Raw genomic sequence first — 56038 nt, 5'->3', positions numbered from 1 at the left:
GCCGCATCGAAAGCCTTTCCAACCCGCTGGTCAAGCGGATGCGCCTGCTGCGCGAAAAGCGGCACCGGCGCGCCGAGGGGCTGTTCCTGGCCGAGGGGCTGCGCATCGCGACCGAGGCACGCGAGGCGGGCGTGCTGCCGCAATGGCTGTTTCTGGCCAATGAGGGCGCGGGTCATCCGCTGGCGCAGACGCTGGTCGAGGCGACGCTGGCGGGCGGCGGCGAGGTGATCGACACCGCGCCCGCGATCCTCTCCAAACTGTCGGGCAAGGACAATGCGCAGACGATCGTCGGCATCTATGCCGAACCGAAAACCGCGCTGGCCGACCTCGACCGCAGCGCTGCGCCGATCTGGCTCGTCGCCGAGCGGCTGCGCGATCCGGGCAATCTCGGCACGATGCTGCGCACCGGCGATGCGGTCGGTGCAGGCGGGCTGATCCTGCTCGATGAGTCGACCGATCCCTATGCGGTCGAGGCGGTGCGCGCCAGCATGGGGGCGATTTTCACCCAGCGCCTTGTGCAGGCCCGCTGGGAGGAATTCCTGCCCTGGCTGCGCAGCGGTCCCGGCCAGTTGGTGGCGACCTGGCTCGGCGACGATACGCGGGATTATCAGGCGGTGCGCTATGCGGCCCCGACCTTCATCCTGATCGGCAATGAATCGCAGGGAATGCCCGAAGCCTATGCCGCAGCCGCCGACGTGCGCGTGAAGATGCCGATGATGGGCAAGGCCGACAGCCTGAACGCCGCCGTTGCGGCGGCGGTCATGGCCTATGAGGTGCTGAACCAGCGGCGACCGAGTTAGCGCCGGTTCATCGGCGCGACATCGGATGCCGCATAGAAGCATTGCTCGAGAAACATCGTCACCCTGAACGTGTTTCAGGGCCCATGTTCTGACGCCGGCGTGGAACGAAAAGGCGGGCCATGGATGCTGAAACGAGTTCAGCATGACGAGTGGAGGAGACGATCCATGCTTCGATATGCGCCCCTGGCCATGTTGGCCCTCGCCGCCTGCGCACCCGCCGCTCAGCCGCCGCAGGGTCCGAAACCCGCCGCCTATTTCGCGCTCGGCACCGAGCCCGGCTGGACGCTCGAGATCACCCCCGAACAGCTGAACTACAACGGCGACTATGGCGAGACGAAGATCGCCGTCGCCAACCCCGGCGCGCGGCCGTCGTTCAACGGCGAACGCTATGTCACCGACCGACTGACGGTCGACGTCACGCACGCACCATGCAGCGACGGGATGAGCGACCGCCGCTATCGCGACACGGTGACCGTCACCGCCGGCGGCAAGACGGTGAAGGGCTGCGGCGGCGACGTGCTGCCGCCCGGCGAGCTTGCAGGGACGAGCTGGACCTTCGTGTCGATCGGCGGCGCGCCGGTCGCGGGCGACCGCGCGACCTCGCTGCAATTCGACGGCGCGCGCCTCAGCGGCAGCGCGGGATGCAATCGCTTCTCGGGCAGCTACAGGATCGAGGGCAGCACGCTGACCGCCGGGCCGCTGATGGCGACGAAAATGGCGTGTCCCGGTGCGGGTATGATGCAGGAAAGCGCCTTCTTCGCGCTGATGCGCGGTCCGGTCAGCCTCGGCTTCCCGAGCGACGGCACGCTCGAAATCACCGCAGCCGATGGTCAGAAGGCAGTGCTGAAGCGGGTGATTTGAACCATCCCCCACGCTCTCACCACGTCACCCCGGCGAACGCGAATATCCAGCTTCTTCCTTCTTTGCGTTCTTTGCGCCTTTGCGTGAGATAAATTTGGATCACGCAAAGGCGCAAAGACCGCAAAGGGTCTTCGGTCTGCCGCTTGTGCTCGCTCGCAGACAATGCACGAAGTTGGATTCCCGCCTTCGCGGGGACGGCGGATGTGGGTTATTCCCCATCGTTGACCGCCGCCGGGGCGCTCGTCAGTTTGGCGCTCGGCCGGATTGCAGACTCGATCATAGGCGGCGTTTCGAGTGACTTGCCGCCAGTATCGATGTTCAGGCTTTCGAATTTTTTGGCGCTCGAAATGACCTGCCGATCAAGGCTGCCAAGAAAATCATTATATGCCGACGAAGCGCGCTGGAGATTTTGGCCGACCTTCGCAACATGCTCCCCCATCTTATACAGCCGGGCGTGGAGTTCCTTGCCAAGGTCTGCAATCTCTCGAGCCTGTCCCATTAATTTTTCCTGCCGCCACATTCCAGCCATGACCTTTGCGAGCGCAAGCATGTTGATGGTCGAAGCGATAATCACACCGTTTCTAAAGGCGCCCTCAATAAGGTCCGGGGCGCGTTCCGCAGCGGCAGATAGAAAATGCTCGCCAGGCACGAACATCACCACAAAGTCCGGCGATTTCTCGAACTGCTGCCAATAGCCTTTGCGGCCAAGATCAGCAGCATAGGTTCTCAGTGCATTGGCATGCTGCAGCAACAAATGGGCCCGCTTGGTTTCGTCATCCTCGTCGTAAGCGGCCTCGAAGTGCACCAGGGGGCACTTGACGTCGATCACAATGCAACGGTCGCCCGGCAAATTTATGATGCAATCGGGCCGAAGCTGGCGCTCGCCGTCATTAACGGAGGTTTGCAGTGCAAAATCGATATTCTCGGCCAAGCCGGCCGATTCCAGGATCGTGAGAAGTTGCTGTTCGCCCCAACGTCCACGCGCCTTCGGGCTTGAGGTCATAACGTTCGCGAGTCGGGACGCCTCTTTGCGAACGACGTCATTGCTTAAAGCAAGATCGGAGATCGCTTTGTTCAACTCGGCATAGCTCCCAACCCGCGCCTTTTCGATCGCTCCCAGCTTCTCATCATATTGCTTGAGGCTATCCGTGACCGGCTGCAGCAGCTTCGCAATCTTTTGCTCCGCCATATCTTCGCTCTGCTTAAAGCGATCGGCGGCCCGTGACAGAAAATCCTGCTGCGCCTTATCCAGCATCGTCTGCCCGACCTCGCGGAATTGCGCGGTGAGCGCCGTCTGCGCGTCGCGAAGCTGCGCGATCTGCGCCTCGTGAGCCTCGTCGCGCACCTTCTGTTCGGCAAGCAGTGCGGAAAGTCGAATGTCCGCCGCCTTGCGCGCCTCGGCTTCCGCAGCAAGGTCGGTCACCGCCGCCCTGAATCGCTCGGACAATCCATCGCGCTCGGCCTTGAGCACCCCCGCCTGCCGCCCGGCAAGCAGCCAGCCGATCAGGCCGCCGAGACAGAGAGCGGCAAGGGCGATAGCGAGCGCGGTGACATCCATGCGCGGAACATAGATCGAACACCGCACCTCTGGCTAGCGCTAAAATCCCCTCAGAGGAGATCGCTCGCGACGTCGAGTTCGCGCACGCGGCGCTTCTGCCGCGCCGCATCGACGAGCCGGCGCAGTTCTTCGCGCCGTTCGGCCGCACGGTCGATATGCGGCATCACGAGTGCGCCCTCGCGCGTCGTCTCGTCGGACGAATCGATGCTGATCGTCCCGATCCCCGCCCATTGGTTGATCAGCGTGAAGTCCATGCGGACGTCCTTCACCCGATAGAGCTCGATCTCGTCGACGCTCTTGACGAAAATCCCCTTGCGCAGGATCAGCCGGTCCTCGGTGAGCTCATAGGTCATGTCGAGGTTGCGGATCCTCTGGACGAGGATGATCAGGAGGCCAACCCCGACGAGACAGAGCAACAGGGTCAGCCAGCCGACGAGCGTGCCGCGCAGCCAGCCCCAGGTCGAGGAACGGAAGCGATCGATAACTTCGGGCACGGGCACCTCCCCAATGAACAGATTGGCCTAAACGATCAGATTGGCAACAACATAGCGCGCGATCAGCAGCGACAGGATCGCGATACTCGCGCGCCGCCCTTTCACCCACATCGCCGCGACGACCAGCGCGACGAAAAGCAGCGTCATCCCGAGCGGAAATGGCCGGAACAGTAACCGCGACAGGTCGGGATGATTGAGGAAATAGGCGAGTTGCGCGCCCAGCAGCACAAGCAGCAGGCCGAATACCAGGCGGCGCACGCGAAAATAATGGGTGTCCAGATTGGCGAACCCCTCGGGATGCGAGGGAAAGACGAGTCGCGCCGCAAGAAAATAGAGGCCGGCGAAAGCCACCACCGCCATCAGCGCGGCCGACGACACGACGACATCCGCTTTCACGCGCCATGCCGAGGCCCAGAACGACAGCAGGTCGAGCATCACGAACACCGCGAGGAGCGGCGTCAGCGACCCGATCGCGAACCGCCCCTTCTCGGCCTCCGCCGCGAACCGCGCCTCGAGCGCGCGCCCGAGCCCGCCGAGCAGCTCGACCATCGAGAGGCCGAGAAGCAGGCTGTAGAGCGCGAAGACGAACTCGAAATCGCTCACGCCCCCGCTCCCCACTCGGCCGGCAGGATCGCGCGATAGGATTCGGCATCGGGCGCGCCACCGACAAGGCGGCCCTGCGTCAAAAGCCAATAGTGCCGGACGATCTCGGCCTGCTGCTCCAGCCCGTAACGTTCGAGCGGCCAGCCGGGTTTGAGGCTGTAATCATAGGTCGCGAACGGATGCCGCATCAGCACCAGATACCAGCGGCCGCGCCGCTGCGCCTGCCAGACATGCGTCATCTCGTGAAGGAACAACCCCTTCGCCGCCAGTTCCGCCTCGCGCCCGCCGGCCGGGCATGAGAAATCGTCGCAATAGACACTGCCTTTCGGGTGGAAGTGCAAATCGCCCATCGGCGCCATCACGATGCGGCGCGGCTGGAAGAATATCCACTTATAGTGGCGCACGCGAACGCGCGCATAGTCGATCGCTTCGCCGAACACGGTCCGGGCGAGTGCGATCTCGCCGGTCGTGAGAGGTCGCGACGGCCGCGGCATCAAAACCCCGTCATTGCCAAGAGCCCCGGACCTGATCCGGGGCGCCGCGGCAATCCAGCGTGTCCGTTAAACCGCGTCGGATTGCTTCGCTTCGCTCGCAATGACGAAGCGTCAGAACGCACGCTTACTTCTTTTCCGGGTCCGGCGCCTTGTCGGCGTCCATCGCGCCATGGCCCATCTTGCTGTGGTCCATCGCCGCCTCGCCGCCGGTGTCGGCTCCGGCAGCCTGCTTGATCGGCAGGTCGAAGAGGATGCGCTCATTGTTGTTGTTGGTGAACACGAAGGCCATCGGCAGCTTGCCCGCGCGCACGGCGGCCGGATTGATGTTCCAGATCATCAGATGCTTGCCGCCGGGCTTGAACTCCAGCTTGCCTTCGGCGGGCACATCCGCGCTCATCAGCGGCTTCATCGTCACGACACCATTTTCCTTGACGCTCTCGTGCATTTCGACGCGCTGCGCCAGGTCGGCGGTCACCGCCATCAGTTGCACGTCGCGCGGCCCCCCGGTGACGGTGAAATATCCAACCGCCGGACGGTCGGGCGTCGCGCCCATCTGGATATAGCCGCCGACCACATTGAGCTGCGGTCCGGCGCCCAGATTCTCCTTGCACCCGGCCAGCGTGAAGGCGGCGGCGGCAAGGGCTGCACCGATCAATGCGCGGCGTGCGAAGGGCTTCATCGTTCTGGGACTCCCGAAATGCGTCAATTTTCATCGTCCAGATAAGCCGTCAAAGCCCTTGTGCCAAGCTAAAGCGCACCTATATCGCCCCCAACATTTCCATGTGAGGCGTGCCTTTTGAGGGCGCCCAAAAAGCAACAAGGACGTTGATAATATGGCCAAAGTGATCGGGATCGACCTCGGCACCACGAACAGCTGCGTCGCGGTGATGGAAGGCGGCAAGCCCAAGGTTATCGAAAATGTCGAGGGGACGCGCACGACGCCGTCGATCGTCGCCTTCGCAAAGGACGGCGAGCGCCTCATCGGCCAGCCGGCAAAGCGCCAGGCCGTCACCAACCCCGAGAACACGATTTTTGCGGTGAAGCGCCTGATCGGCCGCCGCTTCGACGACCCCATGACCAAGAAGGACATGGAGCTCGTCCCCTATACCATCGTCAAGGGCACCAACGGCGACGCGTGGGTCAAGGCAGGCGGCGAGGATTATTCGCCGTCGCAGATCAGCGCCTATATCCTCCAGAAGATGAAGGAAACGGCCGAGGCCTATCTCGGTGAAAAGGTCGAGCAGGCGGTGATCACCGTCCCCGCCTACTTCAACGACGCGCAGCGCCAGGCGACCAAGGACGCCGGCAAGATCGCTGGCCTCGAAGTGCTGCGCATCATCAACGAGCCGACCGCGGCGGCGCTCGCCTATGGCCTCGACAAGACCGAGAACAAGACGATCGCGGTCTATGACCTTGGCGGCGGCACCTTCGACATCTCGATTCTCGAAGTCGGCGACGGCGTGTTCGAGGTGAAGTCGACCAACGGCGACACCTTCCTCGGCGGCGAGGATTTCGACAGCAAGCTCGTCGAATATCTCGCCGACACCTTCAAGAAGGACGAGGGCATCGACCTGCGTTCGGACAAGCTCGCGCTGCAGCGGCTGAAGGAAGCCGCCGAAAAGGCGAAGATCGAACTGTCGTCGGCCGCGACGACCGAGGTCAATCTGCCCTTCATCACCGCCGATGCCAACGGGCCGAAGCACCTGGTGAAAACGATCACCCGCGCCGACCTCGAAAAGCTCGTCGAGGATCTGATCAAGCGCACGCTCGAGCCCTGCAAGAAGGCGATCAAGGACGCCGGCGTGTCGGCGAGCGAGATCGACGAAGTCGTGCTCGTCGGCGGTATGACGCGCATGCCGCGCGTCCGCGACGTCGTGAAGGACTTCTTCGGCAAGGAACCGCACACCGGTGTGAACCCCGACGAAGTCGTCGCGATCGGCGCCGCGATCCAGGCGGGCGTGCTGCAGGGCGACGTCAAGGACGTGCTGCTGCTCGACGTGACCCCGCTGTCGCTCGGCATCGAGACGCTGGGCGGCGTGTTCACGCGCATGATCGACCGCAACACCACCATCCCGACCAAGAAGTCGCAGGTCTATTCGACCGCCGACGACAACCAGTCGGCGGTGACGATCCGCGTGTTCCAGGGCGAGCGCGAAATGGCCGCCGACAACAAGCTGCTCGGCCAGTTCGACCTCGTCGGCATCCCGCCGGCGCCGCGCGGCGTGCCGCAGATCGAGGTGACCTTCGACATCGACGCCAACGGCATCGTGTCGGTCCACGCCAAGGACAAGGGCACCGGCAAGGAACAGCAGATCAAGATCCAGGCCTCGGGCGGGCTCAGCGACGCGGACATCGAACAGATGGTCAAGGACGCCGAACAGTTCGCCGAAGAGGACAAGAAGCGCCGCGAGGCGGCCGAGGCGAAGAACAACGCCGAAAGCCTGATCCACACGACCGAACGCCAGCTCGAAGAACACGCCGACAAGGTCGACCCCGGCCTCAAGGGTGAGATCGAGGCGGCGATCGCCGAAGCCAAGACCGCCGTCGAAGGCGGCGACCCCGCCGCGATGACCGAAAAGGCGCAGGCGCTCGCGCAGGTCGCGATGAAGCTGGGCCAGGCGATCTACGAGAAGGAACAGCAGGCCGCGGCGTCGCCCGCCGCCGACGCGGGCGAGAAGAAGGCCGACGAAGATGTCGTCGATGCCGAATTCTCGGAAGTCGAAGACGACAAGAAGTAAGCAGGAAACTCTCCCCGCCGCGTCCCCTGGGCGCGGCGGGGATGAGGGGGTCAGAGAATGTCGCTCGACATCGATTATTACGAATTGCTCGAAGTCGAGCGCAACGCCGACGACAAGACGCTGAAGTCGGCGTACCGCAAGCTCGCGATGCAATATCACCCCGACAAGAATCCGGGGTGCAGCGACAGCGAAGCGCGGTTCAAGGCGATCAACGAAGCCTATGACTGCCTGAAGGACCCGCAGAAGCGCGCCGCCTATGACCGGTTCGGCAAGGCGGCGTTCCAGAATGGCGGGCCCGGCGGCGGCTTCGGCGGCAATGCCTCCGATTTCGGCGACATCGGCGACATTTTCGAATCGATTTTCGGCTCGGCCTTTGGCGGCGGCGGGCGGCAGCAGCGCGGTCCCGCCCGCGGCGCCGACCTGCGTTACGACATGGAGATCAAGCTCGAGGACGCCTTCACCGGCGTGACGCGCGAAATCCAGGTCGACGTCGCCGCACGCTGCGAGGCATGCGACGGCTCGGGCGCGAAACCCGGCACTTCGACGCACCGCTGCTCGACCTGCGCCGGCCACGGCAAGGTTCGCGCGCAGCAGGGTTTCTTCATGGTCGAACGCACCTGCCCGACCTGTCAGGGCGCGGGCGAGGTCATCGCCGACCCCTGCAATACATGCCATGGCGAAGGCCGGGTCGACCGGCGCAAGACGCTGACCGTCACCATCCCGCCGGGGGTCGACGAGGGGACGCGGATCCGCCTGTCGGGCGAAGGCGAGAGCGGCGCGCGCGGCGCGGCGCCGGGCGACCTCTACATCTTCCTCCACATGGCGCGGCACAAGGTCTTCGAGCGCGAGGGAACGACGCTGTTCACGCGCGCGCCGATCAGCTTCACCACCGCAGCGCTCGGCGGGTCGATCCCCATCCCCGGGCTCGACGGCAAGAAGCACGAGATCGCCATTCCCGCGGGCATCCAGTCGGGCAAGCAGCTTCGCCAGCGCGGCGCGGGGATGCCCGTCCTCAACGGCCGCGGCACCGGCGACCTCGTCGTCCAGATCGACGTCGAGACGCCGACCAAGCTCACCGCGCGGCAGAAGGAACTGCTCTGCGAGTTTCGCGAGACCGAAACCGGCGAGGAATGCCCCGCGAGCCACGGCTTTTTCGGTCGCATCAGGGAAATGTGGGACGATCTGACGGATTGATATCCGTTAGTCCCACCCCGTCATTGCGAGCGAAGCGAAGCAATGTCCAGCCGTCGCGCTTGACCGGCGACAACTGGCGATTGCTTCGTCGCTCCGCTCCTCGCAATGACGGGGAGCTTACCCGATCTCCCCCCTGATCTCCTCGATCAACGCCCCGACGCGCGGCAACCGCTCTTCCTCTTCGTCGAGGATCGCATGGAACGCCCGCCGCTTGATCGCCCTCAGTTGCTCCGCGCTCAAGGCGCCCGCGACGCTGCTCGCAACGATATCGACCAGCCGGTCGGCGCCGTGGAGCCGCCCCCACAGATAGTCGTTCTCGCGATACGCGCGGCTGAAGAAGGCGCCGAAGCTGTTGAACTCGATCCCCTTCAGCATCGCCCCCGCGCCGCCGCTGCGGATCGCGGTCGCGTCGGACGGCGAGATGCGGTCGACCTTGATCGGATCGAACTCGTCGAACCCCTCGCCCTGGAGCAGCGGCAGGGTCGCGATGTCGTAAAAGGGGTAGCCGAGGTAGGCGAGCAGCATCTTGCGCCGGTCGTCCTTGGGGAGCTGCGCGAGCCCCGCGGCGACCAGATTGTCGGCCTCGGCATCGGCGCCGATCAGGTCGCGGCGCGCGCCGATCGCGTCGATCCACACCGCCGCATCGGCGTCGGCGGACACGTCGATTTCGGCCAGCCAGTCGTCGCCCTCGCGCTCCAGATATTGGCCGAGCGCGGCATAGATCGCATCGCGCATCGCGTCGCACGCGGGATCGCGCACCTCGCGCTTCGCCTCGACGACACGATCGAGCTCGCGCGCGAGAAAGCGCAGACGGCGGATGCGGAACCCCAGATCATGGGTGCGGAAAAACACCACGGCATCGTCGCTCGCGCCCAGCCCGCGCCGCCCCGACAGCCGGTCGAGCCCGCGCGCCCTCACCTCGTCCCACAGCGCATTGCGGCGATTGCGCCGGTGAATGTCGCCCGCGGGCGGCGCCAGCCGGTCGACGGTGCCGACCAGTTCCTCGACCACCGCCGACAGCTTGAGATGCCCATAGGGCGCATAAGCGAAGCCTGACCGCGCCGCCGCCTGGTCCTGCGCCTTCGCGCGCCATTTCTGCAGCCGCGCCGGGGTCGGCGTATCGAGGAAGAAGGTGGTGCCGAACAGCGCCGCGACCTGTTCCTCGACCTCGACCTTCATCGCGTCGATGATATACTGCATCCGCCGGATGCGCCGCGACATGCCCTCGATCGCCTCGACATTGTCGCGGATCGGCTGCTCGCGCGGGATTTCGGACAGCGCGCCAAGGATCGTCGACAGGAATCCGGGAAGCTTCTTCTCCTCCCCCGCCGTTCCTTCGCCCGGCTTGCCGAAGCTGATCGAGCGATAATCGGGCTTGGGATCGATATAGACGAAGCGCCGGTCGATCTCGCGCCGCGCCGGCCGCTGCTTGAGCGCCGCGATCGCGGGGCGGAAGGGCGCGTTGGCGAGCACCGATCCGTCGATCAGCACCCGGTCGGCGGGATCGGCCTCACCGCCCGGCGGAAGCTGCGCGCGGATAAAGGCGTCGCGGCCGGGCCATGCGATCCCGCGCTGGTCCAGCACCCGGTCGAGCTCGCGCAAGGTGAAGGGTGGAAAAGCGCCCGGAAAGCTCGCGGTCGCGCGCGCCGCCGCGGCGAGCGCGGGAACGTCGTCCAGTCCGTCGGGCGCCTTCGGATCCTGCCGGAAATGGATCACCAGCCGGTGCTCCTGCTCGGTGACGCGCGGCGGGCTGTTGAGTGACAGCGGCGTGCTATGCCCCGCGAAATCGGTGACCGAGACGAACAGGTCGACCGGCTGCCCCGCGGGCACCAGCGACGGCCCGACCGGCCCCTCGTCCATCGCATCGAACGCATCGAGCAGCAGGTTCGAGAAAGTCTCGCCGCCAAAGGGCGGCTCGAACCAGCGCGCACGCACGAGGCGCGACAGTTTGGCGCGCACCTCCTCCTGCGCGCCCTCGCCCACCGTGCGGTCGATGACATTGCCGCGCCGCTTCATCGCCCAGCCCGCGATCGGCACCGCCCAGAATTTGGTCGCCGCCGACAGCGGCCGCGCGTCGGGGTCGAGCAGATAATCGACATCGGCATCCTTCAGCCACAGATCGGTCAGCGGATCGAGCGACTGGCCCGTCGCGATCGCGCGCGCGAGGAAGATGCCATTGATGCCGCCCGCGCTCGCCCCCGCGACGATGTCGGCCATGACCCGCAGCCTGACCCCGCCGCGCTCGCCGAGCGCGGCGAGCAGCTCGCCATAGACGCGCCCCGAACCCTGTTGTGGCCGCCCCTCATGAAAGGCGCGCGACGCCGCGGCGAGCCGCCAGATCTCTTTGGTGATGCCGTGCATATAGACGGCGAGGCTGATGCCGCCGTAGCAAATCAGGGCGAAGCGCAGTTCCTTTTCCCGCATCGCGTCGACGATAGCGCGCTTTGGGGGGCGCCGTCACCTATCCAGACGGAATGATCCACATCGGGCGTCGGCCGCCATCGCCGCAGCCAGCATGACGAGATTTGAAAGGCTGGGATCCACCCCAGGGCAGGCACCGGTCATCAGGCCGCCAGATGTTTTGCCAGCATCGTCAGTCCGCGCCGCAATCCATCCCGGTCGATGGCGCCGCCCAGCGAGACGCGTAACGCGCGAACATTGCTGTCGCACGCCGCAAAACTGCTGGCCGGGATGGCCATCATCCCCGCCTCGCGCAGTGCGCGCGCGGCTTTCGCCATGGCGCGCTCATCGGGCAGCGGAACCCACAGATGATATCCGCACCGATGCGCGGCATACCGTCCCGCCGGTAGCGCGTCCGCCGCGATCGCCTGGCGCGCCGCCGCCTCGGTCCGTGTCTCGCCGATCAGCCGGTCGTAACTGCCGTCCTCCAGCCAACGCGTCGCCAGCGCAGCCTCCAGCGGCGGCGGCATCACATTCGCGTCATGCACCTCGGCCGCGAGCGCCAGCGCGTCAGCGACCGACGGCGTGCGGACATGCGCGACGCGGAGCGCGGGCGAGATCGTCTTGGACAGGCTGGCGACATACCAGCCGAGTTCGGGCGCAAAGCTCGACAGCGGCGCGATCGGCGTTTCGGCAAGCTGGCCATAGGCATCGTCCTCGATGATCCGGACGCCATGCCGCCGCGCCACCCGCGCCAGCGCCGCACGTTCGTCGGCGGCGATCGTCACGGTCGTCGGATTGTCGTTTGTCGGCACCACATAGAGCGCCGCCACCTTCGTCGTCCGGCACAGCGCCTCCAGCGCATCGGCCTCGACGCACGCGAGCGGCGCCAGCCGCAGCCCCGCGCGCCGCGCCAGCGCGAGAAAACCGGGATAGACATGCGTGCCGCATGCCACGACATCGCCGCGCTCCAGCGTCGCGCCGATGATCGCGTGGAGCGCGTTCTGCGCCCCTGCGGTGACGACGACCTGGCCGGCGTCGCTCGCCAGCCCCATGCGGCCGAAAATCTCCGCTCCCGCCGCACGGTCGGCTTCGCGGCCGCCCGCAGGGGCATAGTGCAGCCGCCCGCCCGCGCCCGGTGCACGCAGCAGCGCACTTGCCGTGCGCTCCCACGTCGCGAGCAACGTTCCGCCTTCGACCTCGGGCGGCATGTTCATTCCGGTGTCGCGCGGCGGCGGCCCCGCTGCGATCGCATCCTGCGGCAGCACGAAGCTCCCCGCCCGCCCGCGCGCACCGATCAGCCCGGCGCTTCGCGCCTGCTCATACGCCTTGGTAACGGTGGTAAGGTCGATTCCCAGCCGCGCCGCAAGGTCGCGCTGCGGCGGCAGGCGGTCGCCGCTGCGCAGCGCACCGGTCTCGACCGCGTTCGCGATCGCATCGGCAATCACGACATATTTGGCGCCGCGCGTCCGCGTCAGGTCGGGTATCCAGCCGTCAGCCATCGGCGTCGATCATCTCTCCCTTGGCGCGCGCATTGAGCTGCGCCCACAGCGCGCCGGTGCCCGCCTCCTGCGCCCTGTTCACATATTGCGACGCGACGAGCCAGCCCTTGATCGGCTGCAGCACGGCAAGACACGGGATGACCATCAGCGGCGCCGAGGTGATCAGATGGATCCACCACGGCGGGTTGAAGGCGACCTCGAACCACACGACGAGGAACAACAGCGGGAAAGCGATGAAGCAGAGCGAGAAAAACGCCGGACCGTCATCGGGCGCCGCGAAATCATAGTCGAGCCCGCAGTGGGGGCAGCGGTCCTGCACCTTCAGCCAGCGCCGGAACATCCGGCCCTCGCCGCAATGCGGGCAAAGGCCGTGGAGCCCGGTCCGGTAGACCCACAGCCATTTTTCGCGGCCTTCCAGTTCGCCAGTCATCGACTCATATCCTAGATCACCATACATAATGCCATACATAATGACGCACATGACAAATGTCGAGGGGCGGACTAGTTCGGGGGGCATGAGCGACGCGAAAATCTTCATCAGCGCGAACGAACTGCTCGCCGATTCGCTGCGGCTCGGGATGCAGGTCATCGACAGCGGCTTTCGCCCGACGCATCTCGTCGGCATCTGGCGCGGCGGCGCGCCGGTCGGGATCGCGGTGCAGGAGTTGCTCGACTATCACGGCCACCACTGCGACCATATCGCGATCCGCACCTCCTCCTATAAGGGCATCGACGATCAGGATCCGCACGTCCGCGTCTTTGCCCTTGGCTACCTCATCGACACGCTGAACCCCGACGACCGGCTGCTGATCATCGACGATGTGTTCGACAGCGGCCGCAGCATCCGCGCCTTCATCGCCGAACTGAAAGCGCGCTGCCGCAACAATATGCCACGCGACATCCGCATCGCGACGGTGTGGTTCAAACCGCGCCGCAACGTCACCGGCCTCCACCCCGACTATTTCGTCCACGAAACCGACCAGTGGCTGATCTTCCCGCACGAGATCGACGGGCTGACGGTCGAGGAAATCCGCCGTCACAAGCCCGAGGCGGCGATCATCCTGCGCGACGAGGACATGCCCAATGGCTGACGGTTTCGCCTCGCGCGAGGAACGCGCCGCCTTCATCGCGGGCGTGCCGAAGGCCGAACTGCATCTGCATATCGAGGGGTCGCTCGAGCCCGAGCTGATGTTCGAGCTGGCGCAGCGCAACAATGTCGCCATTCCCTTCGCCAGCGTCGAAGAGGTCCGCGCCGCCTACGCCTTTTCGAACCTCCAGGATTTCCTCGACATCTATTATCAGGGGATGGGTGTCCTCCACACCGAGCAGGATTTCCACGACCTCACCGCCGCCTATTGCGCGCGCGCCGACGCCGACAACGTCCGCCACATCGAAATCTTCTTCGACCCCCAGGGCCACACGTCACGCGGCGTCGCCTTCGCGACGGTCATCGCCGGCATCACCCGCGCGCTCGACGATGCCCGGACGACCTACGGCATGACCTCGAAGCTCATCCTGTGCTTCCTTCGCCACCTCAGCGAGGCCGACGCCGAGGCGACGCTCGACGAAGCGCTGCCCTATCTGGACCGGATCGCCGGCGTCGGCCTCGATTCCTCCGAGGTCGGTCATCCGCCCTCGAAATTCGAGCGCGTGTTTGCGCGCGCCAGGGGGCTGGGCCTCAAGATCGTCGCCCACGCCGGCGAAGAGGGGCCGCCCGCCTACGTCCACGAAGCGCTCGACCTGCTGAAGGTCGATCGCATCGACCACGGCAACCGCAGCCTTGAGGATCCCGCACTGGTCAGGCGCCTCGCGGGCGAGGGCATGACCCTCACCGTCTGCCCGCTTTCGAACCTCAAGCTCTGCGTCGTCGGCGACATCGCCGATCATCCGCTCAAGACCATGCTCGACGCCGGTCTTCACGCGACCGTCAACAGCGACGACCCCAGCTATTTCGGCGGCTATGTGAATGCCAATTACCTCGCCGTCGCCGACGCGCTCGACCTGTCAAGGGCCGACCTCGTGGCGCTCGCGCGCAACAGCTTCACCGGATCGTTCCTGAGCGACGCCGAGAAGGCACGGCACCTTGCCGCGATAGACGCCTACGCCTGACGCGAGCACTCAGCGCGGATGCAGCTTGGCGAGCGCAATCCCGGCCAGATTCTGTGCCCGCCCGATATGCCGGACCCGCGGCGCCGGACCGGTACCGGCCAGATCGCGGAAGGCCGCCAGATGCGCCGCCGCCGCACCGCGCGCCGGAACCCTCCCCAGCGCCTGCGCCACGACCGATGCCGAATCACCGAGCAACACGAAATCGTCGATCCCCCGCTCCCGCGCGAACCGCAGCGCGGCGATCAGCGCCAGCCACTCGGCATCGATGCTGCCTCCCTCGCCAAGGCTCCGCCCGATCATCGCGGCGCCGCCCGCGACCACGGCGACCTCGATCGGGCCGGGGTTCGGGCGGCATCCGCCATCGAAAAAGATCTTGGTCCGGCGCGCGGTCATCCGGGCACCATAGCGGCAATCAGAAGTTCCCGCGCACCGAAACCGCAAAGATCGGGCCGATCAACCGGTCGCGTTCCTCGACGAAGGCGATCGGGCTCTGCCCGCGCACGCCGGTATAGACGGTGCGGTCGCGTTTCGAGCGCGCATTGGCGATGTTGCGGATCTGCGCGCGGACCGTCAGTCCCATCACATTCTTGTGCTCGACGAAGACGTTCGCGAACACCGGCCCTTCCCACACCTTGTCCGACTGGTTGCGGCGGTAACTGGGCTGGTAGTGCGAACAATTGGCGCCGACGCCCCACGCCCAGTCGCTGCCGGGAATATCGTGGCGCACGCTGACGTCGACGACGCGATCGGTGAAGCCGCTCCACTGGCGCTTGTCGCCGGTGAAGGGGTCGCGCAGCGAGCTTTTCTGGAACAGCACGCTCGACTCGACCTTCATCCCCTTGATCCCGGCGGGATCGAGATTGATCGTCGACGACCACTCGATCGCGCCCGCCTTCGCCTTCGCGATATTGCCGACGCCTTCGCCGCCGTTCGTGCCGACGGGTACGACATCGACGCGGTCCTCGACGTCGCGAAAGACGAGATAGAGCTTGGTCGAACCCCAGGCGCCCAGCTTCTTGTTGATCTCGAGTTCATAGCTCCAGTCCTGCTGCGGCCTCAGGTCGTTGTTGCTCTGATTCTCGTTCCCGTCGTTGAGGAAGGCGCGCGCGAGGAAGTCATAGAAGCTGAGCTGGAGCACCCGCCGGCGGATCTTCAGCGACGCGTCGAAATCGGCCGACGGCGCCCAGGCGAGCGTCAACGACCCCTTCGGGCGAAAGAAGCTGCGCGTCAGCCCATTGGCGCCCGTCTGGGTGATCGTCGAATGTTCGGCCCCGGCGATGATCTGGACGGTCAGCTTGTCGGTCAGCTTGCGCCCGAAGCTCAGCAGGCCTTCGTAGCGGTCCTCGCTGACGCCGCCGGTGCCGCCGTCGAACGGCTGGTCGACCCACGCGCCCGACGGATCGAGCACCGCGATCGACGCGACATTGTCGAGCGTGTTGAACGCCGCCTCGCCCGACATCTGCCAGTCGCCGCCGAACAGCTTCCACTGATATTCGCCGCGCGCGATCGTCTCGCCAAGGTCGCCGGTCTGCGCGAAGCGGTCGCCGGTCGCGATGCCGCCCACCGGCGTCGTGACGATCTCCTGCTTGTAAGGCTCGTGGCTGAACCGCCGCAGCCCGATCAGTTTCAGCCTGCCCGGCCCGAAACCGAACTGGTAATCGCCCGACACCTCGTAATTCCAGCTGTCGGCATTTTCATAGACGGTGCGGATGCGGTCGGCCGTTCCGGGGCTCGTCCGCACGCCATCCTCAAAATAGCGGTCATATTTGCGCTGATAATGACCGCCCAGATTGGCGACCGTATCGCCCGGCGGATCCCAGGTGATGCGCCCCGACAGCTTCGGCGTGTCGTAATGCGTGTTCCAGCTGTCCTCGCGCCGCTCGATGATATTTCCCGCGCCGTCGTAGATCAGCGTCGGCCCGCCCGCGCCGCTGCGTGCGGAGTCGTCATTGCTCAGCGCCGCCTCATATTCGATCTGCCCCGACCGGCCGCGCACCGAAACGTCGGCGCGGGTGAACAGCGCATCGGTATAGTGGGCGCGAAACTCGGGCTTCCACGAGAACTGGCCCGAAATGCTGTCGGCGCGATAGACGATATTGGCGACCTGCCCCGACAGTCCGGGGATGTCGAGCGTCGCGCCGTCGACGATCTCGATCCGCTCGACATTCTCGGCCGGGATGCGCGACAGCTGGGTGTACATGTCGTCGGCCTTGTTCGACGGCCGCTCGCCGTTGAACAGGACGTTGCCGGTGGCCTGCCCCAGTCCGCGCAAATTCTCGTTATCGCGGATCGAGAAGCCCGGAACCTGCACGAGCATGTCATAGGCGTTCTTCGGCGCGTAGCGGGCGAAGTCGGCGGGTGCGAACACCTGCCGCGCCGTGCCCGGCGCACCCGCGGGAGCGGCAACCGGCGGCGGGGCATCGCCGGCGACGGCGGCATCCTGTGCCGCGACGGGCGAGGCCGACAGAGCGGCGGCGATGGCCGAAAGACTGATCGTCGACTTCACTGGCCACCCCGCGCCGCGCGGTTCATCGCCCGGGCATATTCGGGGGACACGTCCATCGCCTTCATTCCGACGACCTCCTCGGCCGCGAGTTTCCGGTATCCGGCGTCGGCCAGCCCGCGCACATAGGCGCCGTCGACGCCGAGCGCCTTGCACGCGATCGCATCCTCGACGCTGGCCAGCACCAGCGCCTCCGATCGAAGGTCGCGAACATAGGCCGGCGTGACGCCAAGCGCCGCGGCGGCGATCAGGTCGCCATTGTCTTTCGGCTTCACACCTTCGCGCGTCAGCCCGTCGGCGAGTTCGACGGTGGCATCGACCAGCAGCATCGCCAGCAGGTCGCCCCGGTTGGCGGGGGCGAGGCCGCGCTGGTCCAGCGCCCTTTCGAACCCGGGGTCGGCGGTGAAGCGGCAATCGCCCTGTCCGTCGAAGGCGCCGGTCAGCCGCCCCGAACAGGCGAGGGTTCCCGCCTCATGGACGATGGCGAAACCTGTCGGACCCGCTCCGCGACCCAGCGCGGCCCTTGCGCCCGCCAATTCGTTCCGTATTCCGTCGATCACGACATCGCTGCTCGATGTCTTGCGGCTGACGCGCAGCCGCGGCGCGCCATCGGACGGCGTCGGCTCCGCGCGCCAGGCAATATCGCTCAGCACCAGCGGATCGGCTGCCGTGCTCGGCGCAGCGCAGGCGAGAACCGACAGCAAAGCGGCGCCGGCAAGCGTCATCGGGATTTTCATGGGGTGCACTCCTCCCTCCGTGCGCCGGACGAGCGTCATCGCTCGCCGCCGCAACGGCATTTCAAAACAGGGGTTCGATCAACGGAAGCTGCGTTTGGACGAACGTCAGGTCGCGGGCGGTTCCGGCGGTTCGGGGGGCTCGGGAACCTCGATGCGCGTCACGCGACCATCGGCGCCGCGCGCCTCGACCACCGCGCCGGGGCCGAGCCGGACGGTCGCGCCCTTATCGCCCTTGCGGCCCGTCGCGCTCGCCCATCCGCCCGTCGCGCGCAGTTCGATCGCATCGTCGGCGCTGCGGATGCGCACCCCCGCCTTGCGCATGTCGGTTACAAAGTCGCAGTCGACCCCCATCGCCTTCAGCGCGATCACATCGTCGATGCCGATGTCGGGGAAATGCGTCTTCATGTCGCGGGCGAAGGCGGGTTCGATGTGCAGCGCCGACGCGCCCACCAGATCGTCGAGGCTGACGCCGGGGAAGAGGCCGCGCATTTTCCTGATATAGGCGGGGTCGACGCCGGTCGCCTTGGCGCCGATGATGGCGTCGGCGGTCATCGGGCCGTTATGCTCGCGCATCTCGGCCGCATATTCGGGCGTGACGCCGACCGCACGCATACCGATCAGTTCGTCGGCGCTCAGCGGCCGCGACGGATCGGCAGCGGCCTCTCCGGCATGATGGGCCCCGCCCGCGGCCGCGGCGACCTGCTGCGTCGCGGCCGGGGCGGTGGCGGCGGCGGGAGCGGGGATCTCCGGCGCCGCCTTTTTATCTGCGGTTGCCGAAAAGGCGGCGAGCGGCGCGGCGACACCGGCGAGCACGACCAGGCTCGTCAGCATCCAGCCCGCGCTCGCTGGTCCGCGCTTCAGGCTGGCATCGAGCACGCGTGTGATTCTGCGCTTCAGGCTGTTCCTGCCTGGCGCGACGCCATGCGCGGCCAGCAGCGCCCCCTGATTGTCATGGCGCGCCGCGCCGACGAGCAGGGTCGCATAGTCGGGCCCGTCGATGTCGGCCATCAGCACGGCATCGTCGGCCGCCTCCTCGCGCAGCTGGTGGCTTTCACGCGCGAGCATCCACACCAGCGGGTTGAACCAGAAGACCGCGCAGGCGATCCGCGCGCCGAGCAGCTTCGCCCAGTCGAGCCGTGCGACATGCGCCAGTTCGTGCGCGATGATCGCTTCCGCCTCGTCGACCGCATCGACCGCGCGCGGGTTGAGCACGATTGTCGGGCGCAGCACACCCCAGCTGATCGGTGAGCGCAGTTCCTCGCTCACCAGCAACGCGGTGCCATGCTTGAACCCCATGCGCCGCTGCGCCTCGGCAAGCGCCGACAGCCACGATCCCTCGACGAGGATTTCTGCGCGGCGGCGCATCGCGAACAGCCGCACGACCGCAAGCAGCATCATTCCGCACAGCAGCGCGAGCGGAACGAGATAGAGAAAGGGCGCGATATCGGCGAGAGCGGGAAAGGTCACCGGCGCCGAGCCCGCAGCCTCGATCGCGGCCGGGACCGGCATCGCGACGGGGCCCGGATCGGCGGCCGGAACTCCTGAAACCATCGCCGCGACGGGCGCATCGCCGGCAAACCAATGCTGCGGCAGCGGTGCCCATTTCGGCAGAAAAAGGATCGCAGCGGGAAGCGCGAGCAGCGCCGCGAGCCCCGCATGCGCGACCATCGAGCGCTCGCCCGCCGAGCGCGACCGCGCGAGCCGCAGCACGACGAGCGTGAGTCCCGCAATCACCAGCGATTTCCAGGCAAGGCCCAGCAGCATGGCGCTCGTAGTCATTTCATCCTCCCGTCGCGGGCTTTTGCGATCATCTTTTCAAGTTCGTCGAGATCGGCGCCCGTCATTTCGTCCTGCATACCGAGCAGCGCCGCAGCGGCGCTCGTCGCCGATCCGTTGAAGAAAACGCGCACGACCTGGCTCAGCGCCGACTTGCGCGCCGCCTTGTCCGACACACTCGGCGCATAGACGAAGCCGCGCTCGGTCGCCTCGCGCGCCACAAAGCCCTTGACCTCGAGCCGCTTCAGCATCGCACGAATCGCCGAGCCCGACAGCTCGTCGGTCAGCGCCTCGCCGATCTCGGTCACCGTCGAGGCGCCGCGCTCATAGAGAATATCGACGATCTCGCGTTCGCGAGGGGGCAGGCTCGACAGCATTCGAATCACCTCATGCGCTACATTTGTAGCGTGCTACATTTGTAGCGCGGCTTTGGCAAGAGGGTTTTACTCGAATAATACACGCAGGCGATCGAACAGGATTCCCCTGACGCGATGCGCCCCCTATGTAGGCGCATCGCCCAAGGAGTCCGCCGATGCCGATCATGGCCGCCCGCCACTATAATGAAGGAAGGCTCGTCCGCGAGCTCGGCCCCGACGACATCATTCCCGAGGATTGCGACGACAGCGATTTCTTCTGGCTCGGCCTTTACGAGCCGACCCCCGACGAGCTTGCGGGCATCGCCAAAAGGTTCGGCCTCCACCCGCTCGCGGTCGAGGATGCGCTGAAGTCGAAGCAGCTTCCCAAGGTCGAAATCTATGGCGACCAGTTGTTCGTCATCGCCGCAACCGCGCGGCAGGAGGGCGACACGATTCAGTCGGGCGAGACGGCGATCTTCCTCGGCCGCCATTTCGCGGTGACCGTCCGCCACGGCTCGGCACGCGCGCATACCGAGGTGCGCGCGAAGCTCGAAAGCCTGCCGCACAAGCTCGCGCATGGCCCCGATTATGTCCTCTATGCGATCCTCGACTTCATCGTCGACGGCTATTTCCCGGTGATCGACGCGATCGAGGACCGGTTGCTGCTGGTCGAGGAAAGCGTGATGGACACGCCGCTCGACGCCGAAGAAATCCGTCATCTCTATGGCCAGCGGCATGAGATCATCCGTTTCCAGCGCATCGTCGGGCTGATGAAGGATGTCGCGAACCGCCTGATCGGCGCCGATGACCTGCCATGGATCGACGAGGCGGTGCGTCCCTATTTTCGCGATATTTGGGACCATGTGCAGCGCGCCGAATTCCGGCTCCAGGGCCTGCGCGAAGTGGCCGCGTCGGTCGTCGACACCAATTCGCTCCTCGAACAGCAACGCCAGGGCGTGATCACGCGCCAGCTCGCCTCCTGGGCCGCGATCCTGGCGGTGCCGACCGCGATCGCCGGCATTTATGGCATGAATTTCGAGCATATGCCCGAACTCGGCTGGAGCTTCGGCTATCCCTTCGCGCTCGCACTCATGGGCGGAATCTGCGGTCTTCTGTATCGCCGCTTCAAGCGGATCGGCTGGCTCTAGCGCCGCACCCGCGCCGCGGCGGCGGATGTAACCCGCAACCGCATTGTACAGGCGCTTCGCCGCACCATCTTTGCGGCCTTTGATAACCCTCTTTTAACCGTCTCACCCCAAAATTAGGATATGGTCATTTCCGGATATTTCCTGCCCCCAGCCGCCGACGGCGACAATCGGTCGGCTGCACGCCGCAAGCTCAGCCTGCTCGCGCGCGGCGCCCATCATGACGGCACCGAGATCGAGGTGCTGATCCACAACATCTCGGGAACCGGGCTGCTTTTCGAAAGCGATATCGAGCTTGAGGCAGGCGACCGGATCGAAATCGAACTGCCGCATGCCGGCGACATCTCGGCGGTGGTGATCTGGGCCAGCGGCCGGCTCTTCGGATGCCAGTTCGAAGGGCCCGTATCGCCCGCGACACTCAGCGCGGTCGAACTCAAGAGCGTCGTGCCCCCAGAGCCCGAGGTCGAGGAAAGCCAGCCGAGTCCGGCCGACGAGGCCTTCGGCGCACGCCTGCAGCGCTTCAGGATCATGGCCGGGCTCAACCAGGCCGACGTCGCCGAACGCATCGGTGTCAGCGCGCCGTCGGTGTCGGGCTGGGAAAAGGGCCGCGCCCGCCCCAAGCACGACCGCATGGACGCCCTGGCCGCGATCCTGGGCGTTCAGGTGTCCGACCTTCTCGGCGGCTTCGCGCCCGAAGGACTGCATGACCTGATCGAGCGCAGCCGCGAGCAGATCGCGCGCACGGTCGGCGTCGCGCCCGACAAGGTGCGGATCATCGTCGAGCTGTAAACGCAAGGCCCGGCCTTGCGGAGACCGCCCCCCTTCCGGTATAGGGTTCGCAGTAGCCAGCAGGGAGTCCGCAGGATCATGGATCGCAACTGAACGCATCGCCGCCACGCCGTGCCTTCAGGAAAGCCTTGTCCATGCCCTCGATCACCCTTGCCAACCTCGGTTGGTCCACGCCCGACGGCCGCCCCGTCCTCTCCGACATCGACCTTCGGTTCCAGCGCGAGCGCGTCGGAGTCGTCGGCCGCAACGGGGTCGGCAAATCGACGCTGCTGTACCTGCTCACCGGCGAGCGCCAGCCCGCCTCCGGCTCGGTCGCGGTCGACGGCAGCGTCGCAATGCTGCGCCAGACGGTGCAGGTCGACCCGGACGAGACGATCGCCGACCTGTTCGACGCCCGCGACTCGCTCGCGCTGCTCCGCAAGGCCGAAGCTGGCGATGCGAGCGCCGAAGATATCGGCGACGCCGATTGGACGCTCGAGGCGCGGATCGACGAAGCGCTCGCGAAGGTCGGCCTTTCGCTTTCAGCGGACACCCCGCTGCCGCACCTGTCGGGCGGCCAGCGCACGCGCGCGGCGCTTGCCGCTGCGATATTCGCCGCGCCCGACTTCTTGCTCCTCGACGAACCCACCAACAATCTCGACCGGGACGGGCGCGCTGCGGTGCGCGATTTGCTGCGCGGCTGGCGCGGCGGCGCAATCGTCGTCAGCCATGATCGCGAACTGCTTGAGGAGATGGACGCGATCGTCGAACTCTCCGGCCTCGGCGCCGCGCGCTACGGCGGCGGCTGGAGCGCCTATCGCTCGCGCAAAGAGATCGAACGCGCGGCGGTCGAGGCCGAACTCGCCGACGCGGAAAAGCGGCTGGACGCCGCCCGGCGCGAGGCGCAGGTCGCGACCGAAAGGCAGGACCGGCGCGACGCGGGCGGTCGGCGCAAGGCGGCGCGCGGCGACATGCCAAAGATCATCGTCGGCGGACAGAAGCGCCGCGCCGAAGAGACACGCGCCGCGGCAAGCCGCCTCGCCGGGCGCCAGCGCGACGCAGCACAGGCCCAGCTATTGGCGGCACGCACGAAGATCGAAGTCGTCGATCCCCTGTCGGCAGGACTGCCCCCGACCGGGCTGGCCGCCTCGCGAACTGTTCTCGCGCTCGACGATGTGACGGCCGGCTATATCGAGGGGCAACCCGTCATCCGCGACTTGTCGCTGACGATCGCTGGCCCTGAGCGCGTTGCGATCACCGGGCCCAATGGTTCGGGGAAATCGACTTTGCTCGCACTTGTGGCGGGTACGATCGGCCCTTGGTCGGGCACGGCGCGCACGCAGGTGCCGTTCGCGATGTTCGACCAGCGCGTTTCGCTGGTCGACCCGTCGCTGTCGATCGCCGACAATTTCCTTGCCCTCAGTCCGGGGACGACGAACAACCAGTGCCGCGCCGCGCTCGCCCGCTTCCGCTTCCGCGCCGACGCCGCGGACCGGACGGTCGGATCGCTGAGCGGCGGCCAGATGCTGCGCGCCGGCCTCGCCTGCGTCCTCGGCGCCCCGCAGCCGCCGCAACTGCTGATCCTCGACGAGCCTGGCAATCACCTCGACATCGAATCGCTGGCCGCGATCGAAATGGGGCTCGCCGCCTATGACGGGGCGCTGCTCGTGGTCAGTCACGATCCGGCGTTTCTGGACGCGATCGGGATCACCCGCGAGATTGCGCTGCGCTGACCGCTTTGGTCAGCCTTGGGGGACCGGAAATTTCAGGCCGTGGAGCGCGACGACATGGCCGTCCTCGCACACCGGCGCGGCGATCAGCCGGATCCAGCGCGTCTGCGCCCGCGCCGGGCCGATCTCGACGTCGAGCGTGAAACCGCGGCGATGCGCGATGGCGTGCGCCCGCAGCCGTTCCATCGCGGCGCGCGATCCCTCGCAATATTGCGCCACCGCCGCCGCCCGCGCGACGTCCGAGCCACGCGGCAGGCCGAAAAGATCGTACACCGTATCGGTCCAACTCAGTCGGTTGGTCGCAAGGTCGCAATGCCACACGCCCGCACCCAGCCGCGCGATCGCCTCGGCATCCTCGGGCGTATCGGTCCCTGGCCGGTCGGGCACCCGCACGCTCGTCCGCTGGGCCCAGCCGAGGTCGAAGTGGCGCGCGCGCTCATAGAGCGGCCAGCTATGGTGGAGCGGCAAAGGATATCGGGCTTGCACGGTTCTGTTCCTCGCCACCAGACTAGGAGGCGCTGCTTAAAATTATCTGACGGTGCCGAGCGAAAGGTCAGACGGCCGCCAGCACTTTCGCCATCATCCGCTCCTCCTTCTCGACCCACGGCGCGAGGCTGGGGCGCGACAGGATCGCTTCGCTCCATGCCGCGGTCTTCGGGTGTTTCGCCGCGTCGATGCACGCACCGCAATGGCGTAAATTCATCAGCGGGGAAGCGACCGCAAGATCGGCGAGCGTGAAGCGGTCGCCGACCAGATAGCCCGACGCGGGGATCGCGCTCTCCAGATAATCGAGCAGCTTCGGCAATTCTTCGGCCTCGGCCTGCGCAGCCGCCGCGAGGTCGCCCTCGCGACCGAGAAATTTGGGCGAGACGATGCGGTTGAAGAACATCTTGCCGCTGCACGCCGCGAACACCGTGTCGCCGAATTCATCCCACCAGATCACCCGCCCGCGCTGTTGCGGATCGGCCGGGATCAGCGGGGGCTCGGGGTGCCTGGCCTCGAGATAATGGATGATCGCGCTCGAATCGGCGAGCAGGAAACCGTCATCGTCCATCGCCGGCATTTTTCCGAGCGGCGAGGCGGCGCGAAAGCCCGGATCGGGGTCGCCGATCCCTACGCCCTTCAGCTCGAAATCGATCCCCTTTTCGCCCAGATAACCGAGCAATTTGCGCACGAACGGCGACACCACCGAGCCATAGATGATCATCCTGCAATCTCCCTTTATTCTGCTTTCACAGCATAGGTTAAGGGCGGGGCGACGCAACCCGCGCGACGGATCCGGGCGGCAAAGAAATAAGCTTGCCATCGACGCGCGGGCGTGAAACATCGGCGCCTGGAGGGGGGCGCTGCCGCGGCAGCCATCAGCAGGATGTTCGCAATGCGCCCCTCAACCTGGGCAGATCGGCTGATGGGCCTGCTCGCCCGCTTTGTTGGCCTCGTCATCCTGCTTGCGACGCTCACCGCCGCCGCCGCGAGCTTTCTTTACAACCAGTCCGAGGAAGCCGATCAGGCGGCGCGTGTCGCGATGCAGATCAATATGCGGCTGCGCGACCATGTCTCGGTGCTCGAAGGCGTCCGTGCGCTTTACCAGTCGGACGCCAGGTCGAGCGGCCCGGGCATCCGCGCCTATCTGTCGTCGCTCCGGCCGCAGGTCCGTACCCCGGGCATGGAAGGGGTCGGTATAGCCACCGCCTTCCCTGCCGGCGCCCCTGGCCTCGCCGAAGCGCAGCTCCGCCAGAATTACGGAAAAGATATCAAGGTGTGGCCAGCGGCCACCGATCAGAAGATCGGCTTCGCGGTCACGCTCGTCGAGCCCTATACCCCGCGCCGTCATGTCGCGCTCGGCTTCGACATGTACAGCGACCCGACGCGCCGCGCCGCAATGCGCCGCGCCTGGCAGACCGGTGAGCCCGCCGCGAGCGGCGTCGTCGAACTCGCGCAGGAACGCATGGCGACGAGGAAGCAGAAGGGCTTTCTGATCTATATCCCGGTCTATGCTCGGCTACCCGCCTCGCCGCTGACCAATGTCGCGACGCGCCCCGGTGCGCGCCCGATCGAAGCGTTCGTCTACGCTCCCTTTCGCAGCGAGGACATGATGAAGGCGGTCCTCGGCGAACAGATCCGCGGGATCGACGGCCTCGAGGTCTATGCCGGCGACGGCCCGAAAGCCCAGCTTCTTTATCGCCATGGCAAGGTCGGCTGGGACGCGCACGAGCAAAAATTGCGCGTTGCCGATCGCGAATGGACGATGCGCATTTCCTACGGCCGCTTTCTCGAACGGCTCGGCCGCCCTTTCGCCATCTTCGTTTTCGGCGTCCTGCTCGCCATTCTGGCGACCCAGCTCCACCGCGTCCAGCAGCGCCGTGTCGGGATGGCACAGGCGCTCGCTGCCGAGCAGGCGCGCCACGCCGAGGACCGCGAGCTGATGATCGGCGAGATGGCGCACCGGATGAAGAACGCCTTCGCCCGCATCGGTGCGCTCGCGCGCATCACTCTCCGCGAGTCCGCAAGCCTGGAGGAGTTCGAAACGAAATTCGACGGCCGCATGCGCGCGCTCTCCGATGCCAAACAGATGCTCGTCACCGGCGCGGTCGATACCGTCGAGCTCGGCCGCATCGTCCACCGCGAACTGGAAATCGCCGGCTGGTCGGGCGAGCGTCTGGCGGCGCTCGACGGCCCCGTCGTTTGCCTCGATGACGAGAGCGCGCAGGCGATTACGCTTGCGGTCCACGAGCTCGTCACGAACAGCATCAAATATGGCGCGCTGTCCGGACGCGGCGGCGATCTGGCCGTCGGCTGGCGCATCGAGGCCGGCCAGGTCGAATTTCGCTGGACCGAAACCGGCCTGACCGCGCCGCCGCAGATCGACACCGAAAGCTTCGGTACCCAGTTCATCCGATCGCTGATCGAACGGCAATTGAAGGGCAGCTGGGATCGCACCGCCGTTGACAACAGCCTGACAATCCTCATCCGCTGGCCGGACGATGGCTCTGCAAACTGACGACCGCTGGCATATCTGGATCGACCGCGGCGGCACGTTCACCGATGTCGTGGCGCGCAGCCCCGACGGCGCCGTCGTCACCACCAAATATCTGAGCGAAGATCCCGCGCGACCCGGCGACGCCGCGGTCAATGCGATCCGCGACCTCACCGGCGCGGGCAGCGGCCCGCTTCCGCGGTTCGCGGTCCGCATGGGCTCGACCGTCGCGACCAATGCCCTCCTCGAACGCAAGGGCGAACCGACGCTGCTCGCGATCACGCGCGGCTTCGGCGACGCCCTGACCATCGGCTATCAGGACCGGCCCGACCTGTTCGCGCGCAAACTCCAACGCACCCCGCCGCCGCACGCCGAGGTCGCCGAAATCGCCGAACGCGTCGGTCCCGACGGTGCTGTCCTGACCCCGCTCGACGAGGAACAGGCCCGCGCCGCATTGCAAGCCGCCCGCGACCGCGGGCTCGCCAGCATCGCCATCGTCCTCATGCACGGCTACCGCTACCCCGCGCACGAGCTTCGCCTTGCCGAAATCGCCGCCGCGGTCGGCTTCACCCAAATCTCGACCAGCCACGAGGTCAGCGCACTGATCAAGCTCGTCGGCCGCGGCGACACGACGCTTGCCGACGCCTATCTTTCGCCCGTCCTCCACCATTATGTCCGCCAGTTCGTCGCCCAACTCGGCGCTGGATCGGATGGGGGCATCGACCCGCAGTTCATGAAAAGCTCGGGCGGCCTCGCCTCCGCCGCCGCCTTCCACGGCCGCGACGCGATCCTCTCCGGCCCCGCGGGCGGCATCGTCGGCATGGTCGGGAGCGCGGCTCCGCTCGGCAAGACCCGCCTCATCGGCTTCGACATGGGCGGCACCTCGACCGACGTCAGCCATTATGCGGGGCGCCTGGAGCGCGACAATGAAACGATCGTCGCCGGCACCCGCATCCGCGCCCCGATGCTCCGCATCCACACCGTCGCTGCCGGCGGCGGCTCGATTTGCCGCTGGGACGGCGCGCGGCTCACCGTCGGCCCCGAAAGCGCGGGCGCAAACCCCGGCCCCGCCGCCTATGGCCGCGGCGGACCGCTCACCGTCACCGACTGCAATGTGCTGCTCGGCAAGATCCAGCCCGACCATTTCCCGAAGCTTTTCGGACCGAACGGCGACCGGCCGCTCGACCGCGAGGTCGTTGTGCAGAAGTTTGCGGCGATGGCAGCGGAAATCGGCAGCATCGCTCCCGAAACCCTCGCCGAAGGCCTGCTCGCCATCGCGGTCCGGCAGATGGCGAACGCGATCAAGCGCATCACCATCGCGCGCGGCCATGACGTGACGCAGGGTTACAGCCTTGTCGGTTTCGGCGGCGCGGCAGGTCAGCATGTCTGCCTTGTCGCCGACGCGCTCGGGGTCGACGAAATCCTCCTCCACCCGCTCGCCGGGGTGCTCTCCGCCTATGGCATGGGCCTCGCCAAGCCCTCGGCGATCCGCGAGCGCACATTGGCGTTGAAACTCGACGCCGATTGCGCCGCGACGCTCGCGGCCGCGGAAGCCGACCTGTCGGATCAAGCCCGCACCGACCTGGCGGAAGGCGCGGAAACCAGCCGCGAAACCCTGGTCTTCGTCCGCCTCGCTGACAGCGACAATGCGATCGAACTTCCGCTCGCCCCGCCCTCCGACGTCGCGCAGGCCTTCGCCGCCGCCTTCCGCCAGCGCTTCGGCTACGCGCCGCACGCCAATCTGGTCGTCGACCGCATCCGCGTCGAGTTGACCGAGACGGGCGACGCCCCCGCAGCGCTGCCCCCGCCCCCCGCCTCGTCCGAAACCGCTCCCGAGATCGTCACCGCATGGCTCGCCGGCGCGGCGCACGACGTCCCGCTCCACCAGCGCAGCGCCCTAGCCCCCGGCCGCGCCATCGCCGGCCCCGCGATCATCATCGACGCGCTCTCGACCACCGTCGTCGAGCCGGGCTGGAATGCGACGGTCGAGCATGAAGGGACGCTGCGGCTTGCCAAGACCCAAATAAGCCCCTCCCCTTCAGGGGAGGGGTTGGGGTGGGGGCCATCGGCCTTGCGCACGGCCGATGGCCCCCACCCGCTGCGACTAAGCCCGGCTTCGCCGGTCCAAGTCTCGCTGCCCTCCCCTTCAGGGGAGGGCGTCGATGCAGCCCCCGACCCGATCCGCCTCGAAATCTTCAACAGCCTGTTCATGGCGATCGCCGAGGAAATGGGCGGCGCGCTCCAGCATAGCGCCTCGTCGATCAACATCCGCGAGCGGCTCGACTTCTCCTGCGCGATCTTCGACGGCGAAGGCCGCCTCGTCGCCAACGCCCCGCACATGCCCGTCCACCTCGGCTCGATGGGCGAAAGCGTCCGCACCATCCTCCGCCAGCGCACCGGCGACGGCCGCGGCATCCGGCGCGGCGACGCCTATGCGCTCAACGCCCCCTACGACGGCGGCACGCATCTGCCCGACATCACTGTCATCATGCCGGTCTTTGTCGAAGGCGACACGCCGAGCTTCTTCGTCGCTGCGCGCGGCCATCACGCCGACCTTGGCGGCATCGCCCCCGGTTCGATGCCCCCTGACAGCAGGAGCATCGACGACGAAGGCATCCTCTTTGACAATATGCTGATCGTCGACAACGGACATTTCCTCCACGCAAATGTTCAAGCACATCTGACCTCAAGCGACTGGCCCGCGCGCAACCCCGCGCTGAACATCGCCGATCTCAAGGCGCAGGTCGCGGCCTGCCAGCGCGGCGCGAGTGCTCTCGCCGACCTCAGCGCCGCACACGGCGCCGCGACCGTCGCCGCCTATATGGCGTACGGCCAGCGGCAGGCAGAGGCGGCCGTCCGTCAGCTCATCGCGCGGCTCGACGATGGCGCCTTCACCTATGCGATGGACAATGGCGCCGAGGTCGCGGTTGCCGTGAAAGTCGATCGCGAAGCGCGCCACGTCACGATCGACTTCACCGGTTCGTCGCCGACGCTCCCCGACAACTTCAACGCACCGATGCCCGTCGTCCGCGCCGCCGTCCTCTATGTCCTGCGCACGATGCTCGACGACCCGATCCCGATGAACGAGGGCTGCCTTGCGCCCGTTACGCTGATCGTGCCGCCGGACTCGATGCTTTCGCCCCGCTACCCCGCCGCGGTCGTCGCGGGCAATGTCGAGACGAGCCAGGTCATCACCGATGCGCTGTTCATCGCTTTCGGCGCGATGGCCGGTGCGCAGGGGACGATGAACAATTTCACCTTCGGCAACGACGCGCACCAATATTATGAAACGATCGCCGGCGGATCGGGCGCCGGCCCGGGCTTCGATGGCACCGACGTCATCCAGACGCATATGACCAACAGCCGCATGACCGATCCCGAAGTCATGGAAACGCGCTTCCCCGTGATCGTCGAGGAATTTTCGATCCGCAAGGGCTCGGGCGGCAAGGGCCGCTGGCATGGCGGCGACGGCGCCACCCGCCGCATCCGCTTCCGCGAGGCGATGGCCGCCAACATCCTCGCGAACCGTCGCAAGATCGCGCCCGCGGGCCTCGCGGGCGGCGACGACGCCGCGCCCGGCCGCAACTGGGTCGAACGCGCCGACGGCCGGATCGAGATGCTGGGCGCCACCGGCAGCGCCGATCTCGAAGCGGGCGACGCCTTTGTGATCGAGACACCCGGCGGCGGGGGTTATGGAAATGCAAAGGGGGATCGGGATTGAAAGCATCGCTGCACCGCCTCCTTCTCCCTCGATGGGAGAAGGATACGCAGCCTTATCGCGAAGCGATTAGGCGCAGTTGGATGAGGGCGAGGGCATATCCACGCACCGTCACTTCGGGCCGAAAGCACACCCCCACCGCTGCGACTAGCGAACAAGTTCGCAAGTCTCGCTGCCTCCCCTATCAAGGGGGAGGGAAATAGATGCTCGTCCTGATCGGCATCCTCATCATCATCGCGGGCTTCCTGCTCCGCTTCAATCCGCTGCTCGTCATCATGGCCTCGGCGCTCGCGACGGGGCTCGCCGCGGGGCTCGACATCGCCGCAATCATCGCCGCCTTCGGCAAGGCGTTCAACGATACGCGCTACGTCTCGATCATCTGGATCGTCCTCCCCGTGATCGGCCTGCTCGAGGCTTACGGCCTGCAGCAGCACGCGCGCAGCCTGATCGACCGGATGAAGGGCGCGACGCTCGGCCGCCTGCTCACCGGCTATCTCCTGCTCCGCCAGGCGATGGCGGCGGTCGGCCTCACCTCGGTCGCCGGCCATGCCCAGACCGTCCGCCCGCTCGTCGCCCCGATGGCCGAAGCTGCCGCCGAGGCGCGCAACGACGCGCTCAGCGACGCCCAGCGCGAGGAGGTCAAGGCCTTCGCCGCCGCGACCGACAATGTCGGCCTCTTCTTCGGCGAGGATATCTTCCTCGCGATCGGTTCGATCCTGCTGATGAAGGGCGTGCTCGACGGCTATGGCTACCAGATCGAGCCCCTGCACTTCTCGCTGTGGGCGATCCCGACCGCGGTCGCCGCGTTCCTGATTCACGGATTTCGTCTTCGCCGCCTCGAAAGGCGGATGGCGCAAACGCCGGCCGGGGCGGAGACGGGCGCATGATCACGCTGGAATTCGTCTATATCCTCGCGGGTCTGACGTTCGCCATTTTCGCGCTGCTCGGCCTCTACGACCGCACCAGCCCGAAACGCTTCGGCAACGCCGCTTTCTGGGGCCTGCTCGCGGTATCGATGATCGTCGGCGACTATCTCGGCGACTTCGGCAACGGCCTGCTCGTCCTCGCACTCGTCGCGATTGCCGGAACCGGCCAGATCTGTCGCGCGCCGGGCGGCGATGTCCCCGCCGACGTGCAGGCCGAACGCGCCGCGCGCCACGGCCCCTTTCTGCTGGTCGTCGCGCTGATCATTCCCGCGGTCGCGCTCGCGGGCACCTTTCTCTTCAAATGGGTGCCCGGCCTCGCCGACCCGAAGCAGGCGACGCTGATCTCGCTCGCCATCGGCGTGCTGATCGCGCTCGCGGTCGCGATGGCGCGCCTCAGGCCCGCACCCCTGCTGCCGCTGCAACAGGGCCGCCGCCTGCTCGACGCGGTCGGCTGGGCGGCGATCCTGCCGCAGATGCTCGCCAGCCTCGGCGCCGTCTTCGCACTCGCGGGCGTCGGCGAAGTCGTCGGCGGCCTTATCGGCACGGCGATTCCCGAGGGCAGCCTGTTCGGCGCGACGCTCGCCTTCGGGCTCGGCATGGCCCTGTTTACGATGGTGATGGGCAACGCCTTCGCCGCCTTTCCGGTGATGCTCGCCGCGGTCGGCATGCCGCTGCTGATCGAACAATATGGCGGTAACCCCGCGGTCATCGCCGCGATCGGCATGCTCGCGGGCTTTTGCGGCACGCTGATGACCCCGATGGCGGCGAACTTCAACCTCGTCCCCGCGGCACTGCTCGAACTCAAAAACCCCTATGGCGTGATCAGGGCACAGGTCGGCACGGCATTGCCGTTGCTCGCGGTCAACATCCTCTTCATCTGGCTCTTCGCCTTCTAGCGCCCTCCTCCCTGTGGCGCAGCCATGGGGCGGGGACCGCCCGCGAAGCGGGTGATGGAGGGGCCAGCAACGTCGCGCCGAAGCCCCACCGTCAGCGCTTCGCGCTGCCACCTCCCCATCGCTGCGCGACAGGGAGGATCATCTTGGGTACGAAGGTCGCATGCACCTCACCCCCGACCACGCCACGCGGTTCGCGGCCGCGACCCTCGCCCACCTCGGCCGCGAATATCCGTACAAGATGGACCTCGTCCTCACCGGCCCCGAGGACGCAAAACCCCCGCAAGACCATCACCCGATCTTCCATGGCAGCTTCGACTGGCACAGCTGCGTCCACGGCTGGTGGCAGGTCCTCCGCCTCGCGCGCCGCTTTCCCGACCTGCCCGTCGCCGCCGATATCCGCGCGCGCGCCGACGCGATGCTCGTCCCCGAAAAGGTTGCGGGCGAACTCGCTTTCCTCTCCCGCCCCTATTCGGCGGGCTTCGAGCGTCCCTATGGCTGGGCGTGGCTCCTCGCGCTCCACGCGGAAGCCGCGCAGCACGACGCACCATGGGCGGCTGCCCTCGAACCGCTCGCGCTCGCCTTCGCCGCGCGCTTCCACGCCTTCCTGCCGAAGCTGACCTATCCACTGCGCGTCGGCACCCATTTCAATATCGCCTTCGCGCTGCTTCTCGCGCGGCATGGGGCCGAAGCCCGCGATGCCGCGCTTGTCGCGCTGATAGACACCAGCGCGCGCCGCTGGTTCGCCGACGACCGGGACTGCCAGGCGTGGGAACCCGGCGGCGACGAATTTCTCTCCTCGGCGCTGACCGAGGCGCATCTGATGGCGGTCGTCCTCGGCGAGGATTTCACCGGCTGGTTCGACGCCTTCCTGCCGCGCGCCGCGCAGGAACAGCCAGCGACGCTGTTCACCCCCGCCACCGTCTCCGACCGCAGCGACGGCAAGATCGCGCATCTCGACGGCCTCAATCTCAGCCGCGCGTGGTGCTGGCGCGCGATCGCCGCAGCGATCGGGCCGGACCATCCCGTCGCGCCGATCGCCGAAGCCGCCGCGCAGCACCATCTTGCCGTCGCCCTCCCGCACGTCACGGGCGACTATATGGGCGAACACTGGCTCGCGAGCTTCGCGCTGCTGGCGCTCGACGGTCTCTGATTCACCCAACGTCATTTTATCTCGTCATGCTGAACTTGTTTCAGCATCCATGGCGCGCCCTTTCGTCCGACGCCGCGCTTCCGGCGAGGCTCGGCCATGGACCCTGACGCAAGGTCAGGGTGACGAAGGAAAGAAATGCAGTCGCCCGGCCCTACATTGACAAGCCCGCCCCTCGCGGCGAGAGACGACGCAACAGGGGAGACGGACTGCACATGAAAACGCTGCGCCCGACATCGTTCGACGTCGCCGAGCGCGCGGGGGTGTCGCAATCGACCGTCTCGCGCGCGCTCAGAAACAGCCCCGGCGTCAATGCCGAAACCCGCGCCCGCGTCTCGGCCGCCGCGCGCGAGCTTGGTTATGTCGTCGACCGCCACGCCTCGTCGCTGCGCCTCAAAAGCAGCGAGACGCTCGCCCTCGTCACGATCTGCCGCCCCGGCGAGGACCGCAGCGCGATCAACCCCTTCTATTTTGCCTTGCTCGGCAGCATCGCCGCCGCCACCTCGGCGCGCGGTTTCAACCTGCTCGTCTCCTTCCAGGAAAGCCCCGAAAATTTCCGCGCCGATTTCGTCGCCAGCGGCCTTGCCGACGCGATGATCGTCATCGGCACCACCAGCAACCGCGAGGCCTGGGACTATTTCGCCGAGGCGCAGCGCACCGGTCTCGACTTCGTCTGCTGGGGCAGCCCCGGCGACCCCTTCCACTGGATGCGCAGCGACAATGATACCGGCGGCCGCCTCGCCGCCGAGCATCTCGTCGCGAGCGGCCGCAGGCGCATCGCCTTCGTCGGCCCGCAGCGCTCGCCGCAGCGCCAGTTCGACGAGCGCCGCGACGGCTTCACCGCCGCACTCGAAGCGCACGGCATCGCCCCCGTCATTGTCGAGCCCCCCGTCGCGGCCGACCGCCACGCACAGGGGGTTGCCGCAACCGCCGAACTGCTTGCCGCGCATCCCGACGTCGAAGCGATCTTCGCCGCGTCGGACATGCTCGCGCTCGGCGTCCTGCAGGGCCTGAAGGACGCCGGTCGCCGCATACCCGACGATGTCGCGCTGATCGGCTTCGACGGCATCCGCGCGGGCACCCTTGCCGACCCCGCGCTGACCACGATCGAGCCCGATCTCGACGCTGCCGGCGAGGCGATGGTCGCGATGGCGCTGGAGGACGATGATTTCACGCGCAGCGGCACGCGGATTCCCGTCCAACTTGCGCTCCGCGGCACCGCCTAACCGTTACACACTTCCGATTTTCCGATGTCCTTGTAACGACTTGTTATCCATGCGCGGGCAGGATGCCAGACGGGGGTCGCAGGAAGCCGCATTGACGGGACAGCTATTCATTTCTCTGCTCAACCCGGGCATCGACCTGCTGTTCGCGGCCGCTTTCGTCTGGATGTGGCGCGAGCGCCGCGAGCGCTATATCGCCTATGCCGCCGCCGCCTATTTCTGCTCGGCGGTCGCTTTCCTGATCCAGGATGTCGCGCCCGCGCTGCCGATGGAGCTGCAGCGGATTCCCGCCAACCTCGGCTTCCTGCTGACCGGCGTCTTTTTCGCTGCAGCGATCATCAAACGCTACGCGCTGCCCGTACCCTGGCGCGCGATGGCGATCACCGGCGCGATTTCGATGGCCTGCTTCCTGTGGTTCCTGCTCGGTCACCCCAGCATCAGCGCGCGCATCTATGCGATCAGCATCGGCGCCGGACTGATCGCATCGATGGTCGTGCGCGCGCTGTGGCCGGTGGCGAAGCCTTTCCTCATCGACAAGCTGATCTTCTGGGTCGCGGGGCTTTCGGCGGTGAACCTGATCGTCCGTCCGGTGGTACTCCTGTCGCTGCGCGGCGGCTTCGACAGCTATGTGGGTTTCCAGCAGTCGCTTTACTGGACCACGGTGCAGTTCAGCCAGGCGATGGTGTCGATCGTTGCCGCGATCTGCCTGACCGTCGCGGTCGCGATCGACATGGTGCGCCAGCTGAGGGTCGAAGCCAATGCCGACGACCTGTCCGGCCTGCTAAACCGCCGCGGATTCGAGGCGAACGCGACCACGGCGCTCCGCCGCGCCGCCGACGGGGATAACAGCATCGCGCTGCTGATCGCCGACCTCGACCATTTCAAGGACGTCAACGATCGCCACGGTCATGCGGCGGGCGATACGATCATCGCCGCGTTCGGCGCGCATGTGCGACAGCTCGGTCCGGCGGACATGGTCGCCGGGCGCATCGGCGGCGAGGAATTCGCGATCCTGCTTCCCGGCGCGAGTATCGAGGTGGCGCGCCAACTCGCCGAGATCATCCGCATCGGCTTCCCGACCTCGTGCGCCGAGCATATCCCGCCCAGCCTCGTCCCGACGACGAGCATCGGCATCACCGCGGGCCGCGCCAACGAAGGGCTATCCGAACTGCTGCGGCAGGCCGATCAGGCGCTTTACGAAGCGAAACGCGCGGGCCGCAACCGCGTGCGGGCGTTCAGCCCGATGCCGGTCCGGCTCGCGGCGGGCGGCGGCTGACCGGCCGCGGCCCCGGGGCGTCACCGCGTCCGCAAGCGGTTCCTGCTTCATGGGGTAATACCGAATAGCCGAGGCAATTTTCGTCGCTCCCTTCCACAACGGTTTCGGGGACCAGGGGAGCAATGTGATGTTCGATGCCCTCGGCCATGGGCGCGGCCTGCGGCCGTTCGCCTTCGTGATGGCGATCTTCATGCTCGGCAATGTCGGCCTTGCCGCGTCGGGCGGTGCCGGATGGCTGATCGCCGCGATCGCCGCCGCCAACATCGCGCTCGCGGGCGTAGCGGTCGGCCGACGGCTCGCGATCCGCGACCTCCCCGGCCGCGACCGCGCCCTGCGCCGGATCGAGCATCTCGCCTCGCACGATACGCTCACAGACCTCTCGAACCGCGCGCATTTCTCCGATGCGCTCGATGACGCGATCGACGCGCGCAAGCCCTTCGCGCTGCTCGCGCTCGACCTCGACCGCTTCAAGGCGGTGAACGACCTCTTCGGGCACGGCGCGGGCGACGCGATATTGTGCCGCGTCGCCGACATGCTTCGCGCCGCGGTTCGCGGCACCGATATCGTAGCGCGGGTCGGCGGCGACGAATTCCTGATCATCCAGACCGGCATCTCCGGCCCCGACGATGCTCGCAAGCTCGCGAACCGTATTCTGGACACGGTGTCGACCGAGATGGACCGCGCGCGCGACCCGATGGCGGTGGGGGTAAGCATCGGCGTCGCGCTCTACCCGCGCGACGGCGCCGATGCCGCGACGATCCGGCGCAACGCCGATATCGCGCTTTACCGCGCGAAAGCTGACGGGCGCGGCGGCGCCGCGCTCTTCGACCGGCAGATGGGCAGGGTCGCCCGCGAACGCCGCACGCTCGACCGCGAGCTGCGGCTTGCGGTCGCGCGCAACGAGCTTTACCTCGAATTCCAGCCGCTTGTCGCCGCCGCCTTTGGATCGGTGGTCGGTTATGAGGCGCTGCTTCGCTGGAGCCATCCCCGGCTCGGCGAGATCGACCGCGAGGCCTTCCTTCCTGTTGCCGAACAAACCGGCGCGATCGTCCCGATCGGCGAATGGATGCTGCGCCAGGCCTGCGCGACCGCCGCGACCTGGCCTGACACGCTCGCGGTCGCGCTCAAGATCTCGGCGGTGCAGCTCCGCATACCCAATTTCGTCGCGGTCGTTCGCGACGCCCTCGACCGGGCGGGCCTCGACGGCCATCGGCTCGAACTGGAGATTCCCGAGGCCGCGCTTCTGCGCAGCCGCGGGCGCGCGCTGCAGACGCTCCACGAAATCCGCGCGGCGGGTGTGCGCATCGCGATGGACGAATTCGGCACCGGCCCTTCGTGGCCCGGCAATCTGAAAGCCTTCCCCTTCGACAAGATCAGGATCGATCGCAGCTTCGTCGCCGCGATGCGCCACGACGCGGCCGCGTCCTCGATCGTCCGCGCGATCGTCGGGCTCGGGCGCAGCTTCAACGTGCCGATCGTCGCAGAAGGGGTCGAGACCGAGGAGCAACGGCGGATGCTGCTTGACGCCGGTTGCCCGCAGGCGCAGGGCTATTTCTTCGGTCGTCCCGGCAAGGATCCCTTCCGTAGTTCCGCGCAGCGCGAGCTGAGCCCGGACCCCTGAATTCAACCTTTGTGCCTTTCAGAACAGGAGAACCCACCCGATGGCGAAGCCACGCCTGCTGCGAGACGAAAAGGGCGCCACCGCTATCGAATATGGCCTGATCGCCGCGCTGATCTCGGTCGCGTGCATCATCGCCTTCCGGTCGCTGGGTCTCAATCTTGAAACCATCTTTCTGACGATCGCGAACGCGCTCCGCCGATGAAAGCGCAGATCGCTGCATCCGTCGGCGTGAAATTGCCGGGCCCGCGTCCCGGAAAAACTGGATACCCCGTCACAACCACGTACATCCCGCCCGTCGCGGATGCGGCGCGCTCGCGCACCGTATCCGATGCCGCGGCAAAGGCGCGCAAGCCGACAAGATCCATCGATATATGATGTGCGCCTCTCGACCATTGGCGCGATTTCATTTTTTGGATGGTGACCCGCCTGCGGAAAAACGCTGGCGGGCCGCACGATGTGATGATGGCCGGTTTCAGGCAGTGCGGCTTCAGGCCGACTGGAAGAACAATTGTCTTATCGGTGATCGTTCGACCAGCTGATCGCAGCAGACGAAAGCGCGGCAAGCGCGGCGATTGCAAATGCGATCGGCGCGGCCAATTTCACGGAGACTGCCGAAAGCAGAATCGACGCGGTCAAAGCCCCGGTGACCTGCCCCGCAAGTCGGGCCGTTCCCTGCACGCCGCCAGCCGATGCCGCACGGTCAACGGGTACGGACAGGAACAACGTTCGGTTGTTGGGCGTCTGAAACAGGCCGAACCCAACCCCGCAGAGGATGACGCCAGGGATATATAGGGCCACGCCCCAAGTGGGTGGAGCCGCCGCCAATAAGGCGAAGCCGCCTGCCAGCACCAAAGCCCCTTCGACGCAGAGCAACGCCGGCCGAGCGCGCTCCAAAAGGCGAGAGGTGATCGGCGTCGTCAACAGCACGGCAAGTGGCCAGGGCGTCATGATGAAGGCAATATCCCGGGCCGATAGTCCGAGCCGGTCGTGGAGGGCGAAGGGCAACATCAGCAGCGCGCTACTCATTGCGGCAAAGCACAAGACCGACGCCAGCACCGACCGCGTGAAGCCGACCGACTGAAAGAGCGTCAGCGGCAAAAAGGGAGTGTGCCGCCGGGCATCCCGGCGGACGAGAAGCCAAAGCCCTGCGCCGCCAAATGCCAGCAGAACTGCAGCGGCAGCCGCCGACTGACGCGCGAGGCCGACTGCAATGATGAAAACGGGAACAATGGCTGCATATGCGAGCAGGCCGACGCTGTCGATTTCCTTGCTCTCGCTCCGCCGGGACGGCAGCGAAACCGCCGCCAGCAGCGCGATCCCGGCCAGCAGCACGCTCCCCGCGAAAACGAACCGCCAACTGCCGAAACCCACAAGCGACGCCCCGATCGTCGGCCCTGCGGCCGAGCAGAGCGCGACGGTCATGGCGTTCCAGCCGATCGCCCGGCCAAATTCCTTTTCCGCGACCGTCTGGCGGAGCAGGGCTACCCCCAGGGCCATGATGGCCGCGGCGCCAACGCCCTGGACAACCCGGAAGGCGATGAGCGAAGGGAAATCGGGCGCCAGCGACGATCCCGCAGCACAGAGCGCGAACAGAGCCGCCCCCGCGACAAAAGTCGGACGGTAGCCAAAACGCTCGCCGATCGCCGCGAGCGGCAGCAAGCCCGCGGCCAGCGCCCCCTGATAGGCGATGAGAAGCCAAGCCGCAGCCGAGGGCTCGACCCGAAGCGCGCCGGCGATCGACGGAAGCGCGACGTTGACGCTTGACGCGTCGACAACTGCCGCCGCCATCGCGAACAGCACGCTCGCGATAGCGGCGCGGCGGCGCAAAGCGACAGACCGGACAAGAAGGCTCGACACGCCGACGGCCTCAGGCCGACGGAACCCAGATGCCGCCTTGGTCGGCGTAGCGGACCATCGTCGTCTCGAGGCGAAGATCGCGCGCCGTAAAGCGAAACTGGATTGCGGGTCCGCTGACGCACCGGGTGTCGTGGATGTCGCCGGGCAGATAGACCTGCACGTCGCCCGGCCGAACCAGCGTCGATCCGCGCTTGACGAGACGAGGCGCTTCGCCCGGCCCTTGCACACGCGCGTAGGTTCCCATTTCCATTTCGCCGTGCAGAACGCCGTAGATGACCCAGCTCTCGCCATGGTCGTGCGGCATGCGATAGCGCCCTTCAGCCTCGGTGTGCGCGAGCAGGACGAAGCCGTGAACCGGATCGCGGTAAAGCTCGCGGCTTTCCGGGCGTTCGTGGCAGAGGTCGGCGAGCCACGCCTCGGTTCGCGGTGCCTGGAGCAATTCAGCGAGGCGCACACGGCAATTTTGGATCAGCTCGGAGGTCAACGCCCCCCAATTGTCGCGCACGCGTCCGGCGAAAAGGTCGAGCGATGTTCCAGTCATGACAACCTCCAGTCTCGTTGTGATCGCGACCGAAGATAGATCGACGACGACATGGCGGAAGCCGCAGCATTTGCACTCCATCATTGCGTATGACGCTATGCCACAGAAGGAGCCTGTGCTATTGCCACGACCATGAGCGGTCCCGATCTCAATCTGCTGTTCACCCTCGATGCCCTGCTTCAACAAGGCAGCGTCGTCGGTGCAGGGCATAAGCTCGGCCTCAGTCCCTCCGCGATGAGCCGCGCCCTTGCCCGCCTCCGGACGGTGACGGGCGACCCCCTGCTCGTCCGCGCCGGTCGCGGGCTGGTTGCGACCCCGCGCGCAGAGGCGATGCGCGAAGAGGTCCACCGGCTCGTCGAAGATGCCCGCGCCGTCCTGCGTCCCGCCGACACGGTCGATCTCTATCGCCTCGACCGGACCTTTGTACTGCGAACCAGCGACGGCTTCGCCGAAACGATCGGGCCAGCCCTGATCCAGCGCGTCGCCGAGGAAGCACCACGGGTCCGCATCCGCTTCATCCGCAAACTCGACAAGGACAGCACAGGTCTCCGCGACGGCGCGATCGATCTGGAAACCGGCGTTGTCGGAACTTCGATCGGCCCTGAAGTGCGCGCGCAGGCTCTATTCGAAGACCGTTATGTGGGCGTGGTGCGCGCCGGTCATCCGCTTGCGAAAGGCAGAATGACCGCACAGCGCTATGCCGAAGGCCGCCATGTGCTGGTCACACGGCAAGGCCTTGGCCTCGGCGCGATCGACGAGGCACTCGAGACGATCGGCCTCGCCCGAACGATCGTCACCACCGTCGATGGCTTTGCCGCGGCGCTCGCATTGGCGCGCGGGTCCGACCTCGTTTCCACGGTTCCAGAGCGGCACACGCTTGGCCTGCGTGACGGGATGGAGACGTTCGCGCTGCCCGTCGAGACCGACGCCTTTACCATATCCCTGCTCTGGCATCCCCGCATGGAGGGGGACGCCTCGCACCGCTGGCTGCGTCAACTTGTCAGGCAAGCCTGCGATACCGTGCTCCGGGCAGCCCCCGGCCCATAGAACCAACGGACACATGGCGCCAAACGCACGAATGATGTGCAAGTGATGCGTGTTCCATCATGTCGGCGGGCGCGGTAACCCCGCGCTTTCAAACAGCGACCGGAGCGCCGATCGCAAAGGATCGAACATGCCTGGCAAAACCCTGTCGACCCTGGCTCTGGCCCTGCTTGTGTCAACCACAGGACCGGCGAGCGCAGCCGGGGACGGCAACCCGCCGCGCATCGAACTTATGCTCCGGCGCACGGTGCCGATTACCGGCGCCGAGAACCGGCGGTTCGAGCTTGGCGATCGCATGGCCCACTACCGCGTCCCGGGCGTGAGCATCGCGGTGATCGAGAATTGCCGCATTGTCGACGCGCGCGGGTTCGGCCTCAAATCCTGGGGAGGCGAGCCGGTGACGCCCGATACGCTGTTTCAGGCCGGCTCGATCAGCAAATCCGTCACCGCGATCGGCGCATTGCGCCTGGTCGAGAAGGGCGTTCTCGGACTCGACGAGGATATCCGTCGTTACACGAAAAGCTGGCGATACGACGGTACGCGTGGAGCCGTGACGCTGCGCCAGCTGCTCGGACACACGGCTGGCACGAACGTCGCCGGCATGAAAGGTTATGAGCCGGGGGCGCCGCTGCCCACCCTTGCGCAGATCCTCGCGGGGGAGACTCCGGCGAATACGCCCGCAATCAAGGTGGACGGCCAACCCGGCAGCCGCTGGAGCTATTCGGGCGGCGGCTATGTCGTAATCCAGTCAGTGATGCGCGAGGCGTCGGACGAGGACTTCGCTCCGCTCATGCGCGCGCTCGTCCTCTCACCCCTCCGGATGAAGGCCAGCAGGTTTGACCAGCCGCTTGCCGCGGACAGGTCGGGGTCGGCGGCGCACGGGACCGCGGCGGACGGCTCGGAGCTTTCCGGCAAATGGCGTGTCTATCCCGAGCAGGCTGCGGCCGGCCTCTGGACCACGCCCAAGGATCTCGCCCGCTTCGCGATCGGACTGGCGCGGTCCGCCCGCGGCGAGGACGACGCCATCCTCGGCAAAGAGGCTGCGGCGCAATTGATGACGCGCGGTCCGGGCAATTGGGGTCTCGGCGTCGATCTCGGTCCGGCAGACGGACCTCGGCAGATCAGCCACACGGGCCGGACGATCGGCTACACATCGATGTTCGTCATCTACCCGGACAGTTGCCAAGGCGCAGTCGTCATGACCAACGGCTATGACGGAGGGTGGCTGATCAACGAGATCATGCGCGCCATTGGCGACGTCTATCGTTGGCCCGATCGCAAACAGATGCCGGCGCAGGCGACGGTGCCGCTCACCGACGCGATCGCAACCCGCTTCGCCGGAACCTTCCGACTAAAGGATTTTCCGACCGAGCGCTTCCGCATCTCACGCAATAACGGAGGCGATCTATACTGGGCGCGCGACGGTCATGTCGGACGATCGCTTTTGCCCGAGAGCAGCGGCAGGCTGTTCTCTCCGGATAGCGTGATGACGATAGAGGCAATCGATCCGGATGAGCCGCAGGCGACTGCGCTTTCCCTGGGTTTTGGCGGAGGCACCAATCTGGCGGAGCGGGTCGACTGATCGAATGGCCGCCTCCGATATCGAAATCGAAAAAGCCGCCCCGTACAATCTGTCGCCTCCCTGCATGAGTTGGTCTCACGCGGGCGTCCCGCTGCGACGCTTACCGGATTTGACCTCTTGCGGGCACCGATGTCCTCCATCGCTGGCGACAGCATTTCGGCGCACAGGCAATGGCGTCCAGTCCCCAGCGGAAAGGCGCTGGTCATGAATTCGCAGCCCGGCCGCTCCGCCAAAACGCGTCAGCCACCGGCCAGTGAGCGCACCACGTCCCCGATCAGCTGACGCAACCAGCGGTGCGCCGGATCGTGACGGTATCGCACGTGCCAAGCCATATCGACCGGAAAGGTCCCGAGATCGACCGGCGGCCGTACGATCTTCAAACGCGCATCAGCCTCGAGGCGGCGGCAGATCAGCCGGGGCAAGGTTCCGATATGGTCGGTCACTGCGATCATCTCCGCCACCGCGAAGAAGGTCGTCACCGAAATCGCAACCTCGCGCTTCAGTCGCTGCTGCGCCAACGCCTGGAACAGGCCGGCCCGCAAACGGCCGGGCGGCATGACGTTGACATGCTTCAGCCGTTCGAACTGCTCGCGGGTGATACGGCCGGAAATCTCGGGATGTTCCGACCTGACGACGCAGCCAAGCCTCTCGTCCATCAGGTGCTGGACGACCAGATTGTCGGGTGGATCGACGATCCGCCCCATGACCAGAGCGGTCGTTCCCGAGACGACGCCGGTGTCGGCAAGATCGTTGCCATAGGGCGTCAACCGCAGCTTGATCCCCGGCGCGACCTCGCCCAGCCGCGCGACAATCGCCGGCACCATCGCATATTCGACATAGCCGTTGGGCGCGATGGTGAAGAGGCGTTCGGCGGTGGCCGGGTCGAACTCCTGTTGCCCCAGCACGGCATCGTCGAGCGCCGCCAGGGCCTCGGCTATTCCCGGCGCCAGATCCAGCGCGACGGGCGTCGGCTGTATCCCGTAGCGTTCGCGGACGAACAGCTGGTCCTGCATCATCGCGCGCAGGCGCCCGAGCGCGTTCGACATGGCGGGCTGCGTCATGCCGAGCCGCTCGGCGGCGCGCGTCACGCTGCGCTCTTCCATCAGCGCGACAAAGATCGGCAGCAGGTTCAGGTCGTAGCGCATCAGTTATATTGTCATAAGAATATCTGAAATAAAAACAAATAGAGTTCTGGAATATGTGATGGGGGAGCATATCGCCCGCGTCCGAAAGGATGCAGCCAGAGGAGGTTTCCATGACCAAGGGTAGAGTGCTCGTAATCGGCTCCAACGCCACCCGGATCGAAGTCCAGGGCGGCTGGCGGGCCACCGGCCAGTATCTCAACGAAACCGTCGTTCCCGCGATGGCGATCATCGAGGCCGGCTATGACGTCGTGCTCGCGACCCCCGACGGGACGCGTCCGCATCTCGACCCGGCATCTGACGCGGTCGACCATTTCGGCGGCGACCAGGACGCCTATGACCGCGCCAAGAGCTTCTGGGCCGAACATCCGGCGATGACCGCGGTGCGTACACTCCGCTCGGTGATCGACGAAGGTCTCGACGCCTATGTCGGCGTTTTCGTCCCCGGCGGCCAGGCGCCCGTGGTCGATCTGATGCAGGACGCCGAAACCGGCAAAATCCTGCGCCACTTCCACGACCGCGCCAAGCCGACCGCGCTGCTGTGCCACGGCCCGATGGCGGTCGTTTCGGCGATGCCGAAGGCAGCCGAATTTCGCGCCGCAATGATCGCAGGCGATGTCGAGAAAGCACGCGATCTCGCCAAGGGTTGGCCATATGTCGGCTACAGGATGACCGTCTTCTCGGCGAGCGAGGAAAAGGTCGTCGAGGATCAAATCCTCCAAGCGCGGATGCATTTCGACATGCCCTCGGCGCTGACCGCCGCGGGTGGTAATGTGGTCACCACCGATGTCGACTTTGCGCCGAACGTGATCGTCGATCGCGAGCTGATCACCGGACAGAATCCGCGGTCCGACCACCCGATCGCGGCGACCTTCGTCGCTGCGCTCGATCGGTCGCTCGTTACGGCGTGAGAACGCGAATGACCGGCGGGGCGCTGCGCTGGCGCCCCGCAGGCCGCCACGGCCCGAAAGGAGAAACCCCAATGCCCGAACACGTCAAAGTCGTCGCCGCGCTGACCGCCCGTCCCGGACAGGTCGATGCGCTAAAGGCGTTGCTGGAAAGCATGATCGCCCCCAGCCGCGCCGAACCCGGCAACCTGCGCTACGATCTGTGGCAGGATCAGGCCGATCCGGGTCGATTCCTCTTCGACGAGCTCTACATCGATGCGGCGGCAAACGCCGCACACCGCGAAACCCCGCATTTCCAGGCCTATCTCGCGCAGATAAACGACCTTGCGGACCGCACCGCCTTTGCCCTGACCCCGGTCGATGTGAAACCGGAAGCCTGAACCACCCTCCCCGCAGGCACGAGCGCCGACCTCCTGCCTGTCCCCCGACCCCGACGAAAGGACAAGATTATGAGCATCAAGGATATCCTGCCCGGCAAGCTCGGCTTCGGCGCCGCGCCGCTCGGCAATATGTTCCGCGACATTCCCGAGGAGGAAGCGCAGGCGACGGTGAACGCCGCCTGGGATGACGGCATCCGCTATTTCGACAATGCGCCCTTCTATGGCGCCGGCCTTGCCGAAATCCGCATGGGCGAGGCGCTCGCCGGCCGTCCGCGCGAAGAGTATGTGATCTCGACCAAGGTCGGCCGGGTGATCCTTGACGAGGTCGAGGACGTCAGCGCCCGCGACCTTGGCGAGAAAGGCGATGTCTTCAAATATGGCCGCCCGAACAAGATCGTGAACGACTATTCCGCGGACGCGACCTTGCGCTCGATCGAGGGCAGCCTGAAGCGGCTGAAGACCGATCACATCGACATCGCCTTCGTCCACGACGTCGCGCAGGATTTCTATGGCGACGAATGGCTGGCCATCTTCGAGAGCGCCCGCAAGGGGGCGTTCCGTGCCCTGGACCGGCTGCGCAACGAAGGCGTGATCAAGGCCTGGGGCCTCGGCGTCAATCGCGTCGAGCCGATCGAGACGCTGCTCGCGCTCGAAGAGCCGCGCCCCGACGCCTTCCTGCTCGCCGGGCGCTATACGTTGCTCGACCACGACCGCGCGCTTCAGCGCGTCATGCCGATGGTGACCGAACGCGGGCTCGGTATCGTCGTCGGCGGCCCGTACAGCTCGGGGGCGCTCGTCGGTGGGCCGAACTTCGAATATGCGCCGGCCACGCCCGCGATCCTCGCCAAGGTTGCGGCCATCAGGGCCATTGCCGATCGGTACGGGATCAGCATGAAGGCGGCGGGACTGCAATTCGCGCTCGCCAACCCCGCCGTCGCTGCGGTGATACCCGGCGCCAGCCGCCCGGGCCGGATCGCCGAGGATCGCGCCGCGCTGCGCGAGGTCATTCCCGCCGACTTCTGGCGCGAGCTTCGCGCCGCGGGGCTCGTCAACCCCGACGCGCCGCTGCCGATGGCCGGATAAGCGGGGCGAACAGCAGACGGGCCGCCGGACTTTTCCGTCGGCCCGTCAAGGCGCATGGACGGAGCCCATCCGCTCGCAGTCGCCGTACGCGCGTCCATCATATGCGAACTCGATGGCACCCGCGCACGAGGGAGATCGCAACATTCAACGCGCCTCCCTTGAATGAAGCCAGGACAAAACTGGCCGATAGTGGCTGTTCCGCTTATGAGCGTCGAAGCACGCGAGCGGACGTTCAGTAATTTCCCGCATCGCCTCTCAACGCTCGGGGTCACGCTGACCATATCGCCCAAAGGCATCCAGAATCCCGCCCATCTCTGCACGGTCCAGCAGCTTAGGACCTCCGATCGCCAGCGTCCCGCAGTAGACGGCCGCCTGTTCCTCGATTTCCTCAGCAATTGCCATGGCGACGGGTAGACTGGGCCCTAGCGTTATCAGGCCGTGATTGGCCATCAGGCAGGCACGTCGGCCATCGAGCGTCGCCGCGACATTGTCGGCCAGATCGTCGCTGCCAAAGGTCGCATAGGGCGCCACGGGCACGCTTGCGCCGCCGCCGACCGCGACCATATAGTGCAGCGGCGGAATCTCGCGGTGCGCGCAGGCGAGGATCGTCGAATGGCGCGCGTGGCAATGGACGATCGCCTGCGCATCGGCGCGGCGCTGGTAAAGGCCCATGTGCATCCGCCACTCGCTCGACGGCCTGGCCGCATCCGGCGCGACGCTGCCGTCGGCATCGACGAAAACCATCAGGTCGGGCGTCAAACGGTCGGGCGTGATCCCCGACGGCGTGACGAACATGCCCGTCCCGAACCGCACCGACAGATTGCCCGACGTCCCGCGGTTGAGCCCGCGCGCATCGAGGGCGCGCATTGCGTCGACCAGTTGCTGGCGGGCTTCGTCTTCGGTCATCGGGCCTCTCCAGTCGTCGGCACATCGCGCATGAACGCCAGCGTGCTATCATAGCCGTCGAGCCGGCCCAACGTCCCGACCCCCAGCGCCACCTGCGCCGCCGTCGCGACCGCGAACCGCAGCGCCGACGCCTCGTCCATCCCGCGCCGCCGCGCGGTGAGGAAACCGGCACACAGGCTGTCGCCGCAACTGGTCGTGTCGACCGGATCGATCCGGTGCGCTGGCGCATGCACCTGAAGCTCCGGCAGGACGAGCAGCGCGCCCTTGGCGCCCATCTTGACCAGACAACCGCCCGCGCCGCGCGCGATAAAGCGATGCGCCCCCTCGACCGGATCGTCGGTCCCGGCAAGCGCGCGCACTTCGGCAAGGCTGGGCATGAACAGGTCGACGTGCGGCAACAGCGCGTCGAGATCGGCCTGCGCCGCGTCGGTCGGCGCAATCAGGTCGCACGAGGTGAAGGCTCCGCCCGCTCGCGCCTCGCGGAGCAGCCCGGCGCCGTGCCCCGCCACGCCGGGAAAACCGACCGCCGCCCAGTGAACCGCCGCAGCGCGGCGGCTGGCGGCGACGACCGCGTCGGTGACCGGCGCAAAGATGCTCGCGCCCATCATGTGCCAGTTCGGACGGTCGCCGTTCGGACGGATCGGCAGGACCGTGGTCGACGTCGGCCGCTCGCGGTCGATCTCCAGCAGGCTGGTATCGACCCCCGCCGCATAGAACATCGACTGCACCAATTGCCCCTGCGGATCGGCGCCGACCGCCGCGGCGATCGCAACCTCCAGCCCCAGCGCACGCGCAACCAGCGCGGTGCCCCCCGCGGTCCCGGCGGGCGACAGCGCGATCGTCTCGACGAGCTGCCCGCCTTCGCCCTCGGGCAGCGAGGCGACCGGATGGACGGTGATGTCGATCGTCGTCAGCCCGATCGCGAGCAGGTCGAGCGGCTTGTCCACGATCAGGCGTGCTCCGCCTGCGCGGCCGCCAGCATGACGAGGATCGGATGCGGTTCCAGCATCCCGCGGCGTTCCGCGACGGCGGCGAAGGCCGCGTCGGCGGCCGCAAGCGTGGCGTCGATATCGGCCTCGGTCATCGCCGCGCACAGGAACATATTGTGCCAGGGATGCATATAGATGCCGCGTGCCAGCATTTCTTCGGCCCAGCCGTAACCGACGCGGAAATCGGGATCGCCCTCGAACATGATCTGCGGCATCTGGACGGGGCCCGTCTGGCGCAGCGTGAAACCATGCTTTGCCGCCGCCGCGTCGAGCCCGGTGCGCAGCCGCTCGCCGAGCACGACGCTATGCTCGATATAGTCGGTCTCGCGGATGATGCGCAGCGTCTCGATCGCCGCCGCCATCGGCACCGCCGACAGCCAGAAGGAGCCCGTCGCATAGATCGCGCCCGCGCCCTCCCGGCAACGATCCGACCCGAGCAGCGCCGAAATCGGATGGCCGTTGGCGAAGCATTTGCCCCACGCACTGAGGTCGGGCTGGACGCCGAGGTCGCTCCAACTGCTGCCGCGCGCGAGGCGGAAACCCGCGCGCACCTCGTCGACGATCAGCATCGCGCCGGTTTCGTCGCAGAGTTCGCGCGCGCGGCGGGCATAGGCGGGATCGGGCGCCTCCTGGTCGATGAAGGCATCGTGACGGAACGGCGACGCGAAAATCGCGGCGAGGTCGTCGCCGGCGGCCGCCACCCCGGCTTCCAGACTGGCGACGTCGTTATAGCCATAGGTGCGCACATGTGCGCGGTCCTCGGGCACCGTGCCCGCGCGGATCGGCGTGCACCAGGGCGCGGCACCGTGATAGGCCCCCTGCGCGACCAGCACGATGCGCTTGCCCGTCTGCGCCCGCGCGCTACTCATCGCCATCGTCGTCGCGTCGGTGCCATTCTTGCAGAACATCGCCCAGTCGGCGTGCTCGACCATCGACACGAGCGTCTCGGCCAGCTCGACCATCAGCGGCGACGGCCCGGTCAGCGTGTCGCCCAGTTCGGCTTGCGCCCGCGCCGCCGCCTCGACGCGCGCGTCGCGATAGCCGAGCAGGCTGGGGCCATAGGCGCACATGAAATCGAGATAGCGGTTGCCGTCGGCATCCCAGATATAGGCACCTTCGGCGCGGCTAAAGAATTGCGGAAAGCTGTCGGGCAGCATCCGCACCGATTCATGGCCGTACATGCCGTTCGGAATGACCTTGAGCGCGCGCGCGCGCAGCGCCGCATCCTGCGTCCTTTTCATGTCGATCTCGCTTGTTGGCCCGGCACGCCGTCCCTGCGACGCGCCGGGAAGGGTTCCTAGAATTTGACGACGGCCTGAATGCCGTATGTCGCCGGGTCGTTGTAATTGATCTGGTCCATCGTCACGACGGGCGAGATGTAGGTGATATAGCGCGTGCCGGTGAAATTCTTCGCCCACAGCGCAATCTCGATATCCTCGTCGGGCGACAGCCACGACAGGCGGGCGTTCGCGACGCCATAGGGCTTGACGCGATTGGTCTGCACATTGTCGGGCGTCAGGAACGTCTCCGACTGCAGGCTGCCATCGACGCGCAGGCGCACCGAACTATCGCCCGGCAGCGGCTGAGTGAGCGAGAAGCCCGCCGAGATCGCCACGTCAGGCGCATTGACCAGCTTGTTCCCCGAATAATCCTCGGCCGCGAGCGCAGTAAAATCCTTGTAACGCGCATGCAGCAGGCTGGCGTTGACGAAGGCGTTGAAATTGCGCGACGGCCGCGCCTGCAATTCGACCTCGACCCCATAAAGTTCGGCATTGCCCGCGTTGAGCTTTCGCTGCACCGGAAGAACGCCCGAGGTATCGAAGACGAACACCTGCAGATCGCGATAATCATAATAGAAGGCGGCAGCATTGAAGCGCAGCTTGCGATCGAGCAAGTCGCTCTTGAAGCCCGCCTCATAGGCATAGAGCTTTTCCGAACGGAAGGGCTGGAGCTGCGCCGGGTCGCTCGACGAACCGCCGGCGAAGCCGCCGCTGTTATAGCCCTTCGACGAGGAGGCGTAAAACAGCAGATTGTCGGTCGCCTGGAACGACAGCGCGGCGCGCCACGACAGGTCCTTGAAGGTCTTCGATCCGGTGAAATCGAGCACCGGAACGGTGATGACATCGTCGAAGAAGCTGTGGAAATCGAAATCGATGCTGTCGCTCGAATAGCGGAGGCCCCCGGTCAGCGTCAGCCGGTCGGTCAGCTTGACGTCGGCCTGCGCGAAGGCGGCCCAGCTCTCGGTCTTCTGCGTATAGGGATAGGCGAAATTGCCGATCGAATTGACGGGGTCGAGCGTGCCGAGCAGGTCGTCGGGATCGCGGAAGACGCGCAGGATGTCGAACGCGCTGTCGGTAACCAGCTTGTCGTGGAAATAATAACCGCCGACGATCCAGTCGACCCTATTCTCGCCCTTCGACTGGAGGCGGATTTCCTTGCTGAACTGCCGCGGCCGGTCGATATAGGTCGCGGTCAGCACATTGTTCGGGCTGGCGTCGGTGTCCTCCACCGTTCGGCGGCGAACCTGCTCATAGGCGCTGATCGAGGTCAGCGAAACGCCGCCCATATCGATGCTCGCGGTCAGCGAGCCTCCGAACACATCGACCCGTTCCTGTCCCTCGATGTCGTAATCGCCGGCGTTGAGGTCGCCGTCGGTGTCGGCATAGCCGAGGCCGTCGAGCGGCACGCCATCGGCAAAATTCGGGTTGCCGACAAAGTCGATCCCCGATCCGCGATGCTGGAACTGGCGCGCCCCGCCGCGGTTCTGTCCGCCGTGGACGATCGCGCGGATCAGGATATCGGAATTTGGGGTGAAATCGACGATCGCACGTCCCGCCCACATGTCGAGGTCGTTGAGCTTGTTCCCCGTCACACGGTTGAGCAGCCAGCCGTCGCGGCGCAGATAAGTGCCCGCGACACGCGCCTTCAGCACATCGCCCGCGATCGGGCCGCCGACGCCGCCTTCGACCTGCACCTCGTTATAGCGGCCATAGGAAATGGCGGCATTGGCGCTGAATTCGTCGGTCGGCTTGCGCGAGGAAAATCGGATCGCGCCCGCGGTCGTGTTGCGGCCGTAAAGTGTGCCCTGCGGCCCTTTCAGCACCTCGATGCCGTCGCTGTCGAAGACGTTGAACAATTTACCGGCATTCGCGCCGAGAAAAACGTCGTCGACATAGACGCCGACCGCACCGGTGGTGTTCGAGTTGAAGTCGCCGATGCCGACGCCGCGCAGGAACAGCGAGGTGGTCGTCGCCGACGTGCCCGCCTGCGACGACAGGCCGGGGACGAGGATCGACAGGTCGCGCGGATCGCGGATACCGACCTCGGTCAGCGCCTCGCCGCTGATCGCGGTGATGCTGATCGGGACGTCCTGAATATTCTGCTCGCGCCGCTGCGCGGTGACGACGATTTCGCCGATCCCGTCGTCGGCGACCGCACCCGCGCCACCATCCTGCGCAAAAGCCGTGGCCGGCGCGAGCGCCAGCAGCGAGACCGAAAGCATTGCGAATCCGCGTTTCATCGACGTCCCCTTCTCAATATCAGAATATTTTCCGGTTTTGTGATCAAAAATCCGTCGATCTGTCAAGAATTTTAGTAATATGCCGCTCAAGTTCGGAAATTTGGTTGATTTGTGCGTGATTTTGCCAATGATGGCCCCATGACAGGAGCGCGCATGACGAAGAATGAAGTAGCCCGGGCCGAAATAAGGCGCCCCGCACAAAAGCGGAGCCGGGCACGGTTCGAGGCGATTCTCGACGGTGCCGAGCGCCTGCTCGACACGCTGCCTCCGGCGGCGATCAGCATTCCGGCGATCGCGACCGAGGTCGGCATCTCACCCCCGTCGATCTATCACTTCTTCCCTGAACCGCAGCTCGTGTTCAGCGCACTCGCCGAACGCTATCTCAAGCGTTTCGAGGAACGGGTGCTGACCGACGTTCCCGACAATATCGAAAGCTGGCAGGATCTGCAGACGCTGCAATATCGTGCAGCGCAAAAATGGTTCAACGAGCATCCCGCCGCGCGGCAGGTGCTGCTGGAGGGGCCGGCATGGTCGTCCGACATCCGGCTGCAGGATCTCGACAGCAATTTCGTTACCGCGGGCCGCAGCATCGAACTGATGACGCAGATGTTCGTGATGCCCGAGATTCCGGACCTGCACGACCGGCTGGTCGAGGTCATCGTCATCAACGACGCGATCTGGTCGCTGTCGATCCATCGCCACGGCCACATCACCGATGAAATGGAGGAGCAGGCGCGGCGCGCGCGTATTGCCTATTCGCGGACCTTCCTCCCCGAATATCTGCCGCTGCGCGCGAAGGACCGCCCGGCATGACCGCCGCGCTGTCGCCGGTCTCCGGCCGCGCCCTCGCGCTGTCGATCCTGATCGGTTCGTGTGCGCTGCTCGTCCTCGGCGTCCATCCCGTGCTGCTTGGCGCGCTGGTTCAGGAAGGGCGTCTCGCAGACGCACAGGTCGGCAATCTGGTGACGATCGAGATGCTTGCCATCGTGCCGGGCTCGCTTGCCGGCATCGGACTGCTCCGGCGCGTCGGCGCGCGGTTCGTCGCGGTCGGCGCCGGTCTGGCGATGGGAGGGATCAACATCTTCCTCATCGGACAGTCAGGAATGACGATGCTGGCAATGACGCGCGCCGTGGCCGGGTTCAGCGAGGGCATTCTCGTCGCCATAGCGCTTGTCGCGATTTCACGCGTCGCGCGGGTCGAACGCGCCAGCGCCATCTTCCTCGCCGTCCAGACGCTGATGCAGGCGATCGTGGCGGCCGCTCTGCCCTCAGTCACTGTCGCCGGGTCGCGCGTCGACGCCGCGCTGGTCGCGCTGGCGATCGCGGGCGTGATCGCCGCGACTGCCGCGCTGGCGCTCCCGGCCGCGCTCCGCCCGACCGAGCCCGATAGCGAACGCGGCGCACTGACGCCCGCCAGCCTTACCGCCCTCACCTCGGCCGGCCTGTTCCTCGGCGCGATCGTGTCGGTCTGGGGCTATTTCGGACTCTGGCTCATCCATTATGGTTATCCGCCGACCTTCGAGGGGACCGCCGTCTCGCTCTGCCTTGTAGCGCAGGTCGTCGGCGCGCTCGCCGCGGCGCGGTTCGGCGAACGCCTGCCCAACCGCCCGACGATTCTCGCCTGCGCAATCGCCGCCGCGGCGCTGGTCGGCGCCTTCTATCTCGCGCGCGGCAGCGCGACGGCGATCATCATGGTCGGCATCGCCTTCGGCTTCGTCTGGCTGTTCACCCTGCCCTTCTTTGCGGGCTGGCTTATCGAAATCGATCCCGGTCGGCGCGCCGTTCTCTATCTGACCGCTTTCCAGCTTGGCGGGGCCGCCCTCCTCCCCTCGCTCGCCGGCGTGGCCGTAGGAGCTTACTCGATCAATGCCGCACTGACATTTGCGGGTTCCGCCTTCCTGCTTCTCGCGACCGCGGCGGGTCTCTCGACGAGCGCAAGATCCACCGGCTGACAGTGGCCGCTTCCAGTCGACCTGCTTCTCCCACGATCTTCGCTAACGCGGACAGCCAGAGACTTGGGAGGTCTCGAAACGGTTAAAACGGGATAGGCCTTCCATCCCAGCTAAAGAACCCGCCGCTATCCGTCGGCGCTAGCTGGTCAATGACGGCCAGAATGCTTGCCGCACTGTGATCCGCACTAAAGAGCGATGATCCAGCTATTCGCGCCTGAAATGGTTGCGAAAGCGGCGTGTCTACAGTTCCCGGGTGCAGTGCCGCGACGATCGCGTCCGGACTGTTGCGGGCGAGTTCTATCGCGAAGCAGCGAACCAAGGCATTGAGTGCCGCCTTGGAGGCCCGGTAGCTATGCCATCCGCCGAGTCTGTTGTCCGCTATCGAACCAACACGCGCAGAAAGAAATATGGCGACCGCCCGTTGCCTCCGGCCAAGTAGAGGAAGAATATGCTTTGCGACGAGCGCAGGCCCTATGCTGTTGACCGCAAAGACCTCGGCCATCACCGAGGCGTCAAGCTGCCGAAGACACTTTTCAGGGCGGATGTCCGTTCCGCGGTGCAGGAGCCCCGTCGCCACGATCACAAGGTCGAGGACGCCATCCCGGGCGATTTGGCGACCTGCCTCGGCAAGCGTGGCGTCGTCCAATATATCGATCGTCAGGCTTGTCACATTGGGATGATGCCACGAATGGGGCCGTCTGTTCCCCGCATAGATGCGGTTAAATCGACCCGATGCGACCAGCCGATCGATAAGCGCGGCGCCGATACCACCGCCGCTCCCGATCACCAATGCGCGCTTGCCGTCCAAATGCCTCTCCTTCCGGCCACTTGACCCACCTAGGTACCGGAATCCTTAATAGGCGGCGGCAGAATATCCCACGTGTCTCAAAGGGAATGTAACCGGGCCCCTCGGGGCGTTGCACGCGACGCCTAACCCAAATGAGGGATGATGCAACATCTGGCCCGCCTAACCGTTTGATCTCTAACCTCGTCGCGCGGGAGCGACTCCGCGAGGCGGGGCCACCTTGTTCCCAAAGCGCCCCCGCCAACGCGGCGGGGGCAGTTGGGAAGGTTGAGGCACAATGGCATGGGTCGCGAAATCCATTGCGCCCGGACACTTTAACGGGTGTCGCTACCGAGACATTGATCAACGTCAAATTGCCGAAGGAAGAGAAGGTCGCGCCGATGCCGACGACGGACTTCTGACATGCGGAGGCCGACGGGGTATGCCGCCGCCCTCCTTCGCCATGGCGGGAAGAAGGATAACGGGCGATAAGAAATGCCATCTGGCGAGCAAAGTCTTCGAAGCTGCGCAGCGCAAAACACGGCTTAGCACACAGGCAAGTCGAGTTCCTCGTCGCCCGCAAGCTTCGTGGACGCGCGAGCGCGGCAGCGAGAAGGAAATGGAGTTCTGCAGTTCCGTCGGCGAAGATTTCGACCAGAATCTCGTGCGCAACTTAAAATGGCCGACTCTGGACTGGCCGCTTTTGGATGACGATAGGGTTAAACCGGTCACTGTCGGAAATGCGTCTGGCGCAAGATTGAGATCGGCAGCGATAACACCGGACCGCGCCAATCGGATCATCGAAGGAAAAGACTCTCGAAAACGCCTGGCAATCCTGCGGGCCGCTGTTCAGCAGCGGCACCGCTTATCTGGCGAAGCCCAGCTGACGGGCCGGACACGCTCACATCGATCGGTCAGTCGATCATGCGGATGACATCGACCGCGCGCCACTCGGCCGGCCGGATCAACCCGTTGTGCGCGATCCGGACCGAGTGAAGCGTCGCCTCGATCTGGCGGCGCCACATCGCCAAAAAATCGAACAGCACCGGAAAGTCTGGCGGAAGATCATATTCCTGCCAAACGTACAGCTGGAGCAGCAAAGGATGATCTGGCCGGTAATAATGGATCTCGGCGGTGGTCAGCCCATAGCCGTCGAGCTGCGCGATCAGCGCGCGGTCGGTCATGTCGAACGCGCCTCGCCGCCATCGAGCGAGCGGAGCGCCGCGAGCACATCCTCGACCGGAACGGCGCGGCGCGCGCGGGGCGGTTTGCCGAGCGCGGGCTTATTGCGGACCGAAGCAGAGTCCGATGCCCAGAATGCGAGAAGAGCGCGCTTGCCCCCCGGCTCATGGCTCGGGCGATGCGCTACGTAGAACGGGTGTAGAAATCGGGAAAATGGCTGCGACATGATCGTGCCTCCTTCCTTATCGCCATTCCTTTCTCGCCGTGCGGCATGGCGCTGCGACGATGGATTTTGCTAGTCGAGCGTGTCGAGTCAAGAGGGCGCATGCCGCCGTGAACATGTATTTTATCACTCTCCCGTAAGGAGTGCCAAAAAATCCGGCTACCCTCTTGAACCGAAAAAAATCGCTTCCTAGCTCTTCGGCGCCGCGCGTCGCGGACAGGCGCGCGGTCTGTATCATATCGTTATGCAACATGGAGGTTATGCATGCATTTCCGTCCCTTGCACGACCGTGTCGTCGTCCGCCGCATCGACGCCGAGGAGAAGACATCGGGCGGCATCATCATCCCCGACACCGCCAAGGAAAAGCCGCAGGAAGGCGAAGTCGTCGCCGTC

Annotated in this window: 52 protein-coding genes (1 of these 52 cut by a window edge); 27 read left to right on the top strand and 25 right to left on the bottom strand. The window is 66.2% G+C overall.

The genetic code is table 11. The features are described from left to right. Together J1N50_RS02960 and J1N50_RS02955 are read left to right on the top strand one after the other, a co-directional pair. A protein-coding gene (locus J1N50_RS02960; RefSeq protein WP_215350223.1) for a TrmH family RNA methyltransferase crosses the window boundary here: on the top strand, nt 1-800 show its 3' portion. Its footprint begins 19 nt before the window's first position; only the last 800 of its 819 coding nucleotides appear in the window; its start codon lies off the left edge, out of view; it ends in the stop codon at nt 798-800. Nucleotides 801-989: 189 nt separating this feature from the next. Further along, on the top strand, nt 990-1661 hold the full coding sequence (locus tag J1N50_RS02955) for an META domain-containing protein (protein ID WP_246553012.1): 672 nt from the start codon (nt 990-992) through the stop codon (nt 1659-1661). 208 nt (nt 1662-1869) lie between these two features. On the opposite strand, the gene J1N50_RS02950 is transcribed toward J1N50_RS02955, so the two are convergent. The 5 genes from J1N50_RS02950 to J1N50_RS02930 form a co-directional block, all read right to left on the bottom strand. Next, nucleotides 1870-3219 carry a DNA recombination protein RmuC gene (locus tag J1N50_RS02950; protein ID WP_215350218.1) on the bottom strand — a complete coding sequence of 450 codons (1350 nt, stop codon included), beginning with the start codon at nt 3217-3219 and terminating at the stop codon, nt 1870-1872. Between the two features lie 50 nt (nt 3220-3269). Then, nucleotides 3270-3713, bottom strand: a complete 444-nt coding sequence (locus J1N50_RS02945) for a PH domain-containing protein (protein WP_215350216.1) — start codon at nt 3711-3713, stop codon at nt 3270-3272. 27 nt (nt 3714-3740) lie between these two features. Then, the gene (locus J1N50_RS02940; protein ID WP_215350214.1) at nt 3741-4316 is read right to left on the bottom strand and encodes a hypothetical protein; all 576 of its coding nucleotides are present in this window, start codon (nt 4314-4316) and stop codon (nt 3741-3743) included. Then, nucleotides 4313-4810, bottom strand: coding sequence for a vgr related protein (locus J1N50_RS02935; protein WP_215350212.1), 498 nt, complete (start codon nt 4808-4810; stop codon nt 4313-4315). Before J1N50_RS02935 ends, J1N50_RS02940 begins: the two co-directional genes overlap by 4 nt. A gap of 124 nt (nt 4811-4934) precedes the next feature. Further along, nucleotides 4935-5489 carry a copper chaperone PCu(A)C gene (locus J1N50_RS02930; RefSeq protein WP_215350210.1) on the bottom strand — a complete coding sequence of 185 codons (555 nt, stop codon included), beginning with the start codon at nt 5487-5489 and terminating at the stop codon, nt 4935-4937. Nucleotides 5490-5643: 154 nt separating this feature from the next. Between J1N50_RS02930 and dnaK the strand changes: the two genes are divergently transcribed. Both dnaK and dnaJ read left to right on the top strand, forming a co-directional pair. Then, entirely contained in the window at nt 5644-7548 is a 1905-nt protein-coding gene (gene dnaK, locus J1N50_RS02925) for a molecular chaperone DnaK (protein ID WP_215350208.1), read from the top strand. A 57-nt stretch (nt 7549-7605) separates the two neighbouring features. Beyond that, entirely contained in the window at nt 7606-8742 is a 1137-nt protein-coding gene (gene dnaJ / locus J1N50_RS02920) for a molecular chaperone DnaJ (protein ID WP_215350206.1), read from the top strand. Between the two features lie 117 nt (nt 8743-8859). Here dnaJ and J1N50_RS02915 read toward each other — a convergent pair whose 3' ends face one another. The 3 genes from J1N50_RS02915 to J1N50_RS02905 all read right to left on the bottom strand — a co-directional run bounded on the left by J1N50_RS02915 (nt 8860) and on the right by J1N50_RS02905 (nt 13074). After that, nucleotides 8860-11166 carry a patatin-like protein gene (locus J1N50_RS02915; RefSeq protein ID WP_215350204.1) on the bottom strand — a complete coding sequence of 769 codons (2307 nt, stop codon included), beginning with the start codon at nt 11164-11166 and terminating at the stop codon, nt 8860-8862. A 140-nt stretch (nt 11167-11306) separates the two neighbouring features. Next, on the bottom strand, nt 11307-12644 hold the full coding sequence (locus J1N50_RS02910) for an aminotransferase-like domain-containing protein (RefSeq protein ID WP_215350202.1): 1338 nt from the start codon (nt 12642-12644) through the stop codon (nt 11307-11309). Further along, nucleotides 12637-13074 carry a DUF983 domain-containing protein gene (locus tag J1N50_RS02905; RefSeq protein ID WP_215350200.1) on the bottom strand — a complete coding sequence of 146 codons (438 nt, stop codon included), beginning with the start codon at nt 13072-13074 and terminating at the stop codon, nt 12637-12639. Before J1N50_RS02905 ends, J1N50_RS02910 begins: the two co-directional genes overlap by 8 nt. 85 nt (nt 13075-13159) lie before the next feature. On the opposite strand from J1N50_RS02905, the gene J1N50_RS02900 reads away from it, so the two are divergent. Then, on the top strand, nt 13160-13735 hold the full coding sequence (locus J1N50_RS02900) for a phosphoribosyltransferase (protein ID WP_215350198.1): 576 nt from the start codon (nt 13160-13162) through the stop codon (nt 13733-13735). Beyond that, nucleotides 13728-14753, top strand: a complete 1026-nt coding sequence (locus J1N50_RS02895) for an adenosine deaminase (RefSeq protein ID WP_215350196.1) — start codon at nt 13728-13730, stop codon at nt 14751-14753. Before J1N50_RS02900 ends, J1N50_RS02895 begins: the two co-directional genes overlap by 8 nt. Nucleotides 14754-14762: 9 nt before the next feature. Here the strand turns inward: J1N50_RS02895 and J1N50_RS02890 are convergent, their stop codons facing one another. From J1N50_RS02890 to J1N50_RS02870, 5 genes are all read right to left on the bottom strand, one after another. Then, nucleotides 14763-15146 (bottom strand): ribonuclease HI, encoded by a 384-nt coding sequence (locus J1N50_RS02890; protein WP_215350194.1) that lies wholly within the window; start codon nt 15144-15146, stop codon nt 14763-14765. A gap of 19 nt (nt 15147-15165) precedes the next feature. Continuing rightward, entirely contained in the window at nt 15166-17259 is a 2094-nt protein-coding gene (locus J1N50_RS02885) for a TonB-dependent receptor plug domain-containing protein (protein WP_215350192.1), read from the bottom strand. Continuing rightward, nucleotides 17256-17993, bottom strand: a complete 738-nt coding sequence (locus J1N50_RS02880; protein WP_215350190.1) for a hypothetical protein — start codon at nt 17991-17993, stop codon at nt 17256-17258. Before J1N50_RS02880 ends, J1N50_RS02885 begins: the two co-directional genes overlap by 4 nt. A 105-nt stretch (nt 17994-18098) precedes the next feature. Further along, nucleotides 18099-19772: a M56 family metallopeptidase gene (locus tag J1N50_RS02875; protein WP_215350188.1), complete on the bottom strand. Its 1674-nt coding sequence runs from the start codon at nt 19770-19772 to the stop codon at nt 18099-18101. Beyond that, nucleotides 19769-20146: a BlaI/MecI/CopY family transcriptional regulator gene (locus J1N50_RS02870; RefSeq protein ID WP_215350185.1), complete on the bottom strand. Its 378-nt coding sequence runs from the start codon at nt 20144-20146 to the stop codon at nt 19769-19771. Before J1N50_RS02870 ends, J1N50_RS02875 begins: the two co-directional genes overlap by 4 nt. A 155-nt stretch (nt 20147-20301) precedes the next feature. Between J1N50_RS02870 and corA the strand changes: the two genes are divergently transcribed. The 3 genes from corA to J1N50_RS02855 all read left to right on the top strand — a co-directional run bounded on the left by corA (nt 20302) and on the right by J1N50_RS02855 (nt 23771). Continuing rightward, entirely contained in the window at nt 20302-21273 is a 972-nt protein-coding gene (gene corA / locus J1N50_RS02865) for a magnesium/cobalt transporter CorA (RefSeq protein ID WP_215350183.1), read from the top strand. 120 nt (nt 21274-21393) lie between these two features. Then, nucleotides 21394-22059 carry a helix-turn-helix domain-containing protein gene (locus J1N50_RS02860; protein WP_215350181.1) on the top strand — a complete coding sequence of 222 codons (666 nt, stop codon included), beginning with the start codon at nt 21394-21396 and terminating at the stop codon, nt 22057-22059. A gap of 134 nt (nt 22060-22193) precedes the next feature. Next, the gene (locus tag J1N50_RS02855) at nt 22194-23771 is read left to right on the top strand and encodes an ABC-F family ATP-binding cassette domain-containing protein (protein ID WP_215350179.1); all 1578 of its coding nucleotides are present in this window, start codon (nt 22194-22196) and stop codon (nt 23769-23771) included. 9 nt (nt 23772-23780) lie between these two features. Here J1N50_RS02855 and J1N50_RS02850 read toward each other — a convergent pair whose 3' ends face one another. Then, entirely contained in the window at nt 23781-24254 is a 474-nt protein-coding gene (locus J1N50_RS02850; RefSeq protein WP_215350177.1) for a hypothetical protein, read from the bottom strand. 67 nt (nt 24255-24321) lie between these two features. Next, nucleotides 24322-24975 carry a glutathione S-transferase family protein gene (locus tag J1N50_RS02845; RefSeq protein ID WP_215350175.1) on the bottom strand — a complete coding sequence of 218 codons (654 nt, stop codon included), beginning with the start codon at nt 24973-24975 and terminating at the stop codon, nt 24322-24324. Nucleotides 24976-25146: 171 nt separating this feature from the next. On the opposite strand from J1N50_RS02845, the gene J1N50_RS02840 reads away from it, so the two are divergent. The 9 genes from J1N50_RS02840 to J1N50_RS02800 all read left to right on the top strand — a co-directional run bounded on the left by J1N50_RS02840 (nt 25147) and on the right by J1N50_RS02800 (nt 37754). Continuing rightward, nucleotides 25147-26769 (top strand): CHASE domain-containing protein, encoded by a 1623-nt coding sequence (locus J1N50_RS02840; RefSeq protein ID WP_215350173.1) that lies wholly within the window; start codon nt 25147-25149, stop codon nt 26767-26769. Then, nucleotides 26753-30466 (top strand): hydantoinase B/oxoprolinase family protein, encoded by a 3714-nt coding sequence (locus J1N50_RS02835; RefSeq protein WP_215350171.1) that lies wholly within the window; start codon nt 26753-26755, stop codon nt 30464-30466. The genes J1N50_RS02840 and J1N50_RS02835 overlap by 17 nt, the downstream gene beginning before the upstream one ends. 200 nt (nt 30467-30666) lie before the next feature. After that, a complete protein-coding gene (locus J1N50_RS02830; protein WP_215350169.1) occupies nt 30667-31350 on the top strand; it encodes a DUF969 domain-containing protein in 684 nt (227 codons plus the stop codon). Further along, nucleotides 31347-32285 (top strand): DUF979 domain-containing protein, encoded by a 939-nt coding sequence (locus J1N50_RS02825; protein ID WP_215350167.1) that lies wholly within the window; start codon nt 31347-31349, stop codon nt 32283-32285. Before J1N50_RS02830 ends, J1N50_RS02825 begins: the two co-directional genes overlap by 4 nt. A 160-nt stretch (nt 32286-32445) precedes the next feature. After that, the gene (locus J1N50_RS02820; protein WP_215350165.1) at nt 32446-33435 is read left to right on the top strand and encodes a DUF2891 domain-containing protein; all 990 of its coding nucleotides are present in this window, start codon (nt 32446-32448) and stop codon (nt 33433-33435) included. A gap of 212 nt (nt 33436-33647) precedes the next feature. Next, complete coding sequence (locus J1N50_RS02815; protein ID WP_215350163.1) at nt 33648-34658, top strand: LacI family DNA-binding transcriptional regulator; 1011 nt, start codon at nt 33648-33650, stop codon at nt 34656-34658. Between the two features lie 91 nt (nt 34659-34749). After that, complete coding sequence (locus J1N50_RS02810; RefSeq protein WP_215350160.1) at nt 34750-35931, top strand: GGDEF domain-containing protein; 1182 nt, start codon at nt 34750-34752, stop codon at nt 35929-35931. Between the two features lie 127 nt (nt 35932-36058). After that, nucleotides 36059-37552 (top strand): putative bifunctional diguanylate cyclase/phosphodiesterase, encoded by a 1494-nt coding sequence (locus J1N50_RS02805; RefSeq protein ID WP_215350158.1) that lies wholly within the window; start codon nt 36059-36061, stop codon nt 37550-37552. Nucleotides 37553-37592: 40 nt separating this feature from the next. Beyond that, complete coding sequence (locus tag J1N50_RS02800) at nt 37593-37754, top strand: Flp family type IVb pilin (protein ID WP_215350156.1); 162 nt, start codon at nt 37593-37595, stop codon at nt 37752-37754. A 311-nt stretch (nt 37755-38065) separates the two neighbouring features. On the opposite strand, the gene J1N50_RS02795 is transcribed toward J1N50_RS02800, so the two are convergent. Then, a complete protein-coding gene (locus tag J1N50_RS02795) occupies nt 38066-39352 on the bottom strand; it encodes an MFS transporter (protein WP_215350154.1) in 1287 nt (428 codons plus the stop codon). A gap of 67 nt (nt 39353-39419) precedes the next feature. Further along, nucleotides 39420-39950 (bottom strand): cupin domain-containing protein, encoded by a 531-nt coding sequence (locus J1N50_RS02790; protein ID WP_215350152.1) that lies wholly within the window; start codon nt 39948-39950, stop codon nt 39420-39422. 132 nt (nt 39951-40082) lie between these two features. On the opposite strand from J1N50_RS02790, the gene J1N50_RS02785 reads away from it, so the two are divergent. Next, on the top strand, nt 40083-40997 hold the full coding sequence (locus J1N50_RS02785; protein ID WP_215350150.1) for a LysR family transcriptional regulator: 915 nt from the start codon (nt 40083-40085) through the stop codon (nt 40995-40997). Nucleotides 40998-41124: 127 nt separating this feature from the next. Then, nucleotides 41125-42576: a serine hydrolase domain-containing protein gene (locus J1N50_RS02780; RefSeq protein ID WP_215350148.1), complete on the top strand. Its 1452-nt coding sequence runs from the start codon at nt 41125-41127 to the stop codon at nt 42574-42576. A gap of 239 nt (nt 42577-42815) precedes the next feature. On the opposite strand, the gene J1N50_RS02775 is transcribed toward J1N50_RS02780, so the two are convergent. Beyond that, nucleotides 42816-43721: a LysR family transcriptional regulator gene (locus J1N50_RS02775; protein WP_215350146.1), complete on the bottom strand. Its 906-nt coding sequence runs from the start codon at nt 43719-43721 to the stop codon at nt 42816-42818. Between the two features lie 110 nt (nt 43722-43831). Between J1N50_RS02775 and J1N50_RS02770 the strand changes: the two genes are divergently transcribed. From J1N50_RS02770 to J1N50_RS02760, 3 genes are all read left to right on the top strand, one after another. After that, nucleotides 43832-44629, top strand: a complete 798-nt coding sequence (locus J1N50_RS02770; RefSeq protein WP_215350144.1) for a type 1 glutamine amidotransferase domain-containing protein — start codon at nt 43832-43834, stop codon at nt 44627-44629. A gap of 8 nt (nt 44630-44637) precedes the next feature. Next, a complete protein-coding gene (locus J1N50_RS02765) occupies nt 44638-45006 on the top strand; it encodes a putative quinol monooxygenase (protein WP_246553009.1) in 369 nt (122 codons plus the stop codon). Nucleotides 45007-45075: 69 nt separating this feature from the next. Further along, entirely contained in the window at nt 45076-46089 is a 1014-nt protein-coding gene (locus tag J1N50_RS02760) for an aldo/keto reductase (RefSeq protein WP_215350142.1), read from the top strand. A 255-nt stretch (nt 46090-46344) separates the two neighbouring features. On the opposite strand, the gene J1N50_RS02755 is transcribed toward J1N50_RS02760, so the two are convergent. The 4 genes from J1N50_RS02755 to J1N50_RS02740 are packed head-to-tail and all read right to left on the bottom strand — an operon-like array spanning nt 46345 to nt 51504. Beyond that, the gene (locus J1N50_RS02755) at nt 46345-46995 is read right to left on the bottom strand and encodes a class II aldolase/adducin family protein (RefSeq protein WP_215350140.1); all 651 of its coding nucleotides are present in this window, start codon (nt 46993-46995) and stop codon (nt 46345-46347) included. Beyond that, nucleotides 46992-47942: a carbohydrate kinase family protein gene (locus tag J1N50_RS02750; RefSeq protein WP_215350137.1), complete on the bottom strand. Its 951-nt coding sequence runs from the start codon at nt 47940-47942 to the stop codon at nt 46992-46994. The genes J1N50_RS02755 and J1N50_RS02750 overlap by 4 nt, the downstream gene beginning before the upstream one ends. Before the next feature lie 2 nt (nt 47943-47944). Further along, on the bottom strand, nt 47945-49225 hold the full coding sequence (locus tag J1N50_RS02745; RefSeq protein ID WP_246553006.1) for an aminotransferase class III-fold pyridoxal phosphate-dependent enzyme: 1281 nt from the start codon (nt 49223-49225) through the stop codon (nt 47945-47947). A 56-nt stretch (nt 49226-49281) separates the two neighbouring features. Beyond that, the gene (locus J1N50_RS02740; RefSeq protein ID WP_215350135.1) at nt 49282-51504 is read right to left on the bottom strand and encodes a TonB-dependent receptor; all 2223 of its coding nucleotides are present in this window, start codon (nt 51502-51504) and stop codon (nt 49282-49284) included. Nucleotides 51505-51657: 153 nt separating this feature from the next. Here J1N50_RS02740 and J1N50_RS02735 point away from each other — a divergent pair, with 153 nt between their 5' ends. Both J1N50_RS02735 and J1N50_RS02730 read left to right on the top strand, forming a co-directional pair. Then, nucleotides 51658-52317 (top strand): TetR/AcrR family transcriptional regulator, encoded by a 660-nt coding sequence (locus J1N50_RS02735; protein ID WP_215350133.1) that lies wholly within the window; start codon nt 51658-51660, stop codon nt 52315-52317. Continuing rightward, a complete protein-coding gene (locus J1N50_RS02730) occupies nt 52314-53456 on the top strand; it encodes an MFS transporter (protein ID WP_215350131.1) in 1143 nt (380 codons plus the stop codon). The genes J1N50_RS02735 and J1N50_RS02730 overlap by 4 nt, the downstream gene beginning before the upstream one ends. An 82-nt stretch (nt 53457-53538) precedes the next feature. Here J1N50_RS02730 and J1N50_RS02725 read toward each other — a convergent pair whose 3' ends face one another. Continuing rightward, the gene (locus J1N50_RS02725; RefSeq protein WP_246553003.1) at nt 53539-54264 is read right to left on the bottom strand and encodes an SDR family NAD(P)-dependent oxidoreductase; all 726 of its coding nucleotides are present in this window, start codon (nt 54262-54264) and stop codon (nt 53539-53541) included. A gap of 274 nt (nt 54265-54538) precedes the next feature. Here J1N50_RS02725 and J1N50_RS02720 point away from each other — a divergent pair, with 274 nt between their 5' ends. After that, nucleotides 54539-55174, top strand: coding sequence for a hypothetical protein (locus tag J1N50_RS02720; protein ID WP_215350128.1), 636 nt, complete (start codon nt 54539-54541; stop codon nt 55172-55174). On the opposite strand, the gene J1N50_RS02715 is transcribed toward J1N50_RS02720, so the two are convergent. Together J1N50_RS02715 and J1N50_RS02710 are read right to left on the bottom strand one after the other, a co-directional pair. Then, nucleotides 55155-55424, bottom strand: a complete 270-nt coding sequence (locus tag J1N50_RS02715) for an usg protein (protein ID WP_215350126.1) — start codon at nt 55422-55424, stop codon at nt 55155-55157. The genes J1N50_RS02720 and J1N50_RS02715 overlap by 20 nt on opposite strands. Continuing rightward, a complete protein-coding gene (locus tag J1N50_RS02710; protein WP_215350124.1) occupies nt 55421-55648 on the bottom strand; it encodes a hypothetical protein in 228 nt (75 codons plus the stop codon). Before J1N50_RS02710 ends, J1N50_RS02715 begins: the two co-directional genes overlap by 4 nt. A 261-nt stretch (nt 55649-55909) precedes the next feature. Here J1N50_RS02710 and J1N50_RS02705 point away from each other — a divergent pair. Next, nucleotides 55910-56038: co-chaperone GroES (locus tag J1N50_RS02705; protein WP_215350247.1), on the top strand; the 129-nt coding region annotated here is incomplete at its 3' end.

Origin of the sequence: Sphingopyxis soli (assembly GCF_018682675.1) — a bacterium.
GTDB classification, from domain to species: domain Bacteria; phylum Pseudomonadota; class Alphaproteobacteria; order Sphingomonadales; family Sphingomonadaceae; genus Sphingopyxis; species Sphingopyxis soli.
The sequence above is the reverse complement of the archived record's forward strand: the minus strand, read 5'-3'. Positions and strand labels throughout refer to the sequence as shown.

What these genes read in the sequence shown, in the direction of transcription:
- J1N50_RS02955 (WP_246553012.1), top strand. Translation starts at nt 990, where the DNA reads ATGTTGGCCCTCGCCGCCTGCGCACCCGCCGCTCAGCCGCCGCAGGGT.
- J1N50_RS02950 (WP_215350218.1), bottom strand. Translation starts at nt 3,219, where the DNA reads ATGGATGTCACCGCGCTCGCTATCGCCCTTGCCGCTCTCTGTCTCGGC.
- J1N50_RS02935 (WP_215350212.1), bottom strand. Translation starts at nt 4,810, where the DNA reads ATGCCGCGGCCGTCGCGACCTCTCACGACCGGCGAGATCGCACTCGCC.
- J1N50_RS02930 (WP_215350210.1), bottom strand. Translation starts at nt 5,489, where the DNA reads ATGAAGCCCTTCGCACGCCGCGCATTGATCGGTGCAGCCCTTGCCGCC.
- dnaK (WP_215350208.1), top strand. Translation starts at nt 5,644, where the DNA reads ATGGCCAAAGTGATCGGGATCGACCTCGGCACCACGAACAGCTGCGTC.
- dnaJ (WP_215350206.1), top strand. Translation starts at nt 7,606, where the DNA reads ATGTCGCTCGACATCGATTATTACGAATTGCTCGAAGTCGAGCGCAAC.
- J1N50_RS02915 (WP_215350204.1), bottom strand. Translation starts at nt 11,166, where the DNA reads ATGCGGGAAAAGGAACTGCGCTTCGCCCTGATTTGCTACGGCGGCATC.
- J1N50_RS02910 (WP_215350202.1), bottom strand. Translation starts at nt 12,644, where the DNA reads ATGGCTGACGGCTGGATACCCGACCTGACGCGGACGCGCGGCGCCAAA.
- J1N50_RS02905 (WP_215350200.1), bottom strand. Translation starts at nt 13,074, where the DNA reads ATGACTGGCGAACTGGAAGGCCGCGAAAAATGGCTGTGGGTCTACCGG.
- J1N50_RS02900 (WP_215350198.1), top strand. Translation starts at nt 13,160, where the DNA reads ATGAGCGACGCGAAAATCTTCATCAGCGCGAACGAACTGCTCGCCGAT.
- J1N50_RS02895 (WP_215350196.1), top strand. Translation starts at nt 13,728, where the DNA reads ATGGCTGACGGTTTCGCCTCGCGCGAGGAACGCGCCGCCTTCATCGCG.
- J1N50_RS02890 (WP_215350194.1), bottom strand. Translation starts at nt 15,146, where the DNA reads ATGACCGCGCGCCGGACCAAGATCTTTTTCGATGGCGGATGCCGCCCG.
- J1N50_RS02880 (WP_215350190.1), bottom strand. Translation starts at nt 17,993, where the DNA reads ATGAAAATCCCGATGACGCTTGCCGGCGCCGCTTTGCTGTCGGTTCTC.
- J1N50_RS02875 (WP_215350188.1), bottom strand. Translation starts at nt 19,772, where the DNA reads ATGACTACGAGCGCCATGCTGCTGGGCCTTGCCTGGAAATCGCTGGTG.
- J1N50_RS02870 (WP_215350185.1), bottom strand. Translation starts at nt 20,146, where the DNA reads ATGCTGTCGAGCCTGCCCCCTCGCGAACGCGAGATCGTCGATATTCTC.
- corA (WP_215350183.1), top strand. Translation starts at nt 20,302, where the DNA reads ATGCCGATCATGGCCGCCCGCCACTATAATGAAGGAAGGCTCGTCCGC.
- J1N50_RS02860 (WP_215350181.1), top strand. Translation starts at nt 21,394, where the DNA reads ATGGTCATTTCCGGATATTTCCTGCCCCCAGCCGCCGACGGCGACAAT.
- J1N50_RS02855 (WP_215350179.1), top strand. Translation starts at nt 22,194, where the DNA reads ATGCCCTCGATCACCCTTGCCAACCTCGGTTGGTCCACGCCCGACGGC.
- J1N50_RS02845 (WP_215350175.1), bottom strand. Translation starts at nt 24,975, where the DNA reads ATGATCATCTATGGCTCGGTGGTGTCGCCGTTCGTGCGCAAATTGCTC.
- J1N50_RS02840 (WP_215350173.1), top strand. Translation starts at nt 25,147, where the DNA reads ATGCGCCCCTCAACCTGGGCAGATCGGCTGATGGGCCTGCTCGCCCGC.
- J1N50_RS02835 (WP_215350171.1), top strand. Translation starts at nt 26,753, where the DNA reads ATGGCTCTGCAAACTGACGACCGCTGGCATATCTGGATCGACCGCGGC.
- J1N50_RS02830 (WP_215350169.1), top strand. Translation starts at nt 30,667, where the DNA reads ATGCTCGTCCTGATCGGCATCCTCATCATCATCGCGGGCTTCCTGCTC.
- J1N50_RS02825 (WP_215350167.1), top strand. Translation starts at nt 31,347, where the DNA reads ATGATCACGCTGGAATTCGTCTATATCCTCGCGGGTCTGACGTTCGCC.
- J1N50_RS02820 (WP_215350165.1), top strand. Translation starts at nt 32,446, where the DNA reads ATGCACCTCACCCCCGACCACGCCACGCGGTTCGCGGCCGCGACCCTC.
- J1N50_RS02815 (WP_215350163.1), top strand. Translation starts at nt 33,648, where the DNA reads ATGAAAACGCTGCGCCCGACATCGTTCGACGTCGCCGAGCGCGCGGGG.
- J1N50_RS02805 (WP_215350158.1), top strand. Translation starts at nt 36,059, where the DNA reads ATGTTCGATGCCCTCGGCCATGGGCGCGGCCTGCGGCCGTTCGCCTTC.
- J1N50_RS02800 (WP_215350156.1), top strand. Translation starts at nt 37,593, where the DNA reads ATGGCGAAGCCACGCCTGCTGCGAGACGAAAAGGGCGCCACCGCTATC.
- J1N50_RS02790 (WP_215350152.1), bottom strand. Translation starts at nt 39,950, where the DNA reads ATGACTGGAACATCGCTCGACCTTTTCGCCGGACGCGTGCGCGACAAT.
- J1N50_RS02785 (WP_215350150.1), top strand. Translation starts at nt 40,083, where the DNA reads ATGAGCGGTCCCGATCTCAATCTGCTGTTCACCCTCGATGCCCTGCTT.
- J1N50_RS02780 (WP_215350148.1), top strand. Translation starts at nt 41,125, where the DNA reads ATGCCTGGCAAAACCCTGTCGACCCTGGCTCTGGCCCTGCTTGTGTCA.
- J1N50_RS02775 (WP_215350146.1), bottom strand. Translation starts at nt 43,721, where the DNA reads ATGCGCTACGACCTGAACCTGCTGCCGATCTTTGTCGCGCTGATGGAA.
- J1N50_RS02770 (WP_215350144.1), top strand. Translation starts at nt 43,832, where the DNA reads ATGACCAAGGGTAGAGTGCTCGTAATCGGCTCCAACGCCACCCGGATC.
- J1N50_RS02765 (WP_246553009.1), top strand. Translation starts at nt 44,638, where the DNA reads ATGACCGGCGGGGCGCTGCGCTGGCGCCCCGCAGGCCGCCACGGCCCG.
- J1N50_RS02760 (WP_215350142.1), top strand. Translation starts at nt 45,076, where the DNA reads ATGAGCATCAAGGATATCCTGCCCGGCAAGCTCGGCTTCGGCGCCGCG.
- J1N50_RS02755 (WP_215350140.1), bottom strand. Translation starts at nt 46,995, where the DNA reads ATGACCGAAGACGAAGCCCGCCAGCAACTGGTCGACGCAATGCGCGCC.
- J1N50_RS02745 (WP_246553006.1), bottom strand. Translation starts at nt 49,225, where the DNA reads ATGAAAAGGACGCAGGATGCGGCGCTGCGCGCGCGCGCGCTCAAGGTC.
- J1N50_RS02740 (WP_215350135.1), bottom strand. Translation starts at nt 51,504, where the DNA reads ATGAAACGCGGATTCGCAATGCTTTCGGTCTCGCTGCTGGCGCTCGCG.
- J1N50_RS02735 (WP_215350133.1), top strand. Translation starts at nt 51,658, where the DNA reads ATGACGAAGAATGAAGTAGCCCGGGCCGAAATAAGGCGCCCCGCACAA.
- J1N50_RS02730 (WP_215350131.1), top strand. Translation starts at nt 52,314, where the DNA reads ATGACCGCCGCGCTGTCGCCGGTCTCCGGCCGCGCCCTCGCGCTGTCG.
- J1N50_RS02720 (WP_215350128.1), top strand. Translation starts at nt 54,539, where the DNA reads ATGGCATGGGTCGCGAAATCCATTGCGCCCGGACACTTTAACGGGTGT.
- J1N50_RS02715 (WP_215350126.1), bottom strand. Translation starts at nt 55,424, where the DNA reads ATGACCGACCGCGCGCTGATCGCGCAGCTCGACGGCTATGGGCTGACC.
- J1N50_RS02710 (WP_215350124.1), bottom strand. Translation starts at nt 55,648, where the DNA reads ATGTCGCAGCCATTTTCCCGATTTCTACACCCGTTCTACGTAGCGCAT.